Genomic DNA, 55,548 nt, shown 5'->3' with positions numbered 1-55,548 from the left:
ACGCCGGGCCAGCCGGTGCCGCTCGGCGGGATCGAGCGCGGTGGCTACAAGCTGGAATTCAAGGACGAGCCCAATCCCTATGACAAGGCGCGCATGGCCGATGCCAAGGTGCTCAGCCTGTTCAACTCGCTGGGCGTGACGCTCGACAAGGACGGCAAGGTTACCGCCTCGCGCTGGGATGGCCCGGCGTTCAAGGCAGGGCTGGTTTCGGGCATGCAGGTGATGGCCGTGAACGGCGACGCCTATGACGCCGACAAGCTCAAGGCCGCGATCACCAATGCCAAGACCGGCAACCCCGGCGCCGGCCGCCCGATCGAGCTGCTGGTCAAGCGTGACGATCGCTTTGTCACGCTGCCGATCACCTATGCCGATGGCCTGCGCTGGCCCTGGCTGGTGCGCACGGCGCCCGGCACGGCACCGACCGGGCTGGACAAGCTGCTGGCCCCGCACGCCAGCAAGCTGCCCGTGGGCAAGGCGGCCAAGTGATGGCAGGGGCCGGGCCAAGCCTGCATCTGGGCCGCCTGGCCCCACCCCGCTTCATCCTGTTCCTGGTGCTGCTGATGGGCGGCACCGGGGCGTGGTGGGTGTGGCATCCCCTCACCCGCAACAGTGGCGAACTGGCCGATTCGCTGGCCATGGGCTTTGATTTTGCGGCGCTGGCATTCCTGTTGTCGTTGGTGCCACTGCTGCGCTGTGCCGATGCCGATACGATGCGGCAAAGCGCGGTGGACAACGATGCCAACCGCGTGCTGGTGCTGTGCATCACCACCGTTCTGACCGCAGTGGTGATGGCATCGATCGCCGGCGAACTGCCCCGCGCCGCCCATGGCGATTCGCTGGCCAAGCTGCGGCTGATCGGTACGCTGGTGTTGACCTGGCTTTTTGCCAACACGGTATATGGGCTGCACTATGCCCATCTTTACTATACCCGCGATGAGAGCAACGGGCGCGATCGCGGCGGGCTGGACTTTCCCGGCACCGACACTCCCGACTACTTCGATTTCGCCTACTTTTCCTTCACCTTGGGCATGACGTTCCAGACTTCGGACACCGGCATCACCTCGGGCCGGATCCGCCGCATCGTCACGCTGCATTCGTTTGCCGCGTTCGTTTTCAACATCGGTGTGATCGCTTTCACCATCAACGCGCTGGGTGCAGGTTAACCAAAGCGGCGGGCTATCGATCACAAGTATTGTTGCGGCGCAACAGCCACGGCGCTAGAGCGCGTAGCACTGCGAACAACAACCGGCCCCGCGCGGGCCTGAACCAAGGCAAGACAGAACCGATGCGCATCGACCTTATCCCCACCGGGGACAATCCGCCCGAAAGCCTCAACGTGGTCATCGAAGTGCCGGTTGGCGGCGAGCCGGTGAAGTATGAATTCGACAAGGATTCGGGCGCGCTGTTCGTCGATCGCATCCTGCACACGCCGATGCGCTATCCGGCCAACTACGGCTTTGTGCCGCACACCCTGTCGCCCGATGGTGACCCGCTCGATGCGCTGGTGATCGCGCGTTCGCCGTTCATCCCCGGCTGCGTCGTGCGCGCGCGCCCGATCGCCGTGCTGAACCTGGAAGACGAACAGGGCGGCGATGAAAAGCTGGTCTGCGTGCCGGTGGATTCGACCTTCCCGTACTACACCGAAGTGCTGGAAAAGGATCACCTGCCCGAGATCGTGCTCAAGCAGATCGAGCACTTCTTCACCCACTACAAGGACCTGGAAAAGGAAAAGTGGGTGCGCGTGGGCACCTGGGGCGGCGCCGACGATGCCCGCCGCATCACCACCGAGGCGATCGAGCGCTACAAGGAAGCCAAGGCAGCCAAGGCAGCGGCCGAGTAAGCCGCGCTTCCGCACCAGCGGCATGAAAAAGAGGCCAGGGTCAGCACCGACCCTGGCCTCTTTTCGTTTTCGGCTGCGCGACATTTTCCGCCCATCAGCGGGACCCCGGATCGCGTCCGGGGTGACGAAAAATATAGTTTGCGTAAAAGCTTATAGTCACCCCGGACTTGATCCGGGGTCCCACGCCAGGCTTCGATTTACCGATGCCTTAAGCCGCGGCGCAGGCCTGGCAGCGACCACGGATTTCCACCACGGGGCGCACGTCGGCAAAGCCGGCCTCGCGAGCGGCTTCGCGCAAGTGGCCGGTCAGGCTGTCGTTGTCGATGTGGGTCACCTGGCCGCAGGCGTCGCAGATCAGGAAGATGCAATCGTGGCGGCAGCCGGGGTGGCTGTTGGCGACATAGGCATTGGCGCTTTCCACCCGGCGCGCGAGGTTGGTGCGCACGAACAGGTCGAGGATGCGATAGACGCTGTTGGCGGCCACGCGCTTGCCCCGGCGCTGCCCCACGCTTTCGGCGATGTCATAGGCCGAGGCCGGGCGTTCCTGCGCGGCGAGCGCGGCAAAGACATCGGCGCGCATGTCGGTCCACTGCTCGCCAGAAACGGTCAGCGCCTCGCGCGCGGCAGAAACCAGGCCTTCGCCGGCATAGTCATGATGAAGGTGGGAACCCATGGCCCAGAGATAGGCATTTGCCCGCGCAGTTGCAAATCAGTGCTGCGTGAAATCGGGCTTCCACCACTGCGGGAACGTGCGGTGCAATGCGTCCACCCGCGCTACGTCCCAGCGCAGGATATAGGGATGGCGTGGATTGCGGAAGGCAAAGTCTTGATGCTCGGCCGGGCCGGGATAGAAGCCGCGCCACGGCTCGATGCGCGTCACGATCGGCTGGCGCCACAGCTTGAGCGCCTTGAGCTGCGCCACATACGCGCGCGCCACGCGGGCCTGTTCCGGCCCGATCGGCACCAGCGCGTTGCGGTATTGCGGACCGACATCGGGCTCTTGCCGGTCAAGCTGGGTGGGATCGCTGGCCACCCCGAAAAAGACCTGGAGCAGCTGGTCATAGCGGATGCGCGCGGGATCATAGGTCACGCGGATCGATTCGGCATGGCCGGTCGTGCCAGTGCTGACCGTCTCGTAATCGGCGTCGGCAGCGCGGCCGCCCTCGAAGCCTGACACCACGCTGGTCACGCCGACCAGGTGGCTGAACACCGCCTCCATCCCCCAGTAGCAGCCACCGGCAAAGACCGCCGTCTTGAGGCCGGGGGTTTCATGGGCGGGGATCACCGCAGGGGGCGCCTTGACCGGCGCATCGGCGTGGGCGGGTTGCAGGCAGGCCGACAGGGCCAGCGCCAGCAGTGCGGGAAATGCCGCCCCCGGCCATGCCCGAAAGCGGCGCGCGCTCACTGCTCAGACCCGACGGTCGGCGCGGCCGATGCTGCCGCAACCGGCGCGAAAACATGGGCCGCGTTGAACACCGTAAAGCCCATGGCGACGGCGCCGATAGCGAAGCCGACCAGGAGCGAACGGAAGAAATCTTTGCGAAGCAAACCCATGTTGAAGTTCCGGCAATAATCAGTTTCAAAATGCCACTTAGCACAGAAGCGACGTTTGCCCTAGTGCCAAATCGGCCATATGGCGGCAAAACGCCGCCCAACCGTGCATATTGTTCGACGAACGGCGCGAACCCAGCGCGGATCAGGGCCGCAGGGTCACCCACACCGGGGCGTGGTCGCTGGCCTTTTCCCGCCCGCGATAGGCCTTGTCGACGCCAGCCGTCACCAGCCGATCGGCCAGTTCGGGGCTGAGCAGGGCGTGATCGATGCGAAAGCCGTGGTCGCGCTGCCAGGCACCGGCCTGATAGTCCCAGAAGGTCCAGACGCCGCCCTGCGGATGGTGCAGGCCGATCGCGTCGGTCCATCCCACGCCGAGCAGGCGGTGATAGGCATCGCGCGATTGCGGCTGCATCAGCGCGTCATCGGCCATGGCGCGCGTGTCCCAGATGTCATTCTCGCGCGGGATCACGTTGTAATCGCCCAGGATCGCGGCGGGCACTTCCTCGGCCCAAATCTGGTCCATGCGCGCGTGCAGGCGGTCCATCCAGCGCAGCTTGTAATCGAACTTGGGGCCAGGCTGCGGATTGCCGTTGGGCAGATAGATGCATACCACGCGCACGCCGAACACATCGGCCTCGAGATAGCGGGAATGCTCGTCCTCCAGCTCTCCAGCCAGGCCGCGCTGCACTTCGACCGGCTTTTGCCCGTCAGCCAGGATCGCCACGCCGTTGAAGCCCTTCTGGCCGTGCCAGATGGCGTGATAGCCGATCTTCTCGAACTCTGCCGCCGGAAAGCCTTCATCCTGCGTCTTGATTTCCTGCAGGCAGGCCACGTGCGGCCGGGTTTCCTCCAGCCATTCGAGCAGGCGCGGCAGCCGCGCCTTGATGCCGTTGATGTTGAAGCTGGCCAGCTTGAGCGGGGTGTGCGCGGGCGCCGTGCTCACACCGAGAAACTCGCGCCGCAGCCACAGCCCGATGCGGCATTGGGATTGGTCACGCGGAAGGCCGCGCCGCCCAGCGATTCGACATAATCGACCGTCGCCCCGCCAACCAGATCGAGGCTCATCGCATCGACCACCAGCCGCACGCCGTCGGTTTCCACCACGGTATCGTCTGCCTCCACCGCCTCGGCCAGGCCAAAGCGGTATTGAAAGCCCGAACAGCCGCCCCCTTCCACAGCCAGGCGCAGGATCGCGGGCTTGGCCTGCTTGGCGGCGATCGTGGCCACGCGCGCGGCGGCCGAGGGGGCGAGGATGATGGAGGGCTGGCTCATGCCTTGCGAGATAGGCGCGGCAGGCATGCCGCTCAAGTGCCTGTGGACATATGCCGCCCGCTATCGGTAGCACCAGGGCCATGACCACACCGCTGCCCCCTCGCTTCATCCCCGGCCCGCACGGCCTGCGCCTGGCCACCCGCTTCGTGCCCGGCACTGGCCCGGCGCTGGTGTTCTTGCCCGGCTACATGTCAGACATGGCCGGGGGAAAGGCCCAGGCGGTGATGGATTGGGCGGTGAAGCAGGGGCGTGCCTGCTTGCTGCTCGATTATTCCGGCTGCGGCCTGTCGGAAGGCGAATTTGCCCAAGGCACGCTGTCACGCTGGCGTGACGAGGTGGTGGCGCTGGTTGCGGCGCACGATCTGAACGAAGTGGTGCTGATCGGCTCGAGCATGGGCGGCTGGCTCATGCTGCTGGTCGCGCAGGCCCTCGGCACCACGGCACGCGCGCTGGTTGGCCTGGCCGCTGCCCCCGATTTCACCACCTGGGGCTATGATGCCGATCAGCAGGCCGCGCTGGCGGCGGGCGAGACGATCCTTGAAGACAATCCCTATGGCCCCGAACCCACGCCAACCCATGCCGCGTTCTGGGCGGATGGCCAAGCCCTGTTGCAATTGAACGATACCGTTCCATTCGATGGCGCCGTGCGCCTGATCCATGGCCAGGCCGATGCCGATGTGCCGTGGAACATCGCGCTGCGCCTCGCCGCGGCGCTGCGTTCAGCCGATGTGCAGGTCCACCTGATCAAGGACGGCGACCACCGCCTGTCGCGGCCGCAGGACATTGCCGTGCTGCTCGCCACGCTGACCCAGCTTCTGTCCGAATAGAGCGATACCCCCCATGCTCCTGGCCGCTGCCGCCCTGCTTGTCTCTCCCGCCCTGCCCGCGCCAGTGGCGCACCAGGTTGGGCCCAATCCCCGGCCGATGGAATTTGGCGCGCTGCCCACGCCCGGCCGCCGCCGCAATGCCGCCAGCGGGAACGAGGCGGAGCCGGCCCCGGAAAAGCACGATCGCCTGGCCGACTGCCTGACCGTGGGGCGCAGCAATCCCGACCTGGCGATCAGCCTGGCGCGGCATTGGCTGGACGAAGTGAAGCTGCCCTCGGAACGCGTGCGCGCCAACCAGTGCCTGGGCATGATGCTGAGCCAGCAGGGTGATTTCGATGGCGCCGTGGCCGCGTTTGGCGATGCCGTGGGCCTGATCCCCGAAGCCCAGGCGGTGGGCGCGGTGCCGCTGATGGCGATGGCCGGCAATGCCGCGCTCGCCGCTGGCAAGCCGCAGGATGCCTTGACCTGGCTGGATCGCGCCACCGTGGTGCACGGCTTTGCCGACAACCTGGCACTGGCCGCGATCCAGGATGACCGCGCCCGCGCCCTGGTGGCGCTCAACCGCAATGCCGACGCCATGGCCGCGCTGGCCAAGTCGCACGAACTGGCGCCGCAGAATGCCGAAGGCTGGCTGCTGTCGGCCACGCTCTATCGTCGCGACAAGAACCTGGCCGCCGCGCAGCACGATATCGAAGAGGCCGCGCGCCTGTCCCCGCGCGATCCCGCCGTGGGCGTGGAAGCCGGCGTGATCGCCATGCTGGGCAACCGCGAGGATGCCGCAAGGCAATCGTGGCAATCGGTGGTGGCGATGTCTCCCGCCAGCGACGAGGCCCGCGTTGCCCGTGGCTACCTTGAACAGATCGGCGCGGCCCCCACATCCAGTCCTGTTCCGCCCAAGCCGGGCCAGGATGAGGAAATTACCCGATGAAACTGTCCGTTCTCGATCTGGTGCCGGTGATCGAGGGCGGCACCATCCCCCAGGCCATGGCCGATGCCGCGCTGCTGGCCAAGGCTGCCGAAGAGGCCGGCTATCACCGTTATTGGGTGGCCGAACACCACGGCATGCCCGGCATTGCAGGGGCAGCAGTCTCGGTCGTGCTGGCCCATGTCGGCCACCACACCCAGACCATCCGGCTGGGCGCGGGCGGCATCATGCTGCCCAACCACAATCCGCTGGTGATTGCCGAACAGTTCGGCGCGCTCGATGCGCTCTATCCCGGCCGCATCGATCTGGGGCTGGGCCGCGCGCCCGGTGCCGACCAGCGCATCGTGCGCGCGCTGCGCAAGGATGTGAACCGCGCGGCCGAGGATTTCCCGGCGGACGTGGTGGAACTCCAGGCCCAGTTTGCCGGCGATGCCCGCCTGCCACTGGCTGCCACGCCCGGCCATGGCGCCCCGGTCGATCTGTGGATCTTGGGGTCGAGCCTGTTTGGCGCGCAACTGGCCGCGATGCTGGGCCTGCCCTATGCCTTTGCCAGCCACTTCGCGCCCGACCATCTCGACGGTGCGATCAAGCTCTATCGCGAGCGGTTCCAGCCTTCTGCCAGCCTCGAACAGCCCTATGTCATGGCGGCCATCAACGTGCTGTGTGCGCCCAGCGATGAAGAAGCGCAGTTCCTGGCGAGCAGCCAGGACCAATCTTTCGTGCGGCTGCGCAGCGGCGATCCGGGGCGCCTGCCGCCGCCAATCGCCCGCTATCGCGAGACGCTGGCCGGCCCGCAACTGGCGACGCTCGACCATTTCCGCCAGGTCAGCGCGATCGGCAGCCCCGCGACGGTGCGCGCCGGGCTGGAAGCCTTTCAACACCGCACCGGCGCCGATGAGCTGATCGTGGCCGGTGCCACGTTCGATCCGGCCTTGCGCCGCCGCTCGCTCAGGCTCACCATGGATGCGCTGACGCCGGCTGCGGCGAACACCTAAGGGGCAGATGAGGGCGATGGTGAGGCTTTCATGCCATCACCAGCGGTTTCCGACCCCGCGACGTCAGAGCGGCGGTTTTCAATTCAGGTTTCATTCGTTACCACCCAGCCAACGATAACGAAACGGCGGGCATATGAACCCGACCCGCCCGGGAATGCAGGAAGCGAACGCCATGGCGAGCACGATTGATCCCAATGCCCCAGTCACGCCCTCAGCCGGGGCAGGCGGGGGCGGGCCCGATGCCGAGCATCTGGTTTCAGCCCTGGCTGCGCGCCTGGCCGGCGCCTTGCTGCCTGGTGACGAGGCGGACTTTACCGGGGAGCGCCTGACCGAGGCCGCCCGCTTCACCCTGGCCACCGCCGCCCTGCGCCAGGGGCCCGATGCCGCCGTGGCGATCGAATCGATGGGCGGGCAGCGCGCGCTGCGCATTGCCGTGATCAACGACGACATGCCGTTCCTGGTGGATTCGATCGCGGCAACGATCACCGCGCAGGGCCTGACCATCGAAAAGCTGCTGCACCCCGTGCTGGCGGTGCGGCGCGATCCGCATGGCGCGCTGATCGACCTGCCGAGCGGGGAGGCGATCGGCGAGCTACGCGAATCCATGATCTACCTGGAAACCGAGCGGGCCGATGCCAAGGCCCGCCGCGAGCTGGCCGCCGCGCTGAGCGCGACGCTGGCCGATGTCCACGCCGCGGTGGCCGATTGGCCGCAGATGCAGGGCCTGATGCAGCACGATGCGCGCGGCCTGCCCGATTCCGAAGGCGCCGCGCTGCTGCGCTGGCTGGCCGATGGCATGTTGACCCAGCTGGGCCACGTCACCCGCCACCGCGATGGCACGGTGACCGAGGCGCTGGGCATCTGCCGCGCCACCGATGCGCTGCTCTTGTCCGATGCCTCTTATGCCCGCGCCTTTGCCTGGTTCGACAAGATCGGCACGCGCGGCGAAGACGCGGTGCGCATCCCGCTGATCGTCAAGGCCAACCGCATTGCCCTGGTGCACCGCCAGGTGCCGCTCGACCTGTTCCTGGTGCCGGTGAGCGAAGGTGGCAGGATCACCGCGCTGTCGGTTCACGCCGGGGTATGGACCAGCTCTGCCCTGGCGGCCACGCCCGATCGCGTGCCGCGCATGCGCAGCCAGCTCGATACGCTGATGAAGAAGCTGGGCTTCGATCCGGCCGGCCACGCCGGCAAGGCGCTGGTCCATGCGCTGACGGCGCTGCCACACGATCTGCTGATCAGCTTTTCCGATGCCGATCTGGAACGCATCGCCACCACCATGATGGTGCTGGTCGATCGCCCGCGCCCGCGCCTGGCGCTGGTGCGCGCGCCGCTGGAGCGGCATCTCTATGCGTTTGTCTGGCAGCCGCGTGACAGCCAATCGACGCAAGTGCGCGAACAGGTCGCGCAGATGCTGGAACAGGCCACCGGCGGCCAGGTGCTCGATTGGAGCCTGCAGGTCGAAGGCAGCACCCTGGCGCTGACCCGCTTTGCCATCGACATGCGCGGCGAGGAAGACACCCTTGCCGACGACGGCGAAGGGATCGACGAAGCAGCGCTCGACGCCGCGTTCCAGACCCTGGTGCGCGGCTGGGAAGCGGCGGTGGAAGCCGAACTGGCCAAGACCGAGGAACCAACCCGCGCCGCCGCGATCGCCTCGCGCTATGCCACGGCGTTCCCGGTGGGCTATCGCGCCGGCTATGGCGCGGCAGAGGCCGCCGGCGATATCCGCGTGCTGCGCGCGCTGACCGCTGACGACGCGCCACGCCGCGCCGTGCGGTTGCACCGGCTGAGTGGCGAATCCGCCCTGCGGCTCAAGCTCTATCAGCGCGAAGGTGCGATCGTGCTGTCCGATGCCGTGCCCGTGCTGGAAAACTTCGGCTTTCGCGCGCTGGAAGAAGTGCCCACCGCGCTCGACCATGGCAAGCTGGGCTTCATCCACGATTTCCTGGTGGCCCACCCCGCCGATACCACGCCCGAGGCGCTGCTGGCGCGCGCGACGGCGATCGAGGAATCGCTGGCCGCCGTGCTCAACGGCGTGGCCGAGGATGATGCGTTCAATCGCCTGATCGTGGCCGTGGGCCTGACCGCGACCGAGGCCAACTGGCTGCGCGCCTGGTATCGCTATCTGCGTCAGGCCGGCATGACCTTTGGCATCGCCACCGTGGTCGATGCGCTCAAGAACGCGCCTGACGTGACGCGCGGCCTCATCGGCTTCTTCCGCGCCCGCCACGATCCCGCCTTTGCCGGTGACCGCAAGCACGGCGGCGAAGCTGCGGCCGAGCAGATCCGCACTGGCCTGGGCCAAGTCGCCGCGATCAACGACGACCGCCTGCTGCGCAGCTTCCGCGCGCTGGTCGAGGCGATCCTGCGCACCAACGCCTTTGCCCCGGCGGCGGCCGAGGCAGTGGCTTTCAAGATCGATTCGGCGCTGGTGCCCGGCCTGCCCAAGCCGGTGCCGTGGCGCGAAATCTTCGTCTATTCGCCGCGAGTGGAAGGCATTCACCTGCGCGCCGGGCCAGTGGCGCGCGGTGGCCTGCGCTGGTCTGACCGCCGCGACGATTTCCGCACCGAAATCCTCGGCCTGATGAAGGCGCAGCGCGTGAAGAACGCGGTGATCGTGCCGACCGGGGCCAAAGGCGGCTTTTATCCCAAGCAGTTGCCCGATCCCGTGCGCGAGCGCGAAGCCTGGCTGGCCGAGGGCAAGACGAGCTATCAGGTGTTCATCCGCACGCTGCTGTCGATCACCGACAACATCGTCGATGGCGCCGTGGTCCATCCCGAAGGCGTGCTGATCCGCGACGGCGAAGACCCCTATTTCGTGGTCGCCGCAGACAAGGGCACGGCGACGTTTTCCGACGTGGCCAATGCGATCGCGGCCGAGCGCAACTTCTGGCTGGACGACGCCTTCGCCAGCGGCGGTTCCAAGGGCTATGACCACAAGGCGATGGGCATTACCGCCAAGGGTGCCTGGCTGTCGGTTCAGCGCCACTTCCTGGAACTGGGCGTCGATGTGCAGACCGACCCTGTGCGCGTGGTCGGCGTGGGCGACATGTCGGGCGACGTGTTCGGCAACGGCATGCTCTTGTCCAAGTCGCTCAAGATCGTGGCGGCGTTCGATCATCGCCATGTGTTCCTCGATCCCGATCCCGATCCGGCCAAGAGCTGGGAAGAGCGCGCGCGCATGTTCGCGCTGCCCCGGTCGAGCTGGGACGATTATGACAAGAGCCTGATTTCGCAAGGCGGCGGCGTGTTCCCGCGCAGCCTCAAGGCCATTCCGCTCAGCCCGCAGGTCCAGGCGATCCTGGGCGTGGCAGTCGACGAACTCGATCCCGACACGCTGATCGCGCTGATCCTCCAGGCGCCGGTGGACCTGCTGTGGTTTGGCGGCATCGGCACCTATCTCAAGGCATCGAGCGAGGCGAACGTCAACGTCGGCGATCCGGCCAACGATGCCTATCGCATTTCGGCCAACGAAGTGCGCGCGCGGGTGATCGGCGAAGGCGCCAACCTGGGCATGACCCAGGCCGCGCGCATCGAATATGCCCTGCACGGTGGCCGCGTGAACACCGACTTCATCGACAATTCGGCCGGCGTCGATTGTTCGGACAACGAGGTCAACATCAAGATCGCGCTGGCCAGTGCCAAGCGCGCCGGCCGCCTGGACGAGGATGGCCGCGTCGCCCTGCTGTCCAGCATGACCGACGCGGTGGCGCACCTGGTGCTGGAGGACAACCGCCTGCAGGCGCTGGGCCTGTCCATCGCCGAGCGGGGCGGCACGCAGGCCGTGCCGGCGCTGACCCGGCTGATCGACGTGCTGGAGGAAAGCGGCGACCTTGATCGCAAGACCGAAGGGCTGGCGCCGTCCGATGACTATGCCCGCCGCGCGGCGGCCGGCATGGGTCTGACCCGGCCCGAACTGGCCGTGCTGGTCTCGTCGACCAAGCTGGTCTTGCAGCGCGCGCTGGAAGAAAGCCCGGTGGTAGATGATCCGGTGCTGGAAGAAGAACTGCTCGGCGCCTTCCCCGCCGCGATGCGCGAGACCTTCGAGACCGATATCGTGCATCACCGCCTGCGCCGCGAAATCATCGCGACCAAGCTGGCCAACCGCATCGTCAATCGGCTTGGCCCGGTGCACCCGTTCGAGCTGGCCGAAGAAGAAGGGATGACCCTGGCCCAGGTGGCGGCCGCATTCGTGGCGGCAGAGCGCCTGCTCGGCCTGGCGGAAACCTGGGCCCTGCTCGATACCGCGCCGATGGGCGAGGCGCTGCGCCTGTCGCTGTTCGAACGCACAGCGCAGGCCCTGCGTGGCCACATCGCCGATGTGCTGCGCTCGTGCCATGGCACGCTCAAGCCCGACGCCTTGATCGAGGATCTGTGTGGCGGGGTGGGCCGGCTTTCGCATACCACGGCCGAGCTGCTGCGCGGCGAAGCGCAGGCGCAGGCGCGGCGGCTAGGCCAGGAACTGACCGATGCGGGCACGCCGCAGGACGTGGCCGAACGCGTGGTGCATCTGTTCGATCTGGATGGCGCCATCGGCCTGGCGCATCTGGCCGACGAGCTGGATGTGGATGCCGTGGTGCTGACCGGCGCCTTTGCCGATCTGGGGGCCAACCTCGGGATCGACTGGGCCCAGCAGACGGCCGCGCGGATGAACCCGTCCGATCCGTGGGAGCGCCTGCTGGTGGCGGGCCTGGCCCGCGATTTCCAGCAGATGCGCATGGAATTCCTGCGCCGGATGGGCGGCAGCAATCCCGATGCCAGCGCACATCAGTGGCTCAAGGCCAAGGCCGATCCCGTGCGCCAGCTGCGCAGCCTGATCGCCCGCGCCCAGGCAACCGCAGCGGTAACCCCGGCCATGCTGGCCCAGATCGCCAGCCAGGCGCGCAGCCTGCTGCTGCGCTGAATGACGTAAATTAATGGTGCGGCGCGCTTGACGCGCCGCACCATTTGTCCACAACCCTCCTCCCCACGCGAGAGGAGGACTTCATGGGTACATTCGAGGCCGGTTTTGCAGATGTGGTGATCGTCGGCGCAGGCCATGGCGGCGCACAGGCGGCCATTGCCCTGCGGCAGAACGGCTTTGAAGGATCGATTCTGGTGATCGGTCGCGAGCCCGAATTGCCCTATGAACGCCCCCCGCTGTCCAAGGAATACCTGGCCCGCGACAAGACGTTCGAGCGGATCATGATCCGCCCTGGCGCCTTTTGGCAGGACAAGGGCGTGGAAATGGCGCTGGGCCACGAAGTGGTCGCAGTCGATCCCGATGCGCGCAGCCTGCGCACCGCCGATGGCGCCACGCTCAGCTATGGCAACCTGATCTGGGCCACCGGCGGCGACGCGCGGCGTCTTTCCTGCGCCGGGCACGATCTGGCCGGCGTGCATGGCGTGCGCACCCGCGCCGATGCCGATCGCCTGATGGCCGAGCTCGACGCCGGGGCCAAGCGCGCGGTGGTGATCGGCGGCGGCTATATCGGGCTGGAAGCAGCCGCGGTGCTGACCAAGCTGGGCTGCCATGTCACCCTGCTGGAAGCGCTTCCCCGCGTGCTGGCGCGCGTGGCCGGAGAGGCGCTGTCCACCTTCTATCAGGACGAGCACCGCGCCCATGGCGTTGACCTGCGCACCGAAGTGGCGGTCGATTGCCTGGAAGGCGATGGCACCAAGGTAACCGGCGTGCGCCTGGCCGATGGCCATGTGCTGCCGGCCGATCTGGTGATCGTGGGCATCGGCATCATTCCCCAGGTTGGCCCGCTGCTGGCCGCTGGCGCCGCCGGTGGCAACGGGGTGGACGTGGATGAATATTGCCGCACGTCGCTGCCGCATGTCTATGCGATCGGCGATTGCGCCGCCCATGCCAACGATTTTGCCGATGGCGCGGTGATCCGCCTGGAATCGGTGCAGAATGCCAACGACCAGGCGACCACGGCCGCCAAGGCGATCTGCGGCACGCTGGTGCCCTACAAGGCCACGCCGTGGTTCTGGTCCAACCAGTATGACTTGCGCCTGCAGACCGTGGGCCTGTCGACCGGCCACGATCTCGCCGTGCTGCGCGGCGATCCGGCCACGCGCAGCTTTTCGGTGGTCTATCTCAAGCAGGGCAAGGTGATCGCGCTCGATTGCGTGAACATGGTCAAGGACTATGTCCAGGGCAAGAAACTGGTCGAAGCGCGTTCGCAGATCGCGGCAGAGCGCCTGGCCGATGCCAGCGTGCCGCTGAAAGACATGCTATAAGAACGTCATTCACACGAAGCCACGAAGGCACAAAGAGAAACTGTGGTTTCCTTGGTGGCTTCGTGGCTTTGTGTGAAAGATCTTGTGGTCAGGCCAGCCCGGTCAGCGCTTTGAGATCGGCTTCGGGGCGGGCGCCATAGTGCGAGATGATCTCGGCCGCGCAGACCGCGCCCAGGCGCAGGCTTTCAGCGAGCGGCAGCCCGCGCACGTGGCCATAGAGGAACCCGGCGGCAAACAGATCCCCCGCACCCGTGGTATCGACCACCTTGTCGATCGGCTGGGCCGACACATGGGCTTCCTCGCCGGCGTGGCAGGCATGGGCGCCCTGCGCGCCACGCGTGACGACCAGCGTGGGCACCTTGCCGCTGAGCGCGGCCATGCCATCGTGAAAGTCGTCATGCCCGGTCAGCGCGGCCAGTTCGTGCTCGTTGGCAAACAGGATATCGATCATGCCATCGGCGATCAGGGCGCGGAAATCATCGCCATGGCGCGAGATGACAAAGGCATCCGACAGGGTGAAGGCCACCTGTGTGCCGGCGGCGCGCGCGGCGGCGATCGCCTTGCGCATGGCGGCGCGGGGCTCTTCCGGGTCCCACAGATAGCCTTCGAGATAGAGCACGCCCGATGCAGCGATGACGCCTTCATCCAGCGCGGCCGCCGGCAGGAACTGCGAAGCGCCCAGGAACGTGTTCATCGTGCGCTGGCCATCGGGCGTCACGAAGATCAGGCACTGCGCCGTGGGCGGATCACCCGCGCGCGCAGCCGTATCGAACGCGATCTTGCCAGCGCGGATATCGTGGGCAAAGACCCGGCCGAACTGGTCATCGGCCACCTGGCCGATGAACGCGCACGACGCGCCCAGCGCGGCGAGGCCGGCCAGCGTATTGGCAGCCGAACCGCCGGAAATTTCGCGCGCCGGGCCCATCGCGGCATAGAGCGCGGCGGCGCGTTCGGCGTCGACCAGGGTCATCCCGCCCTTGGCCAGGCCCAGTTCGGCAATCGCATCGTCGGTGGCAGGGGCCATGACGTCGACGATGGCATTGCCGATGGCAATGACGTCAAAACGGCGCGCTACGGCGGGTTGGGCGGCGGAAGTGTCGGCCATGGTCTCTTTCGCAACGAATGGGGAAGGCAATAACCCTGCCGCCTACCCGCAGCGTCGGCCGGCCGCAAGGCTGCATGCGTTGGCTTGCATCCGCGCCCGCGCCGCGCCATCACCGCGCCATGTTACGCCCTGCTCCGGTCGCCGCCCTGCCCAGCCCTTTCGCGAACGCTTCCGCCCGCCCTGCGTGGCGGGCATGGATGGCCGCCGCCATCGGCGCGGCGCTGTTGGCCGGGTGCAGCGGCGCCGTGCCGAGCAGCAAGGGTCCCGGGCGCTTGCCCGCGCCAGGCCGCACGCCGGGCGGCCGGCCGTCCACGCATCTGCCCGCGCCGCAGCCGCGCCCTGCCCCCACCATCCAGATCGCCCCGGGATTGCAGGGCGTGATCGGCAGCGATGCGGAAGGCCTGGTGCGCCAGTTCGGCCCGCCCCGGCTGGACATCAAGGAAGAAGACGCGCGCAAGTTGCAATGGAGCGGCACCGCGTGCATTCTCGATGCCTATCTCTACCCGCCACAGGGCGGTGGCCGCCCCATCGCCACCTATGTCGATGCGCGGCGGGGCGATGGGCGCGAGGTGGACCGCGCCGCCTGCGTCGCGGCCCTGCGCCAGCGCCCCTGAGCCGCGGGGCCATACCGGCCGCGGCATCGTGCCGGGCCGGTATGCCGCGCGATCAGGTCAGACCTGCCACCACTTGCGGCGGGCGACCGCCACGGTGCCGGTGGGATGACCATCGACATCGGTAATGGTTTCCACGCGCGTGGCCGGCGTTTCCACCACGGGCATTTCAGACAGCGCCTCGGCCCGGCCTTCCGCCCGCGCCGCGCGCATTTCCGCGTCACGCGCAGCGGTCTCGCGATCGCGGCGCGAACGCAGCCCGTCATAGCTCCACGCCACCTGGCGGTGGGCGAACAGCGCCAGCAGGCCGCCGGCAATCGCCAGATTCTTGAGCGCTTCAACCACCTGCGTGTGATCGAGCAGGTTGTGGTGGAAGAACAGGATGATCAGCAGGGTAAAGCCGGCCAGCAGCACGGCAAAGATCCGCGTGGCCACGCCAAACATCAGCGCCAACCCGCCGATCAGCTCGAACAGCCCAACCGGCAGTGCCAGATCGGGCGTCAGGCCGACACCGGCGAGCGCCACTTGCGTGCCGCTGACGTCAAACAGCTTTCCCAGGCCAGAGATAATGAAAAGAAGCGACAGCAGGATTCGCCCTGCCAAGGCCGCGATGGTGTTCATGGGCGTACCTTTCCATGCCAGTGTCCACCCCCGTCCTCCGATGAGGTTACGGGGCAACAATGGTGGCAAGGCCGGTTAGGTTCCTTGGCCCGCTCGACAGGGCACACCATCACCCCCCAACGGCAGGGCTGATTGCGGGCGCGAATCGCTGCTGACCAGCCATGGGGCAAAGGCCGACACACCGGGGCGCGCGGCCTGTTCCAGCGTGACCTCGTCCAGCACCGCCAGGAATGCCTCCAGTGCGCGGGCGAGGGCGCCGCTCAGCGCGCAATCCCCATTCATGCGGCAATTTGCGCAATCGACCAGGCGCAGGCCCTTTTCCAGCGCGCGCACGACCTGGCCAACGCGCAGCGCTGCCGGCGGCTGGGCCAGGCACAGCCCGCCGTTGCGGCCCCGCACGCTGATGGCAAAGCCTTCGTGGACCAGCGCCTGCGCCACCTTGGCGACGTGATGGTAGGACAGCCCCTGTTCTGCGGCAAAGCCGGGCAGTGCCAGCGGCGCATCCGGGCGCCGCGCCATGGCGATCAGCAGGCGCAGGCCATAGTCGGTGTGCTGGGTCAATTGCATCGGCCCAGCCTGCGGCAAAGCGCTTGCACGAATCAAGTAAAACAAATACCGGTATTTTGAATACCACATTAGGAGAACGTCGATGCGAACCGCTTCCGCCCAAGCCATCGCCACGGTCAAGGCTACTGCCCCGGCGCTGGAAAAGCATGGGCTCGCCATCACCACCGCCATGTACAAGCGCTTGTTCGAAAACGCGGAAGTGGCGGCGATGTTTGATCGTGCGGCGCAGGACAGCGGCGAACAGCCACGCCGGCTGGCGGCCGCGATCCTGGCCTATGCGCGCAATATCGACAAACTCGGCGCGCTCACCGGTCCGGTACAGCGCATGGTGGCGCGCCACGTGGAAACCGGCGTGAAGGCGGAACACTATCCGCTGGTGGCAGAGGCGCTGCTGCCGGCGATTCGCGATGTGCTGGGCGCCGAGGTGGCGACCGATGCCGTGCTGGCCGCCTGGGGCGAAGCCTATTGGATGCTAGCCGACATTCTCATCGCCGCCGAAGCGGAAGCCTATGCCACGGCATGAGGCGCGCTGAACCGCCGCGCCATTACAGGCGCGGCAGAGTTACCCCGCGCTGGCCCATGTATTTGCCGGCGCGATCGGCATAGCTGACCTCGCACGGCTCGTTGCCCTGCAGGAACAGGAACTGGCACGCCCCCTCGTTGGCATAGATGCGCGCGGGCAGCGGCGTGGTGTTGGAAAACTCCAGCGTCACGTGTCCTTCCCAGCCGGGTTCGAGCGGGGTGACATTCACGATGATGCCACAGCGGGCATAGGTGGACTTGCCGAGGCAGATCACCAGCACATCGCGCGGCACGCGGAAATATTCGACGGTCCGCGCCAGCGCGAACGAGTTGGGCGGGATCACGCAGACATCGGTCTTGCGATCGACGAACGAGTTGGCGGCAAAATCCTTGGGATCGACCACGGCCGAATCTACATTGGTGAAGATCTTGAATTCATCGGCCACGCGCGCGTCATAGCCATAGGATGACAGGCCATAGCTGATGCAGCCATCGCGGCGCTGATTTTCCACGAAAGGCTCGATCATGCCCTCGGTCAGCGCCTTGTTGCGAATCCACTTGTCGGAAAGAATGGACAAGGCCGGTCCTTTGCGTGTGCAGCCAGAAAAAAGCTCAACCCAGGTAGGCCGGGCCGAACGCGCGCGGTAGCAGGAATGACAGGCGTTCTTCAACCACGACCCCGTCGCCCCCGGCACTGAGCACCAGCGGGTCGGTGCCGCCGAGCGCAGCCTGTTCATACAACACCTGGCGGCAGCGGCCGCATGGGGTGATCGGCTCGCCATCCACCCCCTCGGGCCCGCCGGCCACGGCCACGGCAACCAGCCCGCCGCGCTGACCGGCATGCCCACCGGCGGCGGTGGCCGTGGCACTGGCCACGGTCTCGGCGCAGAGCGACAGGCCATAGCTGGCGTTTTCGACGTTGCAGCCGGTCACCACGCTGCCATCGCCGAACAGCAGCGCAGCGCCCACGGTGAAATGCGAATAGGGCGCATAGGCGGTTTCGCGCGCGGCGCGGGCAGCGGCGATCAGCGCGGTGCGGGTGGCGTCATCAGGCATCATCTTCAAATCCATCAGGGTTGCACCACCACCCAGCGCAGCGGGCCAGGCGCGGCCTTGCCGTGGTAGCGATCGGTGGCGGTCCACATCACGAAAGGCCGGCCGGCATAGCCAGGCTCGATATAGTCCTGGCGCACCCAGATGTTGCGATCGATCACCGCGGCCAAGTGATAGCGGCTTTCGATCCCGCGCGAGAGCATCAGGATCGCCGGCTTGCCAGCGTGCATTTCCACCTGGTTGAGGAACGTCGTCAACTCGCTTTGCAGCGCGGCTTCGGTTGGCGGGGTGGGGCAGCTGCGCTGGTTGATATCGAGCGCGACCGCCGGGGGCAGCAGCGCATCCTCGCGCGGGACCATGGTGACGAAATTGGCCGCCTGCGCATCGCCCGGCGCGCACAGATCATAGACATGCACCGCGCCCACCTGCAGCCCGGCGGTGCGCGCCTGGTCGAGGCTGTCGGTAAAGGCATCGTCGCGCCGCTGCGGGCCTTCGCTGGCCGTCAGATAGACGAAATCGGCGCCATCGCCCTTGAGGAGGCGCCAATCGATCGGGGCATCATGCACATCGGCCCAGGCGCCCTGCACCGGAAAATGCTGCCGATCAGGCCGCCACACACGCGATTGCCACCACAGCAGGCCCGCGCCCACCAGCACGGCCAGCAGCAATGCCGCCAGCGCGCGCCGCAACGCCGAATTCCTGCGCTTTGCCATGAAAGAGATTCGCCCAAGCCCTGGTGTGAAAGCGCGGCCCATAGGGCATGGGCAGGATGACGTCAAAATTGACGGCGTCCGGACTCGCGCAGATTTCCACCACCCCCAAACCCCCTCCTCTAAAGAGGATGGGGCTTTTGATCCTCCCTCCGCTCGCGGGGGGAGGTGGCGGCCGCAGGCCGTCGGAGGGGGGCCATGCCCCTGCGTACCTACCCCCGGATATGCAGCACGCAGATCAGGGTGAACAGGCGGCGCGCCGTGGCGAAATCGGTTTCCACCTTGCCGTCGAGCCGTTCGAGCAGCATTTCGGCCGCTTCGTTGTGGACCCCGCGCCGGGCCATGTCGATCGTTTCGATCTCTTGCGCGGTGGCGCGGCGGATCGCCTGGTAATAGCTGTCGCAGATCGCGAAGTATTCGCGGATCGGGCGGCGGAACCGCCCCAGGCCCAGCACGATGCTTTCCAGCAGGCTGCCGCTCTCGTCGGCAATGTCGAGCGTGAGGCGGCCATCGAGCACCGAGAGGCGCAGGCGATAGGGGCCTTCATGACCGGCGGCGCAGGAGCGCAAGGGGCGGAACGTGTTTTCCTCGATCAGGTCGAAGATCGCCACGCGGCGCTCCTGCTCCACATCGGCGTTGCGCCAGACGATCGTCGTTTCGTCCAGCTCGATATGCGAGATGCGCGGGTCCGCCATAAGATCTCGAGTGTTGCAACATGGCGGGCCGCGCAGCAAGCGCCTTGCCGGGCGCAGAGCATGCTACCTTGGTGGAAGAGGGGGCCAAACCGTCCACAGCCTGTGGAAAACGCCTGCGCGGATCGCGCACGTCGCCGCCTTGCCACACCCTTGAGACTGGTTCATTTTGACAGGCATGTCCGCCAGCGAAGCCATTCTCGCGCGTCCGGCCAGTGAGGTCCGTGCGCTTCCCGCCAATGTCGAGGCAGAGGCCGCCTTTCTGGGCGCCGTGCTGATCGACAACCGCATCATGGAAGAAATGACCGTGCCGCTGCGGCCCGATCACTTCTTTGCCCCGGTGCACGGGCGCGTGTTCGAGCGGATCCTGGCGCTGATCGATCGCAAGGCCGTGGTCACCCCGGTCACGCTCAAGCCCTATTTCGAAAGCGACGAGGAACTCAAGGAACTGGGCGGCACCGCCTACCTTGCCCGCCTCACCGCCGATGGCCAGGGCCTGCTGGCACCGCGCGAGCTGGCGCAACAGATCTATGACCTGGCGCTGCTGCGCGAATTGATCAGCGTGGGCCGCAACCTGGTCGAAGGCGCGATGGACACCAGCGAGACGGTCGAGCCGTTGAAGCAGGTGGAGCAGGCCGAAGCGGCGCTGTTTTCCGTGGCCGAAGGCGCGCAGACCGGCAACGAAGCGCAGACCTTTGGCCAAGCCACCCGCGCCAGCCTGGAAATGATCGAGAAGGCGCTGCTGTCGGGCGGGCACATCTCGGGCACGACCACCGGCCTTACCTCGGTCAACGAAAAGATCGGCGGCCTGCACGATTCCGACCTTATCATCCTCGCCGGCCGCCCCGGCATGGGCAAGACCTCGCTTGTCACCAACATCGCGTTCAACTGCGCCGACCGGCTGCGCGATGACATGGCGCGCGGCATACCGGCCAAGGATTCGGTCGGTGCGGCGGTCGCTTTCTTCAGCTTGGAAATGAGCGCCGACCAGCTCGCCACGCGTATTCTGGCCGAACAATCGGGCATCAGTTCCGAATCGCTGCGCATGGGCCGGATCAGCCGCGAGGATTTCCAGCAGCTTTCGTTCGCCAGCCAACGCCTGGCCGAGCTGCCGCTGTTCATCGACGATACCCCCGGCCTTTCGATCGGTGCGCTGCGCACCCGCGCCCGCCGGCTTAAGCGCCGGCACGATATCGGCCTGATCGTGGTCGACTATCTTCAGCTGCTGTCCGGCTCGGGCAAATCCGACAATCGCGTCAACGAAATCTCGGAAATCTCGCGCGGGCTCAAGACTCTGGCCAAAGAACTGGCGGTTCCGGTGATCGCGCTGTCGCAGCTGTCGCGCGCGGTGGAACAGCGCGACGACAAGCGGCCGATGCTCTCGGACCTGCGCGAATCGGGCTCGATCGAGCAGGACGCCGACATGGTCTGGTTCGTGTTCCGCGAAGACTATTACGTTGCCTCGCGCGAGCCCAAGCGCCCGGTCGAAAGCGATGACGCCAAGACCCACGAAGCCCATGCCGCCTGGATGGCCGAGATGGAGCGCGTGTTCGGCCTGGCCGAGCTGATCGTGGCCAAGCAGCGCCATGGCTCCACCGGCAAGGTGCGCCTGCGTTTCGAGGCGCGGATTACCCGATTCAGCGATCTGGCGCCCGACCAGATGATGCACGACATGGACGATTGAAGCGCCCGGCGGGCCGCGCAATTTGCCCGCCACCGCCCTTGCAACCGGCCACCGGTTTTACAGTTGCGACGAAACGCAGCGCGCATGCGCCGGGCGGCGTCGAATCAGGGAACCACCCGCCTTTGCGCCAGAGTCACAATGGCTTATCGTGGCGCAACGAAATAATAAGGCGGGTTGGGTTAATCCCTCATAATGGTCGGGCTTCCATCAAAGCGTAAATTGCGCATCCTGGCTGCTGCACTGGCAGCCTTTCCGGCCCTGGCGGCCACATCGCCTGCGGTGCAAAGTCGCCCGCCGGCCGCGGTGCAAAGCGCGCGTGACCTTGCCATTCAGCAACGCGTCGCCTCCATTGCTGCTGCCGCGCGCGGCCGCGTGGGCGTTGCCGCGATGGACCTGGACGGCGGCGGGCAAGTGCTGATCAATGGCGACATGCCCTTTCCCATGGCGAGCACCGCCAAAGTGGCCGTGTCCGCCACGTTCCTGCAGATGGTGGAGCAGGGCCGGTTCCGGCTGGACCAGCCCCTGCCGATGATGATGCCGGTGCCCGAGGCGGCCGGACGCCGCAATCTCGTGGCGATGGTTCGCCCCGGCCCGGTCTATACCGCACAGACCCTGATCGAAAAATCCATCACGCGCAGCGACAACCACGCCACCGATGGCCTGATCGCCGCGGTAGGTGGCATCGGCGCGGTCAACCGCTTCCTGACGCAGACCGGCATTTCCGGCCAGCACCTTGATCACACCATGGCCACGCTGGTGCGTGACGATGGGCGAATCAACCCGGCCCGCGCCATCGACACCGGCACGTCGAGCACGCCGCGGGCGATGATCGCGCTGCTTTCGGCGATCGACCGCGGTGGCGCGCTGGGCCCACAGGCCCGCGCCGTGCTGCTCGATACGATGACCCGCACCAGCACCGGCCGCAACCGCATCCGCGCCGGCTTGCCCGAGGGCGTGCTGCTGGCCCACAAGACCGGCACGCTGGCCGGGGTGACCGATGACGTGGGCATCGTGCGCATGCCCGATGGCCGCCACCTGGCCATGGCGATCTTCGTGGCCGGGCCGGAAAACCACACGGCCCAGGCCGGGATGATCGCGCGCATTGCCAGCGCGCTCTATACCGGATTCCTCCAGCCGTCAGACGGACCGAACCTGACGGGCGAAGTTTCGCGCCGGCGGTAACGCCGCGTTACGCTAGCGCCCTTCGACAGGCTCAGGGCGGACGGGAGCGTTGATAGTCCAGGACGAGCGCCGTTCGGGCTGAGCTTGTCGAAGCCCGTTAGCGCAAGGCCCAGCACCATCCCCAAGCCCCCTCCTCTAAAGAAGAGGGGGCTTTTGGCGTTCTGCTTCCCCTCCTCTTCCGAGGGGAGCGGGGGTGGTGATGGACGCCACTGACATCGCTGCGCCGCACAAGCCGTTTTATCGCGATTCGCGCCGCACACGCGAAAAAGGGCGCGACCACGAAGGTCACGCCCTTTTCTATCTGTAACCTGCCCTTGCGGGCGGGGATTACATCTTCGCGGCAGCGCTCGCGTCAGCGGCGGCTTCCGAAGCCGAAGCGCTGGCGTCAGCAGCAGCAGCCGAAGCGTCGGCCGAAGCGTCAGCAGCTTCGCTGGCAGCTTCAGTGGCGGTGTCAGCCGGCTTTTCCGAGCAGCCGGCGAGGGCGAAGGCGGTGCCGGCGACGGCGGCGAGGATGAGCTTGCGCATGCGTTACAATCCCTGGATTGAAGTGAACCGCGCCGGGCAAAGCCCGCCGCAAAGCCTACTCCCACGGTAGACTTCGACGTCCCAATTAATCGGCAATTCATCGGCTTGCAAGCACAAGACGACAGCATTGCGACGGGCCGTCGCTATCGCCCTTAGCGGCAAGGGTTTTTTGCGCGAGCGCTGCTGCGCCAAAGCGCCCTGCCAAAGCGATGAAGCGTTAAATCTGCGTCATTCTCTCACGCAACTGCACACATCCATAAGGGTGCAACCGCAAACGGCGCGGCCTGTTCCAGATTCAGCACCAGACCTGTGCGAATATGATCCAACATACTGCCTGCATGGGCGGATTTGCCTGACTCGCGCGTGATCGGCCATGCCGGGCAACGCCCGGCGTTGTGGAATTTGTCCACCCCGCCTAGGACACTGGCCATGGATTCCCGCAACCACCTCTATCTCGTCGATGGCTCGGCCTATATTTTTCGGGCCTATCACCGCCTGCCACCGCTGACCAACCCGCAAGGCGTGCCGGTGGGCGCGGTCTATGGCTATACCACCATGCTGTGGCGCCTGGCCGAAGACCTGCACAAGGCCGATGGCCCCACCCACCTGGCGGTGATCCTCGACAAAAGCTCGATCACGTTCCGCAACGCCCTGTACGATCAATACAAGGCCAACCGGCCGCCGCCGCCCGAAGACCTCAAGCCGCAGTTCCCGCTGATCCGCGATGCGACGCGCGCGTTCAGCCTGGCCTGCATCGAGGAAGAAGGCCTGGAGGCGGACGACCTGATCGCCAGCTATGCCCGCGCCGCCACGGCCCAGGGCTGGGACGTGACGATCGTGTCTTCCGACAAGGACCTGATGCAGCTGGTGGGCCAATGCGCCCAGGGCGGCACGGGCTGCGTCGACATGCTCGACACCATGAAGAACCAGCGCATCGGCATTCCCGAAGTGGTGGAAAAGTTTGGCGTCCCGCCCGAGCTGGTGGGCGATGTCCTGGCGCTGATGGGCGATGCGGTCGACAATGTGCCCGGGATTCGCGGTATCGGCCCCAAGACCGCGACCAAGCTGATCGTGGAACACGGCGGCCTGGAAGGCGCGCTCGCCGCCGCGCCGACGATGAAGGCGGGCAAGCTGCGCGACAGCCTGATCGAGCAGGCCGACATGGCGCGCCTGTCGCGCCAGTTGGTGGCGCTCAAGGAAGACTGCCCGCTGCCCGTGCCGCTGGAAGACTTTGCCTTGGGCCCCATCCCGCCCGAGCCGCTGGCCGCCTTCCTGACCACCCATGGTTTCACCAGCCTGCTGCGCAAGCTGGGCACCCCAGCGCCTGCCGCTGCGGCCGCGCCGGCGGGCGATTCGCCGGCAGCGGGCAAGGCGGCCACGCCAGCGCCCGCCGAATCGACGCGCCAGCCGCTGCCGACCTGGCCGGCGATCGACCGCGACGCCTATCCGTGCGTGCAGACGCTGGAAGCCTTGCAGGAATGGATCGACCGCGCTTTTGCCGCGCGGCTGGTGGCGATCGATACCGAAACCTCTGCGCTCGATTCGATGCGCGCCGATCTGGTCGGCGTGAGCCTGGCGGTGGGCGCAGGCCAGGCCTGCTATATCCCGCTGGGCCATCGCGGCACCGACATGTTCAGCGAGGTGCCCAGGCAGATCCCGCGCGAGGCGGCGCTGGCCGCGCTCAAGCCGCTGCTGGAAAGCGCGGCGGTGATCAAGGTGGGCCAGAACATCAAGTATGACCTGACCGTGCTGGCCCGGCACGGCATTGCCGTGGCGCCGATCGACGATACCATGGTGATGAGCTTCTGCCTCGATGCCGGGCGCAGCGAAACCGGCTTGGCCGGCCATGGCATGGATGAACTGGCCGGGCGCCATCTCCAGCACACCACCATGCTGTTCAAGGACGTGTGCGGCAGCGGCAAGAAGCAGATCTCGTTTGCCGAAGTGCCGCTGCCCGACGCCACGCGCTATGCCGCCGAGGATGCCGACGTGACCTGGCGGCTGCACCAGCTGTTTGCCCCGCGCCTGGCCGACGAGGGCGGCACGCGCATCTATCAGCGGGTCGATCGTCCGCTGGTGCCGGTGGTGGCGCAGATGGAGCGCCACGGTATCCGCGTCGATCGCGAGCAGCTGGCCAATCTATCCACCCGCTTTGCCGCCGAGATCGCGCGGCTGGAAGGCGTGATCCATGAAAAGGCCGGCGGCCCGTTCACCATCGGCAGCCCCAAGCAGCTGGGCGACGTGTTGTTCGACAAGCTGGGCTACAAGGGCGGCAAGAAGGGCAAGAGCGGGCAGTATTCCACCGACCAGTCGGTGCTGGAAACGCTGGCCGGCCAGGGCGCGGAAGTGGCCACGCTGGTGCTGGAATGGCGCCAGCTATCCAAGCTCAAAAGCACCTACACCGATGCCCTGCAGGCCGCGATCAACCCCGATACCGGCCGCGTCCACACCAGCTATAGCCTGGTCGGCGCGCAGACCGGGCGGCTTTCGTCCAACGATCCCAACCTGCAGAACATTCCGATCCGCACCGAGATCGGGCGCGAGATTCGCGAGGCCTTCGTGGCCGAACCCGGCCACGTACTGCTAAGCGCCGACTATTCGCAGATCGAGCTGCGCCTGGCCGCGCATATCGCTGACGTTGCGCCGTTGCGCGAAGCGTTCGAGCAGGGCGAGGACATCCACGCCCGCACCGCGCGCGAGCTGTTCGGCGAGGTGAACCGCGACACTCGCGGCCGTGCCAAGACGATCAACTTCGCCATCCTCTATGGCATCAGCCGCTGGGGCCTGGCCACGCGGCTGGGCACCAGCGCCGACGAAGCCCAGGCGATGATCGACCGCTATTTCGAGCGGTTCCCCGGCATCCAGCGCTATATTCACGAAACGCTGGAAAGCGTGCGCGCCAACGGTTTTTCCGAAACGCTGTTTGGCCGCAAGACCTGGTTCCCGCGCATCAATTCCGGCACCCAGGCCGAGCGCCAGGGCAGCGAGCGCGCGGCGATCAATGCGCCGATTCAGGGCACCAGCGCCGATATCATCAAGCGCGCCATGGCCCGCATGCTGCCCGCGCTGGCAGAAGCCGGGCTGCCGCGCGTGAAGATGCTGCTGCAGGTGCACGACGAACTGGTGTTCGAACTGCCCGAGGAAGACGTGGCCGCGGCGAGCGAGGTGATTCGCGCGGTGATGGCGGGGGCGGCGGCGCCATCGGTGCAGTTGACCGTGCCGCTGGGCGTGGAGATCGGCACCGGGCCGAGCTGGGGCGCGGCGCACTAAACGCGCAACACGCCCTCCCCCCAGCCCCTCCCGCAGGCGGGAGGGGAGCTAACCCTTCTCCCCTTCCCGGACGCAGAAGGGGATCATCCTGCTTCTCCCCCTCCCGCTTGCGGGAGGGGGTCGGGGGGAGGGCATGTGACACCAACAACTGCCACCGATTTGGCAGCACCCCCACCCGCCCCCTTGTGACCCCGCGCCGCCATCGGCCACCGTGCCGGCATGGTTTCGCTTGTCTCGACCGTGGCCTATCTCGGCCTGGAAGCCCGCGCGGTGGAAGTGCAGTGCCAGGTGGCGCCGGGGCTGCCCTCGTTCCGTGTGGTCGGCCTGCCCGACAAGGCCGTGGGCGAGAGCCGCGAACGCGTGCATTCCGCGCTGGCGGCGCTGGGCCTGAGCCTGCCGCCCAAGCGCATCACCATCAACCTGTCGCCGGCCGACCTGCCCAAGGAAGGATCGCATTACGACCTGCCGATCGCGCTGGCCCTGCTGGCAGCGATGGGCGTGGTCGATCGCGAAACCATTGCCGATTACGTGGCGGTGGGCGAACTGGCGCTGGATGGGCGGATCATCCCCAGCCCCGGCGTACTCCTGGCCGCGCTGCACGCCAGCGGCACTGAAAAGGGCCTGATCTGCCCCGCCGCGCAAGGCACCGAGGCGCGCTGGGCCAGCGGCATCGATGTGATTGCCGCGCCCGATCTGATCGCGCTGCTCAACCACCTGAAAGGCACGCAACGCCTGGCTCCACCCGAAGTGGGCGAGGCGCTGCCGCCGGTGCGGCTGGCCGATCTCAAGCAGGTGAAGGGCCAGGAAACCGCCAAGCGTGCGCTGGAAATTGCCGCTGCCGGGGGGCACAATCTCTTACTCATCGGCCCGCCCGGCGCTGGCAAATCGTTGATGGCCTCGTGCCTGCCCGGCATTCTGCCCGAACTCACGCCGGGCGAGGCGCTGGAAACCTCGCTGGTCGCCTCGGTGGCGGGCACGCTGGAAGAGGGGCGGATCAGCCGCGCACGGCCGTTTCGCAGCCCCCATCATTCCGCCTCGATGGCGGCGCTGACCGGCGGCGGCTTGCGCGTGCGGCCGGGCGAAGTGAGCCTGGCGCATCTGGGCGTGCTGTTCCTGGACGAACTGCCCGAGTTCCAGCGCGCGGTGCTCGATTCGCTGCGCCAGCCGCTGGAAACTGGGGAGGTGACGGTGGCCCGTGCCAATGCCCACGTAACGTTCCCGGCGCGGGTGCAGTTGATCGCGGCGATGAACCCGTGCCGCTGCGGCCACCTGGGTGATCCGGCGCTGGGCTGCAGCCGCGCGCCCAAATGCGCCGCCGATTACCAGTCAAAGGTATCCGGTCCGCTGCTCGACCGCATCGACCTGCATGTAGAAGTCGATCCGGTATCGGCGGCGGATCTGGCCCTGCCGCCACCGGCCGAAGGATCGGCGCAAGTGGCTGCGCGGGTGGGCGCCGCGCGGGCACGCCAGACCGCGCGGCTGGAAGGCAGCGGCCGGCGCAACAATGCCGAGCTGGACGGCGATCTGCTCGACCGCTTTGCCACGCCGGACGAGGCCGGGCGCCAGCTGCTGTTCAAGGCGGCCGAGGCGATGCGCCTCTCCGCGCGCGGCTACACCCGCATCCTGCGCGTGGCGCGCACCATTGCCGATCTGGCCGGGGCCGAAGGCGTTGGCCGGGTGCATGTAGCCGAGGCGCTCAGCTATCGCCGGACAGCGCCCCGGGCCTGACCCCCTACCGTCCGGCCATGGCCTTGGCCTTGGCCAGATAGGTCCGGCCGATGCGCAGCATGGTGCCATCGGCCAGTTCGGCCGACCACACGCCCAGGCCATCGTGACGGAGCCCCAGGATGCGGTTGCGCCGCACGATGGTGGAGCGGTGCAGGCGAATGAAGTGCGCCGGGTCGAGCCGGTCTTCCAGCCGCTGGATGGTGTGCAGCATGAGATAGCTGCGCTGGCCCACGTGCAGCCGCACATAGTCGCGCTCGGCATCGATGCGATCGATATCGCCGGCGGCCACGCGCACCAGTTCGCTGCGGTGGGGCACCCAGAATTCCTCGATCCACTGCGCGGCCGAGGCCGTGGCATCGTCATGAGCAGGGGCAGCCGCAGGCACGGTGGGCGCCGGGGCAAGGGCCGGATCGGCCAAGGCAGCCTGGCGCGACAGGGCACGCTCCACCGCGCGTTCCAGCCGCTCTTGCGCCACGGGCTTGAGCACATAGTCGACCGCCTCGCAATCGAACGCCTCGACCGCGAAGTGATCGTGCGCGGTCACGAAGATCACCATCGGCTTGGGATTCTGCCGCACGAGGGCGCGCGCCACGCTCAGGCCGTCGAGTTCGGGCATCGTCATGTCGAGCAGCACGAGCGCGGGCGAGAGTGCCTCTACCAGCCGCAGGGCGGCCGCCCCATCGGCGGCGGTGCCCACGATCTGCAACGCGGGAATGCGCGCACACAGGATCTGCATGCGTTCGATGGCCAGGGGTTCGTCGTCCACGATCAGGGTGCGCATGGGGGCCTCAAGCAAGATTGGATACGATGGGCAGGGTCAGCACGGTGGCATAGCCGCCGGCCGGCAAAGGCGCGCTTTCCACCCGCGCCTGGGCGCCAAAGCGCGCGGCCAGGCGGCTGCGCACGTTGGCAAGGCCAATGCCGGTGCCGCCCGTGGGCAGGCTGGCATGATCGGCGCCAGGGCCATCATCGGCCACGGTCAGCACCAGCAGCCCGGCCGAAATGCGCGCGCGGATGCTGATCGTCACCGGCCGGGTGGTGGCCGACACGGCATACTTGATCGAATTTTCCACCAGCGGTTGCAGGATCATGCCCGGCACGCAGGCCTCGCTCACATCCTCGGGCACATCGAATTCCACGCGCAAGCGATCGGGAAAGCGTACGCCTTCGATCGCCAGGTAGTGCCGCTGCAGCGCGATCTCGTCGGCCAGGGTGACATCGGCGGTAGGATCGCCGGCCAGGCTGTGGCGATAGAAGCTGGAAATCGTCTGGATCATCCGCTCGGCTTCTTCGGTGCGGCCGACCATGACCAGCGCCGAGAGCGAATTCAAGGTGTTGAACAGGAAGTGCGGATTGACCTGATAGCGCAAGGAGCGCAGTTCCGCCGCCTTGGCCGCGCGGCGATATTCGCCTTCGCGCCATTCGGCAGCGCGGCGCTGTTCGGCATTGCCCAGCGCCAGATAGAGCGCGGCCCAGGCGATCAGCAGGAAATAGCGGCCCAGCGCGATATCGGTCAGTTCCTGCCAGCCCTCGTCCTTGTTGATGTCCTGGTTGATCTCCTGCGCGGTGGTGGCGGGCGTGGCTGGTTCGCGCGTGATGATATGCACGCCTGGCGCGGTGATTTCGGTGGTGCCATCGGCATGATGGCGCACGCTGACGTTATCGCGTTTCGGTGCCGCCTTGGGTGCTCGCGGTGCAGGGGGCTCTGGCGGCACATCGCCGGCCGCAGGCGGCGCGGGCGGTTCGGGTGGCTCGGGCGGGATCGCCGGCGCTGACGGCGCGGGTGGGGCAATATCGATCAGCATGTTGCCGCCGGTATTGCGCTGCGAAGCTTCCTTGCGCGTGGCGGCATCCTGGCCGGCATCCTGCTTTTGCGCCTCCTGGTCCCAGCGGGCCTCCACCGGCGCAAACGCCTGCTGGTTGATCAGTGCCAGCAACAGGGCTGCCGGCAACATGATCACCAGCGCCAGCGCCACGCGCCAGCCCAGCCGGCGATGATCCCAGCGGCGCAGCAGCGGCCAGGCCAGCACGGTCACGGCAATGCCGGCCATGGTCACCAGCGCGCGGCGCCACAGCAGTTCGATCCAGATCGACAGATCGGTATCGGGTGGCCCGACCAGGGCCCAGCGGATCGAGACCAGCACGAAATAGCACAGCCACAGCGCCGCCGCCGACAGGACCACCTGCCGTGCGGTGACGTGGCCCATGCCGGGCGGGGTATCGTCGGAGGTAGGGGCGGGGTCAGCCCGCTCTGTCATGGCCATGACGCCTTGCTACGGCACGCGGGCACACCGCGCCAGTGCGGCGGTCGAACAGCGTGGGTGGTTGATCGAGAGTTTGCGCCAGGTTTCCACCCCCCCCCCCGACCCCCTCCTCTAAAGAGGATGGGGAGCAGACACAAAAAAGCCCCCTCCTCTTCGGAAGGAGGGGGTTGGGGGTGGTGCGAAGCCTAACGCCAGGCAAGCGGTCAGGCCGGCAGCAGGCCTTCGTCGGCGATCTTCTTCTTCCACACCAGCGGGGCGAGCTGGTGCACGTTCTGGCCTTCGCTATCGACAGCCACGGTCACCGGCATGTCTTCCACGGTGAATTCGTAGATCGCCTCCATGCCGAGGTCTTCGAACCCGACGACCTTGGCTTCCTTGATCGCGCGGGCAACGAGGTAGGCCGCGCCGCCCACCGCCATGAGATAGGCCGACTTGTGCTCGGCGATCGACTGGGTGGCGGCCGGGCCACGCTCGGCCTTGCCGACGCACGACAGCAGGCCCTGGTCGAGCATCATGTCCATGAACTTGTCCATGCGCGTGGCGGTGGTGGGGCCAGCCGGGCCAACCACTTCCTCGCGCACGGGATCGACCGGGCCGACGTAATAGATCACGCGGCCCTTGAAATCGACCGGCAGTTGCTCGCCCTTGGCCAGCATGTCCTGGATGCGCTTGTGCGCGGCGTCGCGGCCGGTCAGCATCTTGCCGTTGAGCAGCAGGCGATCACCCTGCTTCCAGCCCTGCACTTCTTCTGCCGTCAGCGTATCGAGGTTGACGCGCTTGGCCGCGGCATCGGGTGCCCAGTGCACCTGCGGCCATTCATCCAGCTTGGGCCGTTCGAGATAGCTTGGGCCGCTGCCATCGAGCGTGAAGTGCGCGTGGCGCGTGGCGGCGCAGTTGGGGATCATCGCCACCGGCTTGCCAGCGGCATGGCACGGCGCATCCATGATCTTGACGTCGAGGATGGTGGAAAGCCCGCCCAGCCCCTGCGCGCCGATACCGAGCGCGTTGACCTTGTCGAAAATCTCGATGCGCAGGCGCTCGATATCGGTCTGGGGCCCGCGCAGCTTGAGCTGGGCCATGTCGATCGGCTCCATCAGCGCCTTCTTGGCCAAGAGCACGCAGTGTTCGGCCGTGCCACCGATGCCGATGCCCAGCATGCCCGGCGGGCACCAGCCGGCGCCCATCTGCGGCAGCATTTCGAGCACCCAGTCGACGATCGAATCGCTCGGGTTCATCATCTTGAACTTGGACTTGTTCTCGCTGCCGCCGCCCTTGGCCGCAACATCGACGGTCACCTTGCTGCCCTTGACCATTTCCACGTGGAGCACGCAGGGCGTGTTGTCACGCGTGTTGCGGCGGGTGAAGGCCGGATCGGCCAGGACCGAGGCGCGCAGCTTGTTGTCCGCATTCAGGTAGGCGCGGCGCACGCCTTCATCGACCACGTCCTGCAAGGACTTGTCGGATTCCAGGCGGCAATCCTGGCCCCATTCGATGAATACGTTGACGATGCCGGTATCCTGGCAGATCGGCCGGTGGCCTTCAGCGCACATGCGGCTGTTCGTCAGGATCTGGGCGATGGCATCCTTGGCGGCGGGGCCCTGTTCGGCCTCATAGGCATCGCCCAGCGCGCGGATGTAATCCATCGGGTGGAAGTAGCTGATGTATTGCAGCGCATCGGCCACGCTTTCGACCAGATCCGCTTCCCGGATCGTCACCATTTCCGCCATCGCAATTTCGCTCCTGCTACAGCATTCTGCCAATGCCCCTTACGCGCCGACAGACAGCATGCAAGACGCTTGGCGCAGCGCGGGCAATATTCTAGAGACGCTGGCGATCAATGGCGTGTGCGACTGCGAAAGCGGCCCACGCATCCCGAACCTGATGAGGAATACCGATGAGCGTGGCAGTAGCTGAGGCAGCCGAGACGGGAATGGTGCGCGAACGCAAGGCCATGATCGAAAGCCAGCTGCGCGTGAGCGGGGTAAACGATCCGGCCGTGCTGGCCGCCTTTGCCGCCGTTGCGCGCGAGGATTTCGTGCCGGCAGACCGCCGCGCCCTGGCCTATATGGACCGCGCCGTGCCGCTGGGCGATGGCACCGTGCTGGCTCCGGCGCTCACCCACGGGCAGATGCTGATCGCCGCCGCACCGGTGGCGGGCGAACGCGCGCTGGTGGTGGGCAAGCCCGGCACCTATCTTGCCGCGCTGCTGCGCGAGCTGGGCCTGGTAGTGACGCTGGCCAGCCCGGCCGACGATCTTGCCGCGCTGGGCCAGTTCGCGCTGGTTCTGGTCGATGGCGCGATCGAAGTGGTGACCCCTGCCCTGGAAGCCGCCGTGGCCGACGATGGCCGCCTGGTTACCGGCCTGATCGAGCGCCGCGTGGCGCGCCTCGCCCTGGGCCGCAAGGCTGCCGGCCAGGTTGCGCTGGGCGCCCTGGGCGAGGCAGACTTTGCCGTGCTGCCCGAATTTGCCGCCCCCAAGGGCTGGAGCTTCTGAACCCCATGTCGCGACTGAGCCGGTGGCGCGCGGCGGTGGCGGCAGGCCCCTTGCTGGTCGCCGCGATCGCCACGAGCAGCGCCCCGGCCCAGGCAGATGACCTGCGCAGCGCGCTGACCGCCGCCTACCAGACCAACCCCGATCTGCAGGCCGCGCGCGATTCGCTGCGCGCGACCGACGAAAACGTGCCGATCGCGCGGGCAGCGGCCCTGCCCTCGCTGTCGGGCAGCGCCAGCTACAACGAGTATGTCGACAAGGGCGGCTCGTATTTCTCCACCAGCTATCCCGATCGGGTGGTCAACCTGGGCGCGAACGCCGGGGTGCCGCTGTACAATGGGGGCGCAGTCAAGAACGGCATCCGTGCGGCAAAGACGCGCGTAGAAGCCGGGCGCGCCTCGCTGCGCGGCACCGAATCGAGCGTGTTCACCAGCACTGTCACGGCCTATATGGACGTGATCCGCGATGCCGCGATCGTCGGCCTGCAAAAGAACAACGTGCAGGTTCTCGAGGTCAACCTTCAGGCCACCAGCGACCGCTTTGAAATCGGCGACGTGACCCGTACCGACGTGGCGCAGTCGCGCTCGCGCCTGGCCTTGGCGCGCGCCAGCCTGCGTTCGGCCGAAGCCAATCTGGTGGCCAGCCGCGAAACCTATGTGCGGATCATCGGCCATGCGCCGGGCACGCTGGAAGCGCCGCCGGCGCTGGCCGGCATGCCAGGTGGCGTCGAGGATGCGGTCGACTATGCGCTGGACAACAACCCCGACCTGCTGGCCGCGCGCGAGGCGAGCAAGGCCGCCGGGTTTGACGTGAAGGTGGCCGGCGCCAGCCGCCTGCCCACCATTGCGGCCAACGCATCGACCAATAACACCAACTATCTCAGCAGCTATCAGCCCGGCGTGCCCAATGCCTCGCGCAACATGGTAGCGGGGCTGACCGCGTCGATCCCGTTGTTCCAGGGCGGCGCGCCAGCGGCCCGCGTGCGCCAGGCGCAGGCCACCCAGGGCGCAACGATGGAGCAGGAAATCGGCACCGAGCGTGCGGTGATCGCCACGGTGCGTTCGGCCTGGTCGGCCTGGCTGGCAGCCAAGGAAGTGATCGGCCTCAACCAGACGGCGGTGGATGCGGCGGCGCTCAGCCTCGAGGGCGTGCGCGCGGAAAACACCGTGGGCAACCGCACCATCCTCAACATCCTCGATGCCGAGCAGGAACTGCTCAACGCCCAGGTGCAATTGGTCACCGCCAAGCGCAACGAATATGTCGCCGGCTTTGCCCTGCTTTCGGCGATGGGCAAGGCACAGGCGCGCGATCTCGGGCTCGACGGCGGGACGCTGTATGATCCCGTGGCCAACTATGAGCGGGTGCACCACCGCATCTGGGATTGGGACAGCGATCCCGCGCCGGTGGCCCGTGCCACCGCCACGGTTGACACCCCGGCCCAGGATGCGACAATCCCCGATCAGCCACTGCCCTGACCGCCGACGCCAGCCGCCGGTGATCGGGCACGAATATCTGTACAGCGTGGGCAACAGGAACGTGGGGGACAACAATGCGCCAGGCCGGTGAACCTTCGGTCGAGGAAATTCTCGAATCGATCAAGAAGGTGATCGCGCGCGATGTGCGCGGCGAAGCGGCGGCCACCCCGGCCCCGCGTGCGCCGATGTCTGCCGCGGCCGCTGCCGCCGCGATTGCCCCCGCGCTTCAGGCCCAGGCCGGGCGCGAGGGTACCGCTGCCCCGCGCACCACCGCCAGCAACCCGGCAATCAGCATGACTCGTGCTGCCAGTCCGGCCGACGTGCTCGACCTGACTGACGTGGCCGCGCAGATCATGGGCGAATATGGCAAGCCGGCGGCCGACCCCGGCACTGCGCCCGGTACCTGCGCCGAGGACGACGAGGACGAAGCCCTGGTGCCCCAGGAAGCGGCTGCATCGATGCGTGATTCGCTGGCGGCGCTGGCCATGCTGGCCCAGCCCGGCGCCCAGCCGCAGATCGTGCGTTCGGGCGAAACCTCGCTGGAAGGCATGGTGCGCGACATGCTGCGCCCGATGCTGGCGCAGTGGCTGGAACGCAACCTGCCGGTCATGGTGGAAAAGATGGTGGCGGCCGAAATCGCCCGCATCGCTGGCAAGCGCGGCTGATGGGCAAATCGGCCGAAAAGGAAATTGCCGAGGCGGAAAGCACGCTGGCCAAGCTGGGCGGCTTTGCCCCGCAGCGCCACATTTTCCTCTGCGCCGATTCCGACAAGGACAAGTGCTGCTCTGCCAAGGAAAGCGATGCGGCCTGGTCTTTCCTGAAAAAACGACTGGGCGAACTGAAACTGGGCGGCAAGCAGGGCGTGCTGCGCAGCAAGGTTGGCTGCCTGCGCGTGTGTGCGGCAGGGCCGGTCGCGGTCGTCTATCCCGATGGCGTATGGTATCATTCCTGCACCCCGCCGGTGCTGGAGCGGATCATCCAGGAGCACGTGATCGGCGGCGTGCCGGTGGCCGATTACCGGCTCAACCCACCGGCTTCCTAAGCAGACACGTCAGGCTCGACAGGCTCAAGGCGAACGGCCTTGCGAAAGGCTTCCGTTCGGGCTGAGCGTGTCAAAGCCCCTGCGCTTCTATCGAAGCATGGCCATCACGCTATGCCCGTCGCGGCGGGGAAACATCAGGGTCACCAGCGCCAGCACCACGCTGTTGAGGATCAGACCAACCAGCCCCGGGTTGATCCCGCCGGCTGAAATCCCCGCCAGCCGCATGCCAATGATCGCCAGCGCGGCCACGGCCATGCCGGCCAGCACGCCCCCTGCTCTTACCCGCCCGGTCCACAGCGCCGCGAGAAAGCCCGGCAGGGTCTGCACGATGCCGAAGTAGAACACGGTATTGAGCATGGCGAGCAGCGGCACCTGCGCCATGGCGCCGGCGGCCGACAGCGCGATGAACAATGCCGTTACCCCTTGCGCCCAGCGCTGCTGCGCGCGGCCGTCCAGGCCGGGCAACACGTTGCGGGTGAGCAGCGGCGCAATCGCCAGGCACACGCTGGACAGGATCACCATGCCCGCCAGCACCACGGCCGCCATGACCACGCCCAGCGCCCAGCCGGGCAGCAGATGCTGTGCGGCGGCCAGGAACACGAAATCGGGCTTGGCCACTGGCAGGTCCATGCGCCGGGCGAACACCGCCACGGCCATCAGCAAGGGAAACATCACCATGTAGAGCGGCGCGGCGGCCTGGGCGCGAACGATCGCCTGCGGCCCGCGCGCGGCAAACAGAAACGCCCAGTTCTGCGGGATCATGGCAAAGCCCAGCGCCTGCACCGCAATGGTGCTGAGCGCAAAGGGCAGGGTGACGGGCACTTGCGCAGCCATCGTGGCCGACGCCACTGGCGCGGCGGCGCCCGGCCAGTGCCGCAGGGCCAATGCCCCCACCAGCAGGATCGCGCCCAGCATCAGCGCATCCTTGAGCACGGCAACGAACGCCGCCGCGCGCAGCCCCGCCAGTGCCACATAGGCCATCACCACCATTCCGGCGCCGGCCAGCAGCAGCGGCATCGGCAGGCCCGGCGCCAGCGCGCCCAGAACCAGGCGGATGCCGGCGAACTGCATCGTTCCGATCGGCACCAGCAGGGCAATTGCGCCAAGCGCGATCACGCGTTCCAGCAGGCGGCTGTTGAAATGGGCCGCGAAGAAATCGGGAATCGTCACCGCGCCATAGAGGTTGCCCGCACGCCAGATCCACGGCCCCAGCACCGCCAGCACCGGCGCTGCCAGCAGGATATAGCCAAAGAACCACACCACGAAGCCTTCGCCACCGGCATAGACCCCGCCGGGAAAGCCCAGCATCGTGGCGATCGAATAGGTTTCCCCCACGCTCAGGAAAAAGAACAGGATCGCGCCCAGTTGCCCGCCCGCCACGAAAAAGGCGCGCGGCCCCTGCCCTGCCCCGCGCCGCGCCCACAGCGCGATCAGCAGCGACAGCGCCATGACCGCCACGAAAGCGGCAATCATGCCGGCACCGCGCGCTGGCGCCACCACAGCCAGGCACTGGTCGCCGGGGCACAGGCAAACAGCGCCCAGATGCGCAGGCCGATGCCAAGGCAGGTGGGGCCATCGGCCGGCACTGCCAGAACCGCCAGCAAGACCAGCAGCACCGGAATCGCCAGGGTGATCAGCGCGCGGGCCAAGGCCGTCATTCCGGCTTGAGGGCAGACCAGGTGGGCACGCCCCAGCCGGCCGGCGCCGTGGCGGCATGAACCCCGCGCGCAATGGCGCGGGCCAGGGTATCGGCCGCCACCGCGCCCACGCCCAGCACCGCCAGATCGCGCGGGCCGGTCACCGGGCGGCGCGCGGTGCACAGGGCAAAGACCACATCGCCATCAAACGGGGTGTGCACCGGGCGAATCGCGCGGGCGAGGCCATCCTGCGCCATGATCGCCACGCGCTTCATCTCGTCTGCCGTCAGATCAAGGTCAGTGGCGACGCAGGCGATCGTGGTGTTCTCGCGCGGGGCGGGCAGCTTGGTACCGCCCCATTCCTCTGGCCCGACACGCGCGGCGATCGGGCCAAGACCGCCGAATTCATCACCCATTTCAAAGGCGCCAGCCCAGAAATGGCGGGTACCCGGCACCACCGTGGCGCCCAGCGCATTGACCGCCACGATCGCCCCCACCGTGGTGCCATCACGCATCAGGGTGGAGGCCGAACCCAACCCGCCCTTGAGCGCGCCAGCCATCGCGCCATAGCCGGCGCCGCTGGTGCCCAGCGCGAAATCGGCGCCAGCAGCGGCCAGCGCGGCGATACCCAAGTTACGATAGGGTGGCTCGGTCCCCCAGCCCTTGGCCCCGCCGTTGCCCAGGTCATAGAGAATGGCAGCCGGCACGATCGGCGACACCGGCACGCCCTGTTGCGCCAGGCCGCCATAGCCGATGCCGCGCGCGCCCAGGTGCGCCGCCACGCCATCGGCGGCGGCCAGGCCCCACGACGATCCGCCCGACAGCACCACGGCATTGGCGGCGTGGACCAGGTTGTGGCTTTCCAGCGCGTCGCTTTCCCGCGTGCCCGGCCCGCCGCCGCGCACGTCGATCGCGGCGGTCACCAGCCCTTCGGCCAGGATGACCGTGGTGCCGGTGCGCACCGCCGCATCCTGGGCACAGCCCACAGTGATACCGGCCACATCGGTGATCAGGTTGCGCGGGCCCGTGCGGCCAGGCCGACGCGGGGCGGCACCAGCAGATGGCGGCGCCGCCTTTGCCCCAGCCCCGGCGCCCAGCGCGGCACCGGCGGCCATTCCCGTGGAAGCAAGCACTTGGCGGCGGTTCATGGTCGGCACTCCGGTCTGGGCAGGCGCGTCCAGTTGCCGCCTGTGCCGGCGGGCGGCAAGATGAATTTCAGGATTCGTCCCAGTGCGAGGTATCGAGCCGGTCCTCGATACTTTCATCGTGACCCGTGCCGCTCGACAGGAAGACCAGCCCCATGAGCGCGGCCATCAGCATCATGGTCATGCCGATGCCCAGCGAGGTGGCGATGTAGAGATGGATCGAAACCAGCCCCACGCCCATGTAGAGCCAGGCATCAACCGCCACGATGACCAGCAGCGTAGCCAGGCCCATCCAGCGCAGCAGCCAGCGATAGCGCGCCCAAGCGTGCGCCGCATTGTGCGGATCATCCAGTGGAGACTGGTTGGCCATCGTGTTTCTCCCGATGCCATTGCCTACAGGAAGGGCCTTGCCGCGCAACCGGAACATGTCATGATTGCCGTGGAGGCGGGACCAACTGCCCCAAGGGGAAGAGGAGCCAACCCATGACGATTGCGCGGTTGATTGCCGGGCGTTCCGGCGAAGTCTGGTCCATTCACGCACAGGACACGGTGGCTGACGCCATCGAGGTTCTGACCAGCCACAAGATCGGTGCCCTGCCGGTGCACGATGGCGAAAATGCCGTGGCCGGCATCTTTTCAGAAAGAGACGTGATTCGCGCGCTCACCGCCCATGGCGAGGATGCGCTGCGTCTGCCGGTCAGCGCGGTGATGACCGCACCGGTGGTCACCATCAGCCCGGAAACATCGGTGATGGAAGCCCTGGCGCTGATGACGCGGCGCCGGTTCCGCCACCTGCCCGTGCTGGAAGACGGGCGCATGGTGGGCTTCATCTCGATCGGCGACCTGGTGAAATACCGGCTCGACCGGATCGAGGCGGAAGCCGACGCGATGCGCGTCTATATCCAGTCGGTCTGACCAGCAGAAAGCCCCTCCCGCCTGCGGGAGGGGTTTGGGGAGGGCGTGTTCGCCCGGTCCCGCGATGTGACATCCCCTCCCCCGGCCCCTCCCGCAAGCGGGAGGGGGGATTTGGGAAGTGCCCTCCCGCTTGCGGGAGGCAGTGCTCAGCTGTCGGAAATGCCTTCGGCGCGGCGCGCTTCAAGCCAGGCCATGGCTTCGGCGTGCTGGGCCGCTTCGGAGGCAGCCTTGGACTGCGCTTCACGCTGTGCGCGCAGTTCCTCGATCAGGGCATCGCGATCCGAACCCAGGCGATCGGTAACCGCGCCTTCGTCTTCGGCCGGAACGCCGGCGCGCTTGGACGCCTTGCTCACCAGCATGTCCAGCTCGCGCTGCGAGCACAGGCCCAGGGTCACCGGATCCTTGGGATTGATGTTGGCGATGTTCCAGTGGCTGCGATCGCGAATCGCCGCGATAGTCGTGCGCGTGGTGCCGATCAGCTTGCCGATCTGCGCGTCGGAAATTTCCGGATGGTGACGCAGGATCCAGGCGATGCCGTCGGGCTTGTCCTGGCGCTTGGACACCGGGGTGTAGCGCGGGCCCTTGGTGCGGCTGACGGCAAGCGGCGCGCGCTGCATCTTGAGGCGGTATTCGGGATTTTCCTGGCCGCGATCGATTTCGGTCTGGCTCAGTTCGCCCGAATGCAGCGGGTTGCGCCCGGTGTACTTGGCACCGGCCAGATCGTCGGCCATGGCCTGCACTTCAAGGATATGCAGCCCGCAGAATTCGGCGATCTGTTCAAACGTCAGGGCCGTATTGTCGACAAGCCACGAAGCAGTGGCATGCGGCATCAGCGGATACGTGGGCTGGTTGCTCACGGCATGGTCCTCTTTTTATCGTGCGCGATTGGCTGGTGAAATAACAGGTCTGTGCGGCGCGGAAACAATAAGGGCCGCCCCTTCACGGAGCGGCCACTTGCCGGCAAAGATGTAAGCGAGCCCGGCCCAAACGGCAAGAGCAATCCGCGCCAGGCCCGATTTGCCTGGGTTGCGGGGCCGGAATCACCCCATCTTGAGTACGATCTTGCCGATATGGTGGCCCGCTTCCATGCGCGTGTGGGCAGCGGCCGCCTGCTCCATCGGAAAGGCCTGGTCCATGATCGGGCGCAGCTTGCCGGCTTCGACCAGGGGCCACACCGTCTGGGCGATTTCCTGCGTCAGCAGCGCCTTGAACGTGGCCGAACGCGCCCGCAGGGTAGAGCCGGTGAGCGTGAGGCGCCGGGACATGACCTGGGCCATGTTGATCTGCGCCTTGGCCCCGCCCTGCACGGCGATGGTCACGTGGCGGCCATCCTCGGCCAGGCATTGCAGATTGCGCGCCACATAATCGCCGGCGACCATGTCGAGCACCAGGTTGACGCCCTTGCCGCCGGTAATGTCCTTCACAGCCTCGACAAAATCGCTGGCTTTGTAGTCGATTGCATGATCGGCGCCGATCTCCAGCGCGGCACGGCACTTGTCGGCGCCGCCGCACGTCACGATCACCGTCAGGCCGAACAGCTTGCCGAGCATGATCGCCATGCTGCCAATGCCGCTGGTGCCGCCATGGACCAGGATCGTCTCACCCTCACAGGCCCAGCCGCGCTCGAACACGTTGTGCCACACGGTCAGCAGGGTTTCGGGCAGGGCTGCGGCGCAATCGAGCGGCAGCCCATCGGGCACCGGCAGGCACTGCGCCGCCGGGGCCAGGCAATACTGGGCATAGCCGCCGCCCGACACCAGCGCGCAGACGGCCTGGCCCAGAAGCGGCGCCGTCACGCCTTCGCCCAGGGCGACGACCTGGCCGGAAATTTCGAGGCCGGGAAGCGGCGAAGCACCCGGTGGCGGTGGATAGAGACCCTGGCGCTGAATCACATCGGGGCGGTTGACCCCGGCATAGGCCACCTTGACCAGCACCTCGCCCGGGCCGGGACGGGGCACCGGCAGGGATTCAGGCCGCAGCACCTCGGGCCCACCGTGCTCTGCAAATCCCACTGCCGTCATCGTCACCGGAAGATCCAGCATGCGCCGCCCCATGTTTTGACGTCATATCTGCGTCAACCGCATCCCCTAGCCATGGGACAGGTTGACAGCAAGCGTTTGCCGTCCAACATTGTGCACTGCGATGGACGTCGAAGACCTTCCGCGCCGCAAGGGCGACCTGGCCAGCCAACTGGCCGCAGAACCGCTCGATGCGCTGTCGGTGGACGAACTGACGGCGCGCATCGCGCTGCTGGAGGCCGAGATCGCCCGCACCACCCGCCATCGTGATCGCGCCGGCCATACCCGGGCAGCGGCCGAGGCACTGTTCGGCGCGGCCCGGCCCCCGGCGCCACCGCCCAATTCCGGCGAAACCGGACGATGACCGCCGCCGCCCTTCACCTTGCCGGGCGGCATCCCCATATAGGGTTTCATACCCCTCCAACGCGCCCGGGTATCGGTCGCCGGCTTCCGCTCGTGCGGCGCCGGGCCGCTTGCCCGGCAACGATATCGACGATTGAAGCATCCGTGGCGACCGCCCAACCTGGTTCGGCGGCGGTTAACCACCCCCATGCTTTCCTCCCGCAAGGGAACCATCCCGTGGCGGAATACTTCCGTCATGGCCAAGAGTGAGCCCCAGAAAGCGAGCCTATGCCCAGTTTCGCCCAGAGCCTCGAAAAGACGTTGCACAGCGCCCTGGCCAATGCCTCGGAGCGCAGCCATGAATACGCGACGCTCGAACATCTCCTGCTTGCCCTGATCGACGATGCAGACGCGGCGCAGGTGATGCAGGCCTGCGGCGTGGATCTTGGCGATCTGGGCGACGTGGTACGCCAGTACCTCGACCAGGAATACCAGTCGCTCAAGACCGCGGAAAAGGCCGATCCCCAGCCGACCGCCGGGTTCCAGCGCGTGATCCAGCGCGCGATCCTGCATGTCCAGTCTTCGGGCAAGGATACCGTCACCGGCGCCAACGTGCTGGTCGCGCTGTTCTCCGAACGCGATTCCTATGCCGTCTATTTCCTCCAGCAGCAGGACATGAGCCGCCTGGATGCCGTCAGCTACATCAGCCACGGCATCGGCAAGGGCGGCCGCCAGGTCAATTCCGGTTCGGCCAAGCCGAACGAGGAAGAAACCCCCAAGCAGGAAGAAAAGGCCGATGCCAAGGGCGGCAACAAGAAGGATTCCGCGCTCGACCAGTTCTGCGTCAACCTCAACGACAAGGCGCTGCTGGGCAAGGTCGATCCGCTGATCGGCCGTGGCCCGGAAGTGGACCGCACGATCCAGATCCTCTGCCGCCGGTCCAAGAACAACCCGCTCTATGTGGGTGATCCGGGCGTGGGCAAGACCGCCATCGCCGAAGGCCTGGCGCGCAAGATCGTCGAAGGCGAAGTGCCCGAAGTGCTGACCAAGGCGGTGATCTATTCGCTCGACATGGGCAGCCTGCTGGCCGGCACGCGCTATCGCGGTGACTTCGAGGAACGTCTCAAGCAGGTCGTTTCCGAACTGGAAAAGATGCCGCACGCGATCCTGTTCATCGACGAGATCCACACCGTGATCGGCGCTGGTGCTACCAGCGGCGGCGCGATGGATGCATCGAACCTGTTGAAGCCCGCGCTTTCGGGCGGGACGATCCGCTGCATCGGCTCGACCACCTACAAGGAGTTCCGCAACCACTTCGAAAAGGACCGCGCCCTGCTGCGCCGGTTCCAGAAGATCGACGTGAACGAACCGAGCGTGGAAGACACCATCAAGATCCTGAAAGGTCTGCGCACCGCGTTCGAGGAACACCACAAGGTCAAGTACACGCCCGAGGCGATCAAGACCGCGGTGGAACTTTCGGCGCGCTACATCAACGACCGCAAGCTGCCCGACAAGGCGATCGACGTGATCGACGAAGTGGGCGCGATGCAGATGCTGGTGCCGCCGTCCAAGCGCAAGAAGACGATCACCGCGCGCGAGATCGAGGCCGTGATCGCGACGATGGCGCGCATCCCGCCCAAGTCGGTCAGCAGCGACGACAAGAAGGTGCTGGAACACCTGGAGCGTGACCTCAAGCGCCTGGTGTTCGGCCAGGACAAGGCGATCGAAGTGCTGTCGAGCGCCATGAAGCTGAGCCGCGCCGGCCTGCGCGATCCCGACAAGCCGATCGGTTCGTTCCTGTTCTCCGGCCCCACCGGCGTGGGCAAGACCGAAGTGGCCCGCAGCCTGGCCCAGATCATGGGTATTCCGCTGCAGCGCTTCGACATGTCGGAATACATGGAACGCCATTCGGTCAGCCGCCTGATCGGTGCCCCTCCGGGCTATGTCGGGTTCGACCAGGGTGGCCTGCTGACCGATGCCATCGACCAGCAGCCGCATTGCGTGCTGCTGCTCGACGAAATCGAAAAGGCGCACCCCGACCTGTTCAACATCCTGTTGCAGGTGATGGACAATGGCCGCCTGACCGATCACCACGGCAAGACCGTCGATTTCCGCAACGTGGTCCTGATCATGACCACCAACGCGGGCGCATCGGACATGGCCAAGCAGGGCATCGGGTTCGGCGACGTGTCAAAGCAGGACGCCGGCGACGAAGCGGTGAAGAACCTGTTCACGCCGGAATTCCGCAACCGCCTCGATGCCATCGTGCCGTTCGGCTATCTGCCGCCCGAAGTTGTCAGCCGCGTGGTCGACAAGTTCGTGCTGCAGCTGGAACTCCAGCTGGCCGAGCAGAACGTGCACATCCAGTTCGACAGCGACGCGCGCGCCTGGCTGGCCAAGCGCGGCTATGACCGGCTCTATGGTGCCCGGCCCATGGCCCGCCTGATCCAGGAAAAGGTCAAGAAGCCGCTGGCCGAGGAGCTGCTGTTCGGCAAGCTGGCCAATGGCGGGGAAGTGCATGTCAGCCTCAAGGATGATGCGCTGAACTTTGAACTGACCCCGGCCGCGCCCAAGCTGGTCAAGAAGAAGGCCAGCAAGCGCAAGGCGAGCGACACCGCGAGCGAGCCCAACGCCGATGAGGCCTGAGCCGGGTTAAACCGACAATGACAGAAAGGGCGGGAAGCACAGCGCTTCCCGCCCTTTTTTCATGCGTGCCTGGGGTTGGCTGGCTGGCTCAATCCTGCCCGGCGGCGGGCGGCGCCTCGCCCCGGGCGGCGTCGGCCCAGCGCTCCACGGTATCGACCACGGCGTTGAGGCCCAGATGGCCGGCCTTGTCGTGCCAGGCATCGGCCGCCATCACGATTGGCGCGGTGATGTCGTTGGGCGGCAGCTGATCGGCCCAGTTGGCGATGGCGTGAGAATTGAACAGGACCAGTGCCAGGCTGCTGCTGATCAGCACGCCCCAGGCCCAGCGCCAGCCGTCCTGCAGCGTGGCATCGTGTTCCTGCGCCAGATCGATGGGGGATTCGCCCCAGGGCAGGCCATCTTCCGTGCTGCTCTTGTCCATCAGGCCACCTTCAGAACTGGAAATAGATGAACGGGGCAATGCCCCCGCCGCGCAAGCCTTCGATGACCAGCAGCACCAGCGTGCCGATCAGCCCCACCGCCCAGCCCGGCATGACCGCCAGCGCCCGGGCGGAGCGCTGCACCCCGTCGCGCGGGCCGAAATGGCAGGCCATGCCCAGCGCCATGAGCGCCAGAATCCAGACGCTGGCGAGCGGCGCGCCGCCGCCATGGCCCGCTGCCATGCCGCGCAGAAAGGCAATGGCGCCGGAAAACTCGCTGCAGCGGAAGAATATCCAGCCCAGCGCCACGATGTGGAAGGTGATCACCGTGCCAGCCCAGGCCGGCAGCGTGGGCCAGGTTGCGGGCCGCGCGCGCTGCCACAACCGCTCTGCCACCAGCACGCCGCCGTGCAGCGCGCCCCAGATCACGAAATTCCAGCTGGCACCGTGCCACAGCCCACCCAGCACCATGGTGCCGAACAGCGCCAGGCAGGTGCGCCACAGCGCCTGGCGCGAGCCGCCAAAGGCGCCGATATAGAGGTAGTCACGCAGCCAGCTCGACAGGCTGATATGCCAGCGCCGCCAGAAATCCTGCAACGAGACGGCGCGGTAGGGCTGATCGAAATTGCGCGGGAAACGGAAGCCGAGCAAGCCAGCCAGGCCAATCGCCATATCCGTATAGGCCGAAAAATCGCAATAGATCTGAACCGCATAGCCATAGGCGGCGAGCACCAATTCCAGGCTGGAATGGCCCGCCGGATCGGCAAAGACCGGATCGACCAGGTGCACCGAGATATCGTTGGCGATGACCGCCTTCTTGACCGTACCCCACAGGATCAGGATCAGGCAGGCCATCGCCTCTTGCCGGCCCAGGCGCGGGGGGTGGCGCAACTGCGGCAAAAGATGGCTGGGCCGCACGATCGGGCCTGCCACCAGATGGGGAAAGAAGCTCATCAGCAAGGTAAGATCGAGCAGCCGCGCCGGCCGCGTGCGGCCGTTGTAGACATCGATCACATAGCTCAACCCCTGGAAGGTAAAGAACGAGATGCCGACCGGCAGGATGATCGCCTGCGCCAGCGGCATACCCGCCAGATCGGCCAGGAAGCCGGCATACTTGAACCAGCCCAGCACGCCCAGGTTGCCCAGGATCGCCAGCCACAGCCACGCCAGCCGTGGCCCGCGCCCGGCTGCGATGATCCGCGCAAACAGCCAGTTCCACCCCGAACTGGCAATCAGCAGCGCCACGAATCGCGCGTCCCACAGGCCATAGAACAGCCAGGACGCCAGCAGCAGCATGATCACGCGCCAATCGCGCGCGCGGGCCATCAGGCGGTTGAGCGCAAAGACCGCCAGGAAGAAGACGTGAAACCCAAGCGTGGGAAAGAGCATGGCCGCGCCGCAGTCGTCAGCGGGGACGCGGCGGCGGGGGCAGGGTGCTGGCCGCAGCAAACAGGTCTGCCGCGAGGCCCCCGCCGATCAGGCGCCCGCCATCGCGCGTGAAATGCACGTGATCGCCGCGCTGCAGTCCTTGCGCCACCCAGGCCATGGTCGTGCACGGGCCGCCCATGGCGCCCTGCCAATCCCAAAAGCCCAGGCCCAGCGCCGTGGCCAACCGCTTTTCCAGCGTGCGCATCTGCGCCAGGTGCCCCGGCACGGCCCAGCCAGCACCGCAATCGCGGGTTTCGGGCAGGGCGGGCAGGGCCACGATCGCCCGGCTGCTGGCGGCATCGGGTGGCCCGACCAGCAGGATCGGCACATCGGCCCCGGCCATGCGCCGGACCCGCGCCACCGCGCTGCGCAGCACTGCTTCGGTTTCGGCCAGGCCCAGTGCCGGATCGAATCCTTCGTTGGTGCCGAATGCCAGGATCACCAGATCGGGCCGGGCCGCGGCGAGTTCGGCCCCGGCAACGGTATCGTCTGCCCGCGCCAGATGCATCGCCCGCGCGCCCACCACGCCGAGGTTGGCCACGATCGCGCCGGGCGTGCCGGTGCGGGTTTCCCACGCCGTCAGACTGACCGGGCGGGTATCGAGCGTGGCCACGGTAGCCTGGGTGACCGGCACTGCAGAGGTGCGCACAAAGCACATCGCGCCCGGCGCCTGCGCGGAAAAGCTGATCGGCTCGGCCGGCACGCCATCGAACGTGACCGTCACCGCGCCTGCTTCCGGCCCGGTCAACCCGCACAGGGTAAAGCGGGTGAAGCGCGTGGCCGGGCCATCGGCGGTCAGGCTCATCGTCGCGGCGGGCATGGTGGTGGTCTGGGTGAAACCGGAAAAGCCCAGCAGCGCGCCCATGGCCGTGCGTTGCGGGCCGAACAGGGCATTGCCCTGCCAATCGGCGGTTTGCCGCGCGGTGACGCCCCAGGTGAGATAGCCCTGGTAGGGCTTGCCCGCCGGCATCATGCCGCGCCCGCCATTGCCCAGCCGCGCCTGCAGCGCAGCGCGCAGGCCCTGGCTGATCATGTCGCCGGCGGTATGGCTATCGCCGATCTGCACGACGGACAGCACCCCACCCGGCGCACCAGTGGCCAGCTTGGCCAGAAACGGCGCCAGTGCGGCAGCATTGGACAGTTGCCCCGGCACGGCCGCAGTGATCGCCGGTGCGGGCGGAGCAGGCACCGGGGCGCCCGGCAGTGTGAGATCGACCGGTGCGCCGGTCTGCGCAACAGCGGCCGCCGGCAACAGCGCCGCCGTGGCCCAGGCCGCAAGGGCCAACTGCGTGCGGGCAAACGCGCGGGTGATCATGAACGTTTTCCGCTGGCTGGTGAGGCGCCGGCACTCGATTTCGACGGGCTGGCCGAGGGTGTCGGCGCAGGCGTGATCGGCTTGGCATCAGCCGGCGCCTTGGCCGGGGCTGTGGGCAAGTCTGTGGGTGATGCGGTGGACTTGTGTGTGGGCAAGTCTGTTGGCAACCCTGTGGGCTTGCTGGGGACATCCGGCCCTGCTGCGTTGGCAGCAGGCCGCTTTGAACGCTTGGGCGCCGGGGCATGGCTGGCGGACGCCGCCGGCGCTGTGTCATTGCTTACGGCTTGGGTTGTGGGCTTGGCCGCTGGCGGCGCCAGCAGGGCCAGGATCGGCTGCACCACCGGCCGGCTGATCACTTCATATCCATGAAAAGTCATGTGCTTGCCGTCGTTGGCGCGGGCGAGATAGTCCTTGCCGGTGGCCGGATCGATCAGGCGCAGGGCAAAATGGCCCTGGCGATCCTGGCTCACCGGCACGGCATTGGCAAAGGGCACGCCCAGGCGGCAGGTGACCTTGGCATAGAAGCGGTTCATGGCCTGGATATCGCGATCGTATGTTGCATCGCGCATGCGCGGCAGGCCCACCCAGCCCACCGCCACGCCGCGCTGCTGCAGCATCCGCACCAGCGCGGTCATCCGGCCTTCGATCGTTTCCTGCCAGGCCGGGGTCATATAGGCGGCGGCGTGGCCGTTGACGAACAGGCCCTGGGTATCGTTGGCCCCGATGCTGATCAGCGCCACGTCGATCGGCTGGCCAGCCACGCGGTCCTTGGCGTCCTGCAACAGATCGCGCGTGCGATAGCGGGTAAAGCCAGTGCCTTCGTGGCTGAATTGGTGAACCTTTACATCGGGATACTTGCGAAACGCCTGGTCGGTCGCAGCCCACAGGCCATCACCGAACGAATCGCCGAACACGCCGATGTGCAGCGGTCGGTGCGCCGCCAGCGCTTCGGCCACGCGCGCGCTCTTGGGAAACGTGCCGCTGCAACCCGGGGCCAGGCTGGGGGCAAGGGCCGGCCCGGCGGCGGCAAGGGAGGCAGGCGTGCCATCCGCGGGCGCGGTATCGGCCAGCGGCGCGCCAGCATCCCAGCCCGGCAGCGCCTGCCACGGCTTGCCCCCGGTGCGGAACGAGAGGCCCAGCACGGTGCCCACGGCAATGCCGATGAACAGGACCGCCCCGCGGTCCAGCACCATGATCCATCTGCGCTTGCCCAAGAAAACCGTCCTGCCTTTCTACCGCCCGCTCCCTATGGAGGGCAGCCAAGGGCGTCAACGGCTTCGCGGTAATCAGACAGCTGCCTTGCGATCACCGAACCTCGGATGAATGAAGGGCGGCGGGCGCAATCGGCCGCAGCGCCATCAGCGCATTGAGCCGGGCACGATAGGCGGCCAGTTGCGCCGGATCGACCGTGCGCGGGCGCATGATCATGCTGAACGAGCCGGGATCGACCACCTGGCCGCCGCGATAGAGTTCATAGTGCAGGTGCGGGCCGGTCGACAGGCCGGTGGAGCCGACATAGCCGATCACCTGCCCCCGCACGACATGGGTGCCAGGCGCCACGGCAATGCGGCTCATGTGGCCATAGCCGGTGCCGATGCCACCCCCGTGATCGAGGCGCACATATTCGCCATGCCCGCCATGCCAGCCGGCAAAGGTGACCGTACCGTCGCTGACCGCATGGATCGGCGCGCCCCAGGCCGCCCCGAAATCGATGCCGGCGTGCAGGCGCACGTACCCCAGGATGGGATGGCGGCGCCAGCCAAAGCCCGAGGTGATATGTCCATCCACCGGCGCGGCCAGCGCGCCGGCCGATGTGCTGGCGGCCATCGTGCCCTTCATTGCCTCGGGGCTCATGAATTCGCCCTGGTTGCCCCAGCGCAGCAATTGCGCGCGTTGCTGCGATCCCCGGCGCACCCCGGCATAGAGCAGATCACCCATCTGCCCCTGGCCATCGGCGGCGCGCTTGTAGGCCACCACCAGGTCGAATTCGTCCGTGGGAGCGATGTCTTCGAACGGCAGCACGGTATCGATCGTGCGCAGATAGTCCTGCACCGCCTGCGGGCTGGCCCCGGCGGCGCGGGCAGAACGATAGAGACTGCTGCCGACGATCCCGGTCAAACGCATCGGGGTGGTATCGACCGGAATCGCGCGCTGGTGCAGCGCCAGGCCGCCGCCCTGGCGCACGATATCGATGGCAAGGTCAAACCGCGCCCGCACGCTGAGCTTTTCCAGCGGGCGCGGATCGAACGGGCTGGCATGGGCGCCCAGCGTCATCGCAAAGCGCGTGCCGGGCAGCAGTTGTTCGGGCGGCAGGGCGCGGGTGATCAGGCCCGCCACTTGCGCGGCATCGCTGCCGGCCAGGCCCGAGCGTTGCAGCATGCGGGCCAGACTGTCATTTTCGCCCAGCGTGGCGGTCAGCGCAATGGTCGCGCGTTCGGGCGCGGCGGCGAGGTGGATCACCCGCGCGGTAGCGGCAAAGTGGCGGCCGTTGCTGGCGCCCTGGGCCAGCGGACGAATGCCTTGCGCGGCAAATTCCTGCGCCATGCCATCATCGAGCGCCTGCAGCGGCGCCGCCTGGAGCGGGGCGAAACTGGGCCATAGCGCCAGCGCGGCAGCGGCCAGCGTGGCACAGGTGGCCGCCCCATGCAGCCAGCGGCGGCTGCCAATATCCTGGGCCAGATCGTGCACATGCAGCCAGCGCGCAGCCGCGCGCTCGATGCGCACGCACGCACCCAGCCAGCGGCGGGCAAACGGGTGGGGCGACTGGCGCCAATCAGGCGCACCGGGCAGGGGCGTACCGGGCAGGGCAGGGGTAACGATCGGGGCGCGGCGCGTGCCAAAGCCGCCAGGCACGGTGCTGCGCGCAAAGCCGCCGCCACCCAGGCCAGCGGCGCCGATGCCCTTGCCAAAGCTGCCGAAACTGTCGCTGGGCCCGTGCACGCCCGTGTGATTCCCTTGTCCAGGCCCATCCGGGCAAAACCCCTGCCTTCTCCCTGCCTCACCAGGGTTAACAGCCCGTAAAGTGGTGGGGCGGGGCTTGCGGATAGGCGCGGAACGCCGCAATCTGGAGCAACGAAGGGGGAAATCGAGCAATGTCGGAACCGGCCCTTGCGGTTGGCCAGGATGGCCACACGCATGAAACTGCCTGCCTCAACTGCGCCACGCCGCTGCTGGGCAGCCACTGCCATGCCTGCGGCCAGGCGGCGCATGTCCACCGCACGCTAGGGGCGTTTTTCCACGACCTTCTCCACGGGGTTTTCCACTTCGAAGGGCGCATCTGGCACACCTTGCCGATGCTCGCCTGGCGCCCGGGCGAACTGACCCGGCGCTATATCGATGGGCAGCGGGTGCGCTTCGTCTCGCCCCTGGCGCTGTTCCTGTTCAGCGTGTTCCTGATGTTTGCGGTGTTCCACCAGATCAGCGGCGAATGGCACTGGAACCCCAGCGCGGCCGACAATGGCAAGAGCCTGGCCCAGGGCAAGGCCGAGGCGCAAAGCAAGCTGGCCAAGCTGGAAGCGCAGCGCGCGCAGTTGCAGGCGCAGCACCAGAGCACCGAGGCGATCGACGATCAGATCGACACGCAGAAAACCTCGCTCGACATCCTGGAAAACATGGCGCCCTCGGCACCGGGCAGCGGTACCCCGCGCGTGAGCAGCGACATTCCCGTGCTGGCCCATGTGCTCGAGGCCTTTCGCACCAATCCGGGCCTGGCGCTCTACAAGCTGCAATCCTACGCCTATAAATACAGCTGGGCGCTGATCCCGATATCGGTGCCGATGCTGTGGCTGCTGTTCCCGTTCAGCCGGCGCTTTCAGCTTTACGATCACACCGTGTTCGTCACTTTTTCGCTGGCGTTCATGACGCTGTTTTCCGTGGTGCTGATGATTGCCAACCGCATCGGCCTGCCTGGTGTGGCGCTGGCCACGCTGATCGTGCCGCCGCTGCATATCTATCGCCAGGTGCGCGGCACCTATGGCTGCGGTCGGGCAGGGGCGCTGTGGCGCACCGCAGCGCTGCTGGTCTTTGCGATGATCGCCCTGCTGCTGTTTGCCGGGGTTATTCTGGCGCAGACCAGCGCAGAGTAACGCTGTTCCACGTGAAACGCCGCGACGCAGCACACGCTGCTGATCGGCGACCGCAGGGAGATCTTTTGCCGTGCCGATCCTGTTCCTGGCCGATCTGCCGGCCCCGGCCATGGCCACCTGGACCAGCGCCCTTGCCGCCGCGCTGCCCGACGACACTATCGTGGCCTGGACCGGCGCGGATGACACCCAGCCGCCATCAGCGCTCCTGGCCGATATCAGCGTCGCCGTGGTCGCCAATCCACCGCCGGGACTGCTGGCGCGGTTGCCGGCACTGCGCCTGGTGCAAAGCGCCTGGGCCGGCGTCGATGGCCTGCTGGCCGATCCGACGCTGCCACCGGTCACGCTCGCCAGGCTGATCGATCCACAGCTGGCGGCCGACATGGCCGAGGCGGTGCTGGGCCATGTACTGATGCTGCATCGCCAGGTGCCCGCCTATCGCGCGCAACAGGCCGCCGCCTGCTGGCAACCGCTGGCCCAGCCGCGCCTGGCAGAACGCCGCGTGACCATCTTGGGCATGGGCGAAATGGGCCAGGCAAGCGCGGCCCTGCTGGCGCGCACCGGCTTTCCCGTGACGGGATGGAGCCGCAGCGGGCGGGGCGCTGCCGATGGCACGATCCCCATGGTGAGTGGCGCCGATGGTCTGGCCACGGCGTTGGCGCAGGCCGATATCCTGGTCAACCTGCTGCCGTTGACGGCACAGACCCACCGCCTGCTTGATCGCGCCGCACTCGCCCGCCTGCCACGCGGGGCGGGCCTGATCAACGTCGGGCGCGGTGCCCACGTGGTAACTGCCGATCTTATCGCTGCGCTCGACAGCGGGCAGGTGGGCCATGCTGTGCTCGACGTGTTCCCGCAAGAACCGCTGCCGCAGCACGATCCGCTGTGGCACCATCCCGGCGTGACCATCACGCCCCACGTGGCCGCACCCACTGATCCCCATTCAGCCGCGCGCGCGATTGCCGCCAACATCGCGCGCTGGCACGCTGGGCAGCCGCTGGCCGGAGTGGTGGACCGCGCGGCTGGATACTAATAGGCTGCGCCCCCATGGATCGGATGGATCATGCGCGCCGCCGTTTTGCCGTGGCCCTGGCGGCGATGGCCGGCTTTGTCGATGCCGTGGGCTTTCTCTCGGCCGATGGCTATTTCGTCTCGTTCATGTCGGGCAACACTACCCGGCTGGGCGTGGCGCTGGGCACCGATGTGCCCCGCGCGCTGGTGCCGGCGCTGCTGATCACCGGCTTTGTGGTGGGGGTAACCCTGGGCGCGCTGGTGGCGCTCAAGGCCGGGGCCAGGCGCAAGCCGGCGGTGCTGGGCCTGGTCACGCTGTGTTTGCTCGAAGCGGCGCTGGCGCGGGTGCTGGGCCAGCACGGCGCCATGCTGGCCGGGCTGGTGCTGGCGATGGGTGCGCTCAACAACACGTTCCTGCGCGATGGCGAAGTGGCCGTGGGATTGACGTACATGACCGGCGCCCTGGTCAAGCTGGGCCAGGGCCTGGCGCGCCAGCTTGCCGGCGTGAGCGGGGGCGGCGAATGGCGACCGTGGGCGCTGCTCTGGTCAGGGCTGCTCGCCGGGGCCGTGGTCGGCGCCTTTTTGCAGGACCGCCTGCCGCTGGGCTGCCTGTGGATCAGCGCCAGCTGGGCCGCGATCATGGCCGGCGTGGCATTCAGGCTTCCGGCGGAATCCTGAGCAGCTTTTCGCGCGAAGTTGCGCCGCGCAACAGATCGACGTGGCTCGCCGCCACGCCCAGCGCCTGGGCCACCAAGCCGATCACGGCAGCGGTCGCCTTGCCATCCTCGGGCTTGGCCCGCACTTTCACCAGCACGCGGCCGTCTTCGATCGCCACGCCTTCGGCCCGCGCACCGGGCGTGACGCGCACCGCCAGGCGGTGTTCGCCATCGGCCAGCGCGCGCAAGGCTGCGGCGGGCGGCAGATCAGGCTTGGGCCGTGCCATTGAGCGCCTCGGCCACGGCGGCGGCATGGGCCTGGCCGTTTTCGACATAGTGCGCCACGCCGTGCTGCATGTCGGCCAGCGCTTCATCGCTCAACTCGCGCATGAAGGCAGCAGGGCGCCCGCTCCACAGCTGGCGCGCGGGGATGCGCTTGCCCGGCGTCAGCATGGCGCCCGCCGCCAGCATGGCATCGCTTTCGATCACCGCGCCATCCATCACGATGGTGCCCAGGCCCACGAACGCGCGATCGTGCAGCGTGCAGCCGTGGACCATCGCCATGTGGCCAATCAGCACGTCCTCGCCAATCAGTGTGGGAAAGCCTTCCGGACGCCCCGGCTTGGGGCTGTCGCAATGGATCACCGTGCCATCCTGCACATTGCTGCGCGCGCCGATCACCACGCGGTTGACGTCAGCCCGGATCACGCAGTTGTACCAGATCGATACCCCTTCCGCGATGGTGACGTCACCCACGATGCGGCATCCCGGCGCAATGAATGCGCTGGGGTGGATCTGCGGCGTCTTGCCATGCAGCGGCAGGATGGTGACATCGGCGCGGCTGGTCATGCCGCTCACCGGTTGAGCAGCCGCGCGGCATGCGCGGCATGATAGGTCAGCACGCCGGAACAGCCCGCCCGCTTGAACGCCAGCAGCGTTTCCAGCACCAGCGCATCGCGTTCCCCCGCGCCGGCGGCCACGGCCGCCTCGATCATCGCGTATTCGCCGCTGACCTGATAGGCAAAGACCGGCACGCCGAATGCCTCTTTCACACGCACGGCAATGTCGAGATAGGGCAGCCCGGGCTTGACCATCACGCTGTCCGCGCCCTCGGCCAGGTCCAGCTCCACCTCGCGCAGGGCTTCCTCGGCGTTGCCCGGGTCCATCTGGTAGGTCTTCTTGTCCCCCTTGAGCAGCCCACGCGAGCCCACGGCATCGCGGAACGGGCCGTAAAAGGCCGAAGCATATTTGGCGGCATAGGACATGATCTGCACATTGGCGTGGCCGGCGCCTTCCAGCGCATCGCGGATAACGCCGATGCGGCCGTCCATCATGTCGGACGGGGCGATGATATCGGCGCCGGCCGCCGCTTGGTTGAGGCTTTGCCCCACCAGCACTTCGACCGTGGCGTCATTCTCGACATAGCCGGCATGGTTCACCAGGCCATCCTGGCCATGGGTGGTATAGGGATCGAGTGCCACGTCAGTCAGAATGCCGATGGCATCGCCACAGGCGTCGCGGATCGCGCGGATCGCGCGGCACATCAGGTTGTCGGGGTTGAGCGCCTCGCGCCCGTCGTCGCTACGCCGCTCGGCCTGGGTATTGGGGAACAAGGCCAGGCAGGGAATGCCCAGGTCCACCGCTTCACGCGCCCGCGCCACCATGCCGTCGACCGACCAGCGCGACACGCCCGGCAGCGAGGCGATCGGCTGTTCCACGCCGGTGCCTTCAGTCACGAACAGCGGCCAGATCAGATCGGCCGGGGTGATCAGCACCTCGCGGTGCAGGGCGCGGCTCCAGGCGGTGGCACGGGTGCGGCGCAGGCGGGCTTGGGGATAGCTGGCGATCATGCCACCTGTGCTAGGCCCAAGGGCGAACGCGGGCAACGGGGCAGTTTGTCCTGCCGTCAGGCTTCGTTAGTGGAAAGCGTGCCACATTCGGCCACGCCATAGGCACGCACCGTGGTGGGCATAATGCGATAATCCGGCCGGCGCGCGGCATAGAGACGATGACGCGCGATGCGGGCAATGCTGACCCGATCGCCCTGGTTGCCGCCCAGCACGTGATAGGCGGCCTCGTCCTGCGCCACGCACAGGCCGACATGGCCACCACCCGACCGCTGGAACACCAGCACGTCACCCATCATCGGCTGCGCCACGGCGCTGCCAAACCGCGCCCAGTTGAGCGCCCATAGCGGATTGGCCGGCAATGGCTTGCCCGCGCGCTGCGCCACCAGGGCCATGAACAGGCCGCACCAGGCCGTGCTGTCGGCACGATAGGCGCGCGCCACATCGCCGCCGATTTCGGCAGCCCACGCCAGGATGACAGGATTGCTGGCCGGGCCCGCCTGCTCGGCCGTATCGATCAGCGCCAAGCCTTCGCGCAGCATACGGGGCAGGGGTTGCAGGGCGGCAAGCCAGCGATAGGCCGGGGGCAGGGAGGGCATAGGGAAACCTCGCATCGGCGTGGCTCCCACTGGCCCGCCACGCGCTTTCCTGCGCCCGCCCCGGCACCAGTTGAATCGTTGCGGGTGGCCTTGCGCCTTGGCGCAAGCACCCGGCACATGAACGCAACATGATTGACACAGAGCGCCGCAGCGGCCAACGGGGGCGCCTTCGTTCAGCCGACCAGCCGGGGGGAGGGGCCATTTCGGGTCCGGGGCCTTGGCTGGTGGCGAGACGTGGGGAAGCCCGCACGCGCTTTTCGATTTGGGTTTTTATTGCGCGTGTGACTTGGCGACCTTGCGCC

General features: G+C 67.3%; 55 protein-coding genes (1 of these 55 cut by a window edge). 24 read left to right on the top strand and 31 right to left on the bottom strand.

Translation table 11 applies throughout. From position 1 onward, the window contains the following. The 3 genes from IP65_RS10745 to ppa all read left to right on the top strand — a co-directional run. Positions 1-486, top strand: the 3' end of a protein-coding gene (locus IP65_RS10745) for a M61 family metallopeptidase (RefSeq protein ID WP_054131854.1). The gene continues 1,536 nt to the left of window position 1, outside the view; the window shows 486 of its 2,022 coding nt (coding positions 1,537-2,022); its start codon lies off the left edge, out of view; the stop codon is at positions 484-486. Beyond that, positions 486-1,163, top strand: a complete 678-nt coding sequence (locus IP65_RS10740; protein WP_054131714.1) for a DUF1345 domain-containing protein — start codon at positions 486-488, stop codon at positions 1,161-1,163. The genes IP65_RS10745 and IP65_RS10740 overlap by 1 nt, the downstream gene beginning before the upstream one ends. A gap of 122 nt (positions 1,164-1,285) precedes the next feature. Continuing rightward, positions 1,286-1,840, top strand: a complete 555-nt coding sequence (gene ppa, locus IP65_RS10735; protein ID WP_054131713.1) for an inorganic diphosphatase — start codon at positions 1,286-1,288, stop codon at positions 1,838-1,840. Between the two features lie 208 nt (positions 1,841-2,048). Here ppa and IP65_RS10730 read toward each other — a convergent pair whose 3' ends face one another. From IP65_RS10730 to erpA, 5 genes are all read right to left on the bottom strand, one after another. Beyond that, positions 2,049-2,513, bottom strand: coding sequence for a Fur family transcriptional regulator (locus IP65_RS10730; protein ID WP_054131712.1), 465 nt, complete (start codon positions 2,511-2,513; stop codon positions 2,049-2,051). A gap of 36 nt (positions 2,514-2,549) precedes the next feature. Next, a complete protein-coding gene (gene msrA / locus IP65_RS10725; RefSeq protein WP_054131711.1) occupies positions 2,550-3,245 on the bottom strand; it encodes a peptide-methionine (S)-S-oxide reductase MsrA in 696 nt (231 codons plus the stop codon). Beyond that, positions 3,242-3,394, bottom strand: coding sequence for a hypothetical protein (locus IP65_RS21315; protein WP_156306527.1), 153 nt, complete (start codon positions 3,392-3,394; stop codon positions 3,242-3,244). The genes msrA and IP65_RS21315 overlap by 4 nt, the downstream gene beginning before the upstream one ends. A gap of 142 nt (positions 3,395-3,536) precedes the next feature. Continuing rightward, positions 3,537-4,337, bottom strand: a complete 801-nt coding sequence (gene xth, locus IP65_RS10720; protein ID WP_054131710.1) for an exodeoxyribonuclease III — start codon at positions 4,335-4,337, stop codon at positions 3,537-3,539. Continuing rightward, a complete protein-coding gene (gene erpA / locus IP65_RS10715; RefSeq protein WP_022674525.1) occupies positions 4,334-4,666 on the bottom strand; it encodes an iron-sulfur cluster insertion protein ErpA in 333 nt (110 codons plus the stop codon). Before erpA ends, xth begins: the two co-directional genes overlap by 4 nt. Positions 4,667-4,746: 80 nt before the next feature. Here erpA and IP65_RS10710 point away from each other — a divergent pair, with 80 nt between their 5' ends. The 5 genes from IP65_RS10710 to IP65_RS10690 all read left to right on the top strand — a co-directional run bounded on the left by IP65_RS10710 (position 4,747) and on the right by IP65_RS10690 (position 13,644). After that, positions 4,747-5,493, top strand: a complete 747-nt coding sequence (locus tag IP65_RS10710) for a carboxylesterase (RefSeq protein WP_054131709.1) — start codon at positions 4,747-4,749, stop codon at positions 5,491-5,493. A gap of 13 nt (positions 5,494-5,506) precedes the next feature. Further along, positions 5,507-6,421, top strand: a complete 915-nt coding sequence (locus IP65_RS10705; RefSeq protein ID WP_054131708.1) for a hypothetical protein — start codon at positions 5,507-5,509, stop codon at positions 6,419-6,421. Further along, positions 6,418-7,413: an LLM class flavin-dependent oxidoreductase gene (locus IP65_RS10700; RefSeq protein ID WP_054131707.1), complete on the top strand. Its 996-nt coding sequence runs from the start codon at positions 6,418-6,420 to the stop codon at positions 7,411-7,413. Before IP65_RS10705 ends, IP65_RS10700 begins: the two co-directional genes overlap by 4 nt. Positions 7,414-7,585: 172 nt before the next feature. Beyond that, entirely contained in the window at positions 7,586-12,319 is a 4,734-nt protein-coding gene (locus tag IP65_RS10695; RefSeq protein WP_082350106.1) for an NAD-glutamate dehydrogenase domain-containing protein, read from the top strand. 83 nt (positions 12,320-12,402) lie between these two features. Continuing rightward, the gene (locus IP65_RS10690) at positions 12,403-13,644 is read left to right on the top strand and encodes an NAD(P)/FAD-dependent oxidoreductase (protein ID WP_054131706.1); all 1,242 of its coding nucleotides are present in this window, start codon (positions 12,403-12,405) and stop codon (positions 13,642-13,644) included. A gap of 88 nt (positions 13,645-13,732) precedes the next feature. On the opposite strand, the gene IP65_RS10685 is transcribed toward IP65_RS10690, so the two are convergent. Next, positions 13,733-14,749 (bottom strand): adenosine kinase, encoded by a 1,017-nt coding sequence (locus IP65_RS10685; protein WP_022674531.1) that lies wholly within the window; start codon positions 14,747-14,749, stop codon positions 13,733-13,735. A gap of 197 nt (positions 14,750-14,946) precedes the next feature. Between IP65_RS10685 and IP65_RS10680 the strand changes: the two genes are divergently transcribed. Continuing rightward, on the top strand, positions 14,947-15,363 hold the full coding sequence (locus tag IP65_RS10680; protein ID WP_054131705.1) for a hypothetical protein: 417 nt from the start codon (positions 14,947-14,949) through the stop codon (positions 15,361-15,363). A 57-nt stretch (positions 15,364-15,420) separates the two neighbouring features. Here the strand turns inward: IP65_RS10680 and IP65_RS10675 are convergent, their stop codons facing one another. Beyond that, positions 15,421-15,981 (bottom strand): DoxX family protein, encoded by a 561-nt coding sequence (locus tag IP65_RS10675; protein WP_082350082.1) that lies wholly within the window; start codon positions 15,979-15,981, stop codon positions 15,421-15,423. A gap of 75 nt (positions 15,982-16,056) precedes the next feature. Further along, complete coding sequence (locus tag IP65_RS10670) at positions 16,057-16,548, bottom strand: Rrf2 family transcriptional regulator (RefSeq protein WP_168351997.1); 492 nt, start codon at positions 16,546-16,548, stop codon at positions 16,057-16,059. Between the two features lie 82 nt (positions 16,549-16,630). On the opposite strand from IP65_RS10670, the gene IP65_RS10665 reads away from it, so the two are divergent. Continuing rightward, positions 16,631-17,071, top strand: coding sequence for a globin domain-containing protein (locus IP65_RS10665; protein WP_054131704.1), 441 nt, complete (start codon positions 16,631-16,633; stop codon positions 17,069-17,071). A gap of 22 nt (positions 17,072-17,093) precedes the next feature. On the opposite strand, the gene dcd is transcribed toward IP65_RS10665, so the two are convergent. From dcd to IP65_RS10645, 4 genes are all read right to left on the bottom strand, one after another. Next, positions 17,094-17,648, bottom strand: a complete 555-nt coding sequence (gene dcd, locus IP65_RS10660; protein ID WP_022677659.1) for a dCTP deaminase — start codon at positions 17,646-17,648, stop codon at positions 17,094-17,096. Positions 17,649-17,682: 34 nt separating this feature from the next. After that, the gene (locus IP65_RS10655; RefSeq protein ID WP_054131852.1) at positions 17,683-18,129 is read right to left on the bottom strand and encodes a cytidine deaminase; all 447 of its coding nucleotides are present in this window, start codon (positions 18,127-18,129) and stop codon (positions 17,683-17,685) included. Positions 18,130-18,140: 11 nt separating this feature from the next. Next, positions 18,141-18,836 carry a glycoside hydrolase family 25 protein gene (locus IP65_RS10650; RefSeq protein ID WP_054131703.1) on the bottom strand — a complete coding sequence of 232 codons (696 nt, stop codon included), beginning with the start codon at positions 18,834-18,836 and terminating at the stop codon, positions 18,141-18,143. A 209-nt stretch (positions 18,837-19,045) separates the two neighbouring features. Continuing rightward, positions 19,046-19,528, bottom strand: a complete 483-nt coding sequence (locus IP65_RS10645) for a UPF0262 family protein (protein WP_022677662.1) — start codon at positions 19,526-19,528, stop codon at positions 19,046-19,048. Positions 19,529-19,703: 175 nt separating this feature from the next. Here IP65_RS10645 and IP65_RS10640 point away from each other — a divergent pair, with 175 nt between their 5' ends. Beyond that, on the top strand, positions 19,704-21,209 hold the full coding sequence (locus IP65_RS10640; protein WP_054131702.1) for a replicative DNA helicase: 1,506 nt from the start codon (positions 19,704-19,706) through the stop codon (positions 21,207-21,209). 219 nt (positions 21,210-21,428) lie between these two features. Beyond that, the gene (locus IP65_RS10635; RefSeq protein WP_022677664.1) at positions 21,429-22,391 is read left to right on the top strand and encodes a class A beta-lactamase; all 963 of its coding nucleotides are present in this window, start codon (positions 21,429-21,431) and stop codon (positions 22,389-22,391) included. Positions 22,392-22,718: 327 nt separating this feature from the next. Here IP65_RS10635 and IP65_RS10630 read toward each other — a convergent pair whose 3' ends face one another. Beyond that, on the bottom strand, positions 22,719-22,916 hold the full coding sequence (locus IP65_RS10630) for a hypothetical protein (RefSeq protein ID WP_022677666.1): 198 nt from the start codon (positions 22,914-22,916) through the stop codon (positions 22,719-22,721). Between the two features lie 429 nt (positions 22,917-23,345). On the opposite strand from IP65_RS10630, the gene polA reads away from it, so the two are divergent. Together polA and IP65_RS10620 are read left to right on the top strand one after the other, a co-directional pair. After that, a complete protein-coding gene (polA, locus tag IP65_RS10625) occupies positions 23,346-26,186 on the top strand; it encodes a DNA polymerase I (RefSeq protein ID WP_054131701.1) in 2,841 nt (946 codons plus the stop codon). A gap of 219 nt (positions 26,187-26,405) precedes the next feature. Then, positions 26,406-27,914, top strand: a complete 1,509-nt coding sequence (locus IP65_RS10620) for a YifB family Mg chelatase-like AAA ATPase (RefSeq protein ID WP_054131700.1) — start codon at positions 26,406-26,408, stop codon at positions 27,912-27,914. Positions 27,915-27,918: 4 nt separating this feature from the next. Here the strand turns inward: IP65_RS10620 and IP65_RS10615 are convergent, their stop codons facing one another. The 3 genes from IP65_RS10615 to IP65_RS10605 all read right to left on the bottom strand — a co-directional run bounded on the left by IP65_RS10615 (position 27,919) and on the right by IP65_RS10605 (position 31,905). After that, positions 27,919-28,695 (bottom strand): LytTR family DNA-binding domain-containing protein, encoded by a 777-nt coding sequence (locus IP65_RS10615; protein WP_054131699.1) that lies wholly within the window; start codon positions 28,693-28,695, stop codon positions 27,919-27,921. 7 nt (positions 28,696-28,702) lie between these two features. Then, complete coding sequence (locus tag IP65_RS10610; RefSeq protein WP_054131698.1) at positions 28,703-30,172, bottom strand: sensor histidine kinase; 1,470 nt, start codon at positions 30,170-30,172, stop codon at positions 28,703-28,705. A 209-nt stretch (positions 30,173-30,381) separates the two neighbouring features. Beyond that, positions 30,382-31,905 (bottom strand): fumarate hydratase, encoded by a 1,524-nt coding sequence (locus IP65_RS10605; RefSeq protein ID WP_022677671.1) that lies wholly within the window; start codon positions 31,903-31,905, stop codon positions 30,382-30,384. Positions 31,906-32,072: 167 nt separating this feature from the next. Between IP65_RS10605 and IP65_RS10600 the strand changes: the two genes are divergently transcribed. The 4 genes from IP65_RS10600 (at position 32,073) to IP65_RS10585 (ending at position 35,186) form a co-directional block, all read left to right on the top strand. Continuing rightward, a complete protein-coding gene (locus tag IP65_RS10600; RefSeq protein WP_054131697.1) occupies positions 32,073-32,672 on the top strand; it encodes a protein-L-isoaspartate O-methyltransferase in 600 nt (199 codons plus the stop codon). A gap of 5 nt (positions 32,673-32,677) precedes the next feature. Continuing rightward, on the top strand, positions 32,678-34,144 hold the full coding sequence (locus IP65_RS10595; protein WP_054131696.1) for a TolC family outer membrane protein: 1,467 nt from the start codon (positions 32,678-32,680) through the stop codon (positions 34,142-34,144). A 74-nt stretch (positions 34,145-34,218) separates the two neighbouring features. Then, a complete protein-coding gene (locus IP65_RS10590) occupies positions 34,219-34,809 on the top strand; it encodes a DUF2497 domain-containing protein (protein WP_054131695.1) in 591 nt (196 codons plus the stop codon). Next, positions 34,809-35,186 carry a ferredoxin gene (locus IP65_RS10585; protein ID WP_054131694.1) on the top strand — a complete coding sequence of 126 codons (378 nt, stop codon included), beginning with the start codon at positions 34,809-34,811 and terminating at the stop codon, positions 35,184-35,186. The genes IP65_RS10590 and IP65_RS10585 overlap by 1 nt, the downstream gene beginning before the upstream one ends. Positions 35,187-35,273: 87 nt before the next feature. Here IP65_RS10585 and IP65_RS10580 read toward each other — a convergent pair whose 3' ends face one another. From IP65_RS10580 to IP65_RS10565, 4 genes are all read right to left on the bottom strand, one after another. Next, on the bottom strand, positions 35,274-36,659 hold the full coding sequence (locus tag IP65_RS10580) for a sodium:solute symporter (protein WP_171794924.1): 1,386 nt from the start codon (positions 36,657-36,659) through the stop codon (positions 35,274-35,276). Then, positions 36,656-36,844, bottom strand: coding sequence for a hypothetical protein (locus tag IP65_RS21685; protein ID WP_054131692.1), 189 nt, complete (start codon positions 36,842-36,844; stop codon positions 36,656-36,658). The genes IP65_RS10580 and IP65_RS21685 overlap by 4 nt, the downstream gene beginning before the upstream one ends. After that, positions 36,841-37,971: a P1 family peptidase gene (locus IP65_RS10570; RefSeq protein WP_054131691.1), complete on the bottom strand. Its 1,131-nt coding sequence runs from the start codon at positions 37,969-37,971 to the stop codon at positions 36,841-36,843. Before IP65_RS10570 ends, IP65_RS21685 begins: the two co-directional genes overlap by 4 nt. 67 nt (positions 37,972-38,038) lie before the next feature. After that, entirely contained in the window at positions 38,039-38,338 is a 300-nt protein-coding gene (locus IP65_RS10565; protein ID WP_028657579.1) for a hypothetical protein, read from the bottom strand. 113 nt (positions 38,339-38,451) lie between these two features. Between IP65_RS10565 and IP65_RS10560 the strand changes: the two genes are divergently transcribed. Then, positions 38,452-38,883 carry a CBS domain-containing protein gene (locus IP65_RS10560; protein ID WP_022675247.1) on the top strand — a complete coding sequence of 144 codons (432 nt, stop codon included), beginning with the start codon at positions 38,452-38,454 and terminating at the stop codon, positions 38,881-38,883. Positions 38,884-39,029: 146 nt separating this feature from the next. Here the strand turns inward: IP65_RS10560 and IP65_RS10555 are convergent, their stop codons facing one another. Next, on the bottom strand, positions 39,030-39,740 hold the full coding sequence (locus tag IP65_RS10555) for a DUF1013 domain-containing protein (RefSeq protein ID WP_022675246.1): 711 nt from the start codon (positions 39,738-39,740) through the stop codon (positions 39,030-39,032). Between the two features lie 183 nt (positions 39,741-39,923). Continuing rightward, on the bottom strand, positions 39,924-40,925 hold the full coding sequence (locus IP65_RS10550) for an NAD(P)H-quinone oxidoreductase (protein WP_082350081.1): 1,002 nt from the start codon (positions 40,923-40,925) through the stop codon (positions 39,924-39,926). A 100-nt stretch (positions 40,926-41,025) separates the two neighbouring features. Here IP65_RS10550 and IP65_RS10545 point away from each other — a divergent pair, with 100 nt between their 5' ends. Together IP65_RS10545 and clpA are read left to right on the top strand one after the other, a co-directional pair. Next, a complete protein-coding gene (locus IP65_RS10545; RefSeq protein WP_022675244.1) occupies positions 41,026-41,265 on the top strand; it encodes a DUF1192 domain-containing protein in 240 nt (79 codons plus the stop codon). Between the two features lie 266 nt (positions 41,266-41,531). Beyond that, positions 41,532-43,889, top strand: coding sequence for an ATP-dependent Clp protease ATP-binding subunit ClpA (clpA, locus tag IP65_RS10540; RefSeq protein ID WP_054131689.1), 2,358 nt, complete (start codon positions 41,532-41,534; stop codon positions 43,887-43,889). A gap of 88 nt (positions 43,890-43,977) precedes the next feature. Here clpA and IP65_RS10535 read toward each other — a convergent pair whose 3' ends face one another. From IP65_RS10535 to IP65_RS10515, 5 genes are all read right to left on the bottom strand, one after another. After that, on the bottom strand, positions 43,978-44,310 hold the full coding sequence (locus IP65_RS10535) for a hypothetical protein (RefSeq protein WP_054131688.1): 333 nt from the start codon (positions 44,308-44,310) through the stop codon (positions 43,978-43,980). Positions 44,311-44,320: 10 nt separating this feature from the next. Further along, the gene (locus tag IP65_RS10530; RefSeq protein WP_054131687.1) at positions 44,321-45,697 is read right to left on the bottom strand and encodes an MBOAT family protein; all 1,377 of its coding nucleotides are present in this window, start codon (positions 45,695-45,697) and stop codon (positions 44,321-44,323) included. Positions 45,698-45,713: 16 nt separating this feature from the next. Beyond that, on the bottom strand, positions 45,714-47,051 hold the full coding sequence (locus IP65_RS10525; RefSeq protein ID WP_054131686.1) for a GDSL-type esterase/lipase family protein: 1,338 nt from the start codon (positions 47,049-47,051) through the stop codon (positions 45,714-45,716). After that, on the bottom strand, positions 47,048-48,265 hold the full coding sequence (locus IP65_RS10520) for a GDSL-type esterase/lipase family protein (RefSeq protein WP_156306523.1): 1,218 nt from the start codon (positions 48,263-48,265) through the stop codon (positions 47,048-47,050). Before IP65_RS10520 ends, IP65_RS10525 begins: the two co-directional genes overlap by 4 nt. 91 nt (positions 48,266-48,356) lie before the next feature. Beyond that, on the bottom strand, positions 48,357-49,991 hold the full coding sequence (locus tag IP65_RS10515) for a M23 family metallopeptidase (RefSeq protein WP_054131684.1): 1,635 nt from the start codon (positions 49,989-49,991) through the stop codon (positions 48,357-48,359). A 152-nt stretch (positions 49,992-50,143) separates the two neighbouring features. On the opposite strand from IP65_RS10515, the gene IP65_RS10510 reads away from it, so the two are divergent. The 3 genes from IP65_RS10510 (at position 50,144) to IP65_RS10500 (ending at position 52,822) form a co-directional block, all read left to right on the top strand. Beyond that, positions 50,144-51,136 (top strand): DUF3667 domain-containing protein, encoded by a 993-nt coding sequence (locus tag IP65_RS10510; RefSeq protein ID WP_054131683.1) that lies wholly within the window; start codon positions 50,144-50,146, stop codon positions 51,134-51,136. 70 nt (positions 51,137-51,206) lie between these two features. Continuing rightward, positions 51,207-52,166, top strand: coding sequence for a glyoxylate/hydroxypyruvate reductase A (locus IP65_RS10505; protein WP_197279247.1), 960 nt, complete (start codon positions 51,207-51,209; stop codon positions 52,164-52,166). Positions 52,167-52,180: 14 nt separating this feature from the next. Further along, entirely contained in the window at positions 52,181-52,822 is a 642-nt protein-coding gene (locus IP65_RS10500; RefSeq protein ID WP_054131682.1) for a YoaK family protein, read from the top strand. On the opposite strand, the gene IP65_RS10495 is transcribed toward IP65_RS10500, so the two are convergent. The 4 genes from IP65_RS10495 to IP65_RS10480 are packed head-to-tail and all read right to left on the bottom strand — an operon-like array spanning position 52,800 to position 55,246. Then, entirely contained in the window at positions 52,800-53,087 is a 288-nt protein-coding gene (locus IP65_RS10495; RefSeq protein WP_054131681.1) for a DUF167 domain-containing protein, read from the bottom strand. The genes IP65_RS10500 and IP65_RS10495 overlap by 23 nt on opposite strands. Then, positions 53,068-53,649, bottom strand: a complete 582-nt coding sequence (locus IP65_RS10490) for a gamma carbonic anhydrase family protein (RefSeq protein ID WP_022678453.1) — start codon at positions 53,647-53,649, stop codon at positions 53,068-53,070. The genes IP65_RS10495 and IP65_RS10490 overlap by 20 nt, the downstream gene beginning before the upstream one ends. A 5-nt stretch (positions 53,650-53,654) precedes the next feature. Then, positions 53,655-54,650, bottom strand: coding sequence for a porphobilinogen synthase (gene hemB / locus IP65_RS10485; protein WP_054131680.1), 996 nt, complete (start codon positions 54,648-54,650; stop codon positions 53,655-53,657). Positions 54,651-54,706: 56 nt separating this feature from the next. Next, complete coding sequence (locus IP65_RS10480; RefSeq protein WP_054131679.1) at positions 54,707-55,246, bottom strand: TIGR02594 family protein; 540 nt, start codon at positions 55,244-55,246, stop codon at positions 54,707-54,709. Positions 55,247-55,548 lie beyond the last annotated feature (302 nt).

Source organism: Novosphingobium sp. AAP1 (genome assembly GCF_001295765.1).
In the GTDB taxonomy this organism is placed as follows: domain Bacteria; phylum Pseudomonadota; class Alphaproteobacteria; order Sphingomonadales; family Sphingomonadaceae; genus Novosphingobium; species Novosphingobium capsulatum.
This window is presented reverse-complemented; position numbering and strand designations above follow the sequence as displayed.

Excerpts from the sequence above, each read along its gene's own strand:
- IP65_RS10665 (WP_054131704.1), top strand. The coding sequence starts at position 16,631 with ATGCGAACCGCTTCCGCCCAAGCCATCGCCACGGTCAAGGCTACTGCC.
- IP65_RS10640 (WP_054131702.1), top strand. The coding sequence starts at position 19,704 with ATGTCCGCCAGCGAAGCCATTCTCGCGCGTCCGGCCAGTGAGGTCCGT.
- IP65_RS10525 (WP_054131686.1), bottom strand. The coding sequence starts at position 47,051 with ATGATCACCCGCGCGTTTGCCCGCACGCAGTTGGCCCTTGCGGCCTGG.
- IP65_RS10710 (WP_054131709.1), top strand. The coding sequence starts at position 4,747 with ATGACCACACCGCTGCCCCCTCGCTTCATCCCCGGCCCGCACGGCCTG.
- IP65_RS10690 (WP_054131706.1), top strand. The coding sequence starts at position 12,403 with ATGGGTACATTCGAGGCCGGTTTTGCAGATGTGGTGATCGTCGGCGCA.
- IP65_RS10615 (WP_054131699.1), bottom strand. The coding sequence starts at position 28,695 with ATGCGCACCCTGATCGTGGACGACGAACCCCTGGCCATCGAACGCATG.
- IP65_RS10700 (WP_054131707.1), top strand. The coding sequence starts at position 6,418 with ATGAAACTGTCCGTTCTCGATCTGGTGCCGGTGATCGAGGGCGGCACC.
- IP65_RS10620 (WP_054131700.1), top strand. The coding sequence starts at position 26,406 with ATGGTTTCGCTTGTCTCGACCGTGGCCTATCTCGGCCTGGAAGCCCGC.
- IP65_RS10495 (WP_054131681.1), bottom strand. The coding sequence starts at position 53,087 with ATGGCACGGCCCAAGCCTGATCTGCCGCCCGCCGCAGCCTTGCGCGCG.
- IP65_RS10580 (WP_171794924.1), bottom strand. The coding sequence starts at position 36,659 with ATGATTGCCGCTTTCGTGGCGGTCATGGCGCTGTCGCTGCTGATCGCG.
- IP65_RS10480 (WP_054131679.1), bottom strand. The coding sequence starts at position 55,246 with ATGCCCTCCCTGCCCCCGGCCTATCGCTGGCTTGCCGCCCTGCAACCC.
- IP65_RS10510 (WP_054131683.1), top strand. The coding sequence starts at position 50,144 with ATGTCGGAACCGGCCCTTGCGGTTGGCCAGGATGGCCACACGCATGAA.
- IP65_RS10670 (WP_168351997.1), bottom strand. The coding sequence starts at position 16,548 with ATGCAATTGACCCAGCACACCGACTATGGCCTGCGCCTGCTGATCGCC.
- IP65_RS21685 (WP_054131692.1), bottom strand. The coding sequence starts at position 36,844 with ATGACGGCCTTGGCCCGCGCGCTGATCACCCTGGCGATTCCGGTGCTG.
- ppa (WP_054131713.1), top strand. The coding sequence starts at position 1,286 with ATGCGCATCGACCTTATCCCCACCGGGGACAATCCGCCCGAAAGCCTC.
- IP65_RS10685 (WP_022674531.1), bottom strand. The coding sequence starts at position 14,749 with ATGGCCGACACTTCCGCCGCCCAACCCGCCGTAGCGCGCCGTTTTGAC.
- IP65_RS10570 (WP_054131691.1), bottom strand. The coding sequence starts at position 37,971 with ATGAACCGCCGCCAAGTGCTTGCTTCCACGGGAATGGCCGCCGGTGCC.
- IP65_RS10500 (WP_054131682.1), top strand. The coding sequence starts at position 52,181 with ATGGATCGGATGGATCATGCGCGCCGCCGTTTTGCCGTGGCCCTGGCG.
- IP65_RS10740 (WP_054131714.1), top strand. The coding sequence starts at position 486 with ATGGCAGGGGCCGGGCCAAGCCTGCATCTGGGCCGCCTGGCCCCACCC.
- IP65_RS10695 (WP_082350106.1), top strand. The coding sequence starts at position 7,586 with ATGGCGAGCACGATTGATCCCAATGCCCCAGTCACGCCCTCAGCCGGG.
- IP65_RS21315 (WP_156306527.1), bottom strand. The coding sequence starts at position 3,394 with ATGGGTTTGCTTCGCAAAGATTTCTTCCGTTCGCTCCTGGTCGGCTTC.
- IP65_RS10565 (WP_028657579.1), bottom strand. The coding sequence starts at position 38,338 with ATGGCCAACCAGTCTCCACTGGATGATCCGCACAATGCGGCGCACGCT.
- IP65_RS10585 (WP_054131694.1), top strand. The coding sequence starts at position 34,809 with ATGGGCAAATCGGCCGAAAAGGAAATTGCCGAGGCGGAAAGCACGCTG.
- IP65_RS10730 (WP_054131712.1), bottom strand. The coding sequence starts at position 2,513 with ATGGGTTCCCACCTTCATCATGACTATGCCGGCGAAGGCCTGGTTTCT.
- polA (WP_054131701.1), top strand. The coding sequence starts at position 23,346 with ATGGATTCCCGCAACCACCTCTATCTCGTCGATGGCTCGGCCTATATT.
- IP65_RS10590 (WP_054131695.1), top strand. The coding sequence starts at position 34,219 with ATGCGCCAGGCCGGTGAACCTTCGGTCGAGGAAATTCTCGAATCGATC.
- IP65_RS10595 (WP_054131696.1), top strand. The coding sequence starts at position 32,678 with ATGTCGCGACTGAGCCGGTGGCGCGCGGCGGTGGCGGCAGGCCCCTTG.
- IP65_RS10610 (WP_054131698.1), bottom strand. The coding sequence starts at position 30,172 with ATGACAGAGCGGGCTGACCCCGCCCCTACCTCCGACGATACCCCGCCC.
- IP65_RS10630 (WP_022677666.1), bottom strand. The coding sequence starts at position 22,916 with ATGCGCAAGCTCATCCTCGCCGCCGTCGCCGGCACCGCCTTCGCCCTC.
- erpA (WP_022674525.1), bottom strand. The coding sequence starts at position 4,666 with ATGAGCCAGCCCTCCATCATCCTCGCCCCCTCGGCCGCCGCGCGCGTG.
- IP65_RS10705 (WP_054131708.1), top strand. The coding sequence starts at position 5,507 with ATGCTCCTGGCCGCTGCCGCCCTGCTTGTCTCTCCCGCCCTGCCCGCG.
- IP65_RS10655 (WP_054131852.1), bottom strand. The coding sequence starts at position 18,129 with ATGATGCCTGATGACGCCACCCGCACCGCGCTGATCGCCGCTGCCCGC.
- IP65_RS10675 (WP_082350082.1), bottom strand. The coding sequence starts at position 15,981 with ATGAACACCATCGCGGCCTTGGCAGGGCGAATCCTGCTGTCGCTTCTT.
- IP65_RS10535 (WP_054131688.1), bottom strand. The coding sequence starts at position 44,310 with ATGGACAAGAGCAGCACGGAAGATGGCCTGCCCTGGGGCGAATCCCCC.
- IP65_RS10550 (WP_082350081.1), bottom strand. The coding sequence starts at position 40,925 with ATGCTGGATCTTCCGGTGACGATGACGGCAGTGGGATTTGCAGAGCAC.
- IP65_RS10650 (WP_054131703.1), bottom strand. The coding sequence starts at position 18,836 with ATGGCAAAGCGCAGGAATTCGGCGTTGCGGCGCGCGCTGGCGGCATTG.
- IP65_RS10605 (WP_022677671.1), bottom strand. The coding sequence starts at position 31,905 with ATGGCGGAAATGGTGACGATCCGGGAAGCGGATCTGGTCGAAAGCGTG.
- hemB (WP_054131680.1), bottom strand. The coding sequence starts at position 54,650 with ATGATCGCCAGCTATCCCCAAGCCCGCCTGCGCCGCACCCGTGCCACC.
- IP65_RS10545 (WP_022675244.1), top strand. The coding sequence starts at position 41,026 with ATGGACGTCGAAGACCTTCCGCGCCGCAAGGGCGACCTGGCCAGCCAA.
- IP65_RS10680 (WP_054131705.1), top strand. The coding sequence starts at position 14,947 with ATGGCCGCCGCCATCGGCGCGGCGCTGTTGGCCGGGTGCAGCGGCGCC.
- IP65_RS10560 (WP_022675247.1), top strand. The coding sequence starts at position 38,452 with ATGACGATTGCGCGGTTGATTGCCGGGCGTTCCGGCGAAGTCTGGTCC.
- IP65_RS10600 (WP_054131697.1), top strand. The coding sequence starts at position 32,073 with ATGAGCGTGGCAGTAGCTGAGGCAGCCGAGACGGGAATGGTGCGCGAA.
- IP65_RS10645 (WP_022677662.1), bottom strand. The coding sequence starts at position 19,528 with ATGGCGGACCCGCGCATCTCGCATATCGAGCTGGACGAAACGACGATC.
- IP65_RS10490 (WP_022678453.1), bottom strand. The coding sequence starts at position 53,649 with ATGACCAGCCGCGCCGATGTCACCATCCTGCCGCTGCATGGCAAGACG.
- IP65_RS10530 (WP_054131687.1), bottom strand. The coding sequence starts at position 45,697 with ATGCTCTTTCCCACGCTTGGGTTTCACGTCTTCTTCCTGGCGGTCTTT.
- clpA (WP_054131689.1), top strand. The coding sequence starts at position 41,532 with ATGCCCAGTTTCGCCCAGAGCCTCGAAAAGACGTTGCACAGCGCCCTG.